A 46,954-nucleotide genomic window follows, 5' to 3' on the forward strand; every position below is an offset into this window, starting at 1 on the left:
CGAAATCCCTTCGGATAAAACCTTCAGCCGTGTTGACGAAGGCGCGATTGTAGGCACTTAGATGGGAGAGAAAGTCGTTTTGATGACTTTTTTCGCAAATTCTCCCGAAAGATATCCCGAGAGAACCATATGCGCCGCCTCATCGGGCAAGGAAATCAAGGATGAGCCCGTCAAAGTCCTCGGGGGCTTCCAGTTGCGGCCAATGGCCGACTCCCGGCAATGTGACGGAGTGGGCGTCCGGCAGGACATGGGCCATGGCCTGGAGCGCCTCGGGCGGCATGCAGGCATCCTGCCCTCCGCCGATCAGCAGTGTCGGCACATGGATGCGCGCCAGCGCCGATGCATTGCGCTGAAACGCGGGCAAGGCCTGCAACGCATGTCTATATATGAGAGGGTGGACCTCGCCCATGGCATGGCGAATGAGTCGCATGCCTTCGGGGATGGCCTGCTGACCCGTCTGCATGGGCACGACACGATCCGCGATCTGCACCATGGACAATCCCTCGTCCAGCGCGGCAAGGCGTGGTTCGACCCACGCCTTCACAGAGGCGTCATCCAGCGGCGGGCCGCCTGCACACAGGACAAGACGTTTGATCAGGCGGACATCGCGCATGGATGCCTCGAGCGCAACCATCGCCCCCATGCCGTGTCCGACCAGGGTCACTTGCCCGACTTGCAAGGCATCGATCAGCGCCAGGCAGCTCTGGGCCAGCGCCCTGAGGTTGTAGGGCTCGACCGGCGGCGTGTATCCATATCCTGGCAAATCGACGGCAATCGCCCGATAGCCCTGGCTTGCCAGCGACTCCACGGCGGGAGCAAAGCTCAGGTGTCCGCCATCGGCATCGTGCACCATGACTACGGCGTGACCGTGGCCCAGGCTTGTGAATCGGGGAAGAATTGCCATGCGTAATTCCATCTGGAATCCCTTCGGCAGCGGGCCGATGGGTTGCGATCAATAATATCCCACTTATCTACCTAGGATTTCGTCCTCAGTTCTGGGCGATGACCGCCGCGCACCTGTGAATCTCACTTCTTCCTCGCTTCAAGCCTCGTCAGGCGCCCGGGCCCCGGGCTTCAACTCCCGCGATTTCCGTGATGCGCTGGGCATGTTTGCCACTGGCGTGACGGTGGTTACCGCGCGCACCGCCGATGGCCAGTTGATCGGGCTGACAGCCAACTCCTTCAATTCGGTTTCGCTGAACCCGCCGTTGGTGCTGTGGAGTCTTGCGAGCAAGGCGGCATCCTTGAATATCCTCAGCCAGGTGACGCACTACGCCATCAACGTGCTGACGGCGCAGCAACAGGCGCTGGCCGAGCAGTTCGCGCGGCGCGACATCGACCGCTGGGCGGGTGTCGACTATCGGCTGGGCAGCAGCGGCACGCCGCTGCTTGCGAACGTGGCTGCCAGCTTCGAATGCTTCAACCGCAGCCGCCATGCAGAAGGCGACCACGTGATTTTCGTGGGCGAGGTGGAGCACTGCACGCACTATGCGGAGTGCTCGCCGCTGGTCTATCACGGAGGGCGCTTCTATACCGAAAGCCTGCTGGGCGACTCCACCGTGGAGGATGACAAGGCGGCGCAGCGCTGACGGTGCGGCTCTTTCAGGCAGCCATTTCTCGCTCGCATCGGATTCATCCAAAAGCAAAAGGATGTGCGCGGCAGCCAGCCGGCACATCCTTTTTTCATCGTACGGCCTGCGCGCGGGATGCCGCGCCGCCGCGACGCACCATCACTTGGCCTGAGCTTCCGGCAGCTCGATCTTGACTTCCAGGACCTCCAGGTTTTCCTGGCGTTCCAGGTGCACCTTGATGTCGTTCGAGTCGATCGATACGTATTTGCTGATGACGGCCACCAGTTCGCGCTGCAGCGCGGGCAGGTAGTCGGGCTGGCCGGCATTGCGGCCGCTGCGTTCGTGCGCGAGGATGATCTGCAGGCGCTCCTTGGCGACCGATGCGGTCTTTTTCTTCTCCCCGAGCAGGAAGGACAACAGGGACATGCGTCTTACCTCCCGAAGATGCGCTTGAAGAAGCCGGGCTTCTCCGCGTCAGTGAAGCGCATGGGCTTTTCCTCGCCGAGAAAGCGCGCAACCACATCCTTGTAGGCTTCAGATACATCCGTGCCCTTGAGATGGATGGCGGGCAGGCCCTGGTTGGAGGCCTGCAACACGTTCTCGGACTCGGGAATCACACCGATCAGCGGGATGCGCAGAATGTCCTGGATATCCACCAGGCTCAGCATCTGGCCGTCTTCGACCCGGTTGGGGTTGTAGCGGGTGATCAGCAGATGCTCCTTGATGGGGTCCTCTCCTTCGATGGCGCGCTTGGTCTTGCTGCCCAGCATGCCGAGGATGCGGTCGGAGTCGCGCACCGAGGAGACTTCGGGATTGGTGACGATCAGCGCCTCGTCCGCATAGTGCATGGCCATGAGCGCACCGCTTTCGATGCCTGCCGGCGAATCGCAGACGATGTAGTCAAAGTCCATTGCGGCCAGGTCCGTGAGCACCTTGCCCACCCCTTCCTGCGTCAGCGCCTCCTTGTCGCGGGTCTGGCTGGCGGCAAGGACGAACAGGTTGTCGCACTGCTTGTCCTTGATCAGCGCCTGATTGAGATTGGCTTCGCCCTGGATCACGTTGATAAGGTCATACACCACGCGGCGCTCGCAGCCCATGATCAGGTCGAGGTTGCGCAGGCCGACGTCAAAATCTATGACGGCGGTCTTGTGGCCGGCAAGCGCCAGGCCGGATGCGAAGGCGGCACTCGTGGTGGTCTTGCCCACGCCACCCTTGCCGGAGGTCACGACGACGATTTTGGCCATGTTATGCAAAGTCCTTGCTTCGGGTTTTCAAAATAGGAAATTCGATCGGTGTCTTGGAAATGGGATCCATGCCGTTGCCCTGCCTCATAGCGGATCGATCAGCAGCTTCTCGCCTTCAAGCCGCACCTGCGCCGGCCTGCCCTTCACATCGGCGGGCAGATCGGTCTCGATGGCTCTGTACATTCCGGCGATGGAAACCAGTTGCGGCTCCATGCAGGTGCTGAAGATCCGGGCATCGGTGTTGCCGCGCGCACCCGCGATGGCGCGCCCGCGCAAGGGAGCATAGACGTGGATGTTGCCATCGGCGATCACCTCGGCGCCAAAGCTGACGACGGCCATCACGACGAGATCGCCGCCGCGCGCATAGACCTGCTGGCCCGAGCGCAGCGGCTTGTCCACGACGACGGTGGGCACGCCGCCTACCGGTACCTCGACGGGCACTTCCACTTCACGCACGATTTCACGGACCACTTCGCGGATCTCGACGTCGGGCTTCGCCGCGCGCTCGCGTGAAGGCGCATCGGGCGCGGCGATCAGGCCTGCTTCGTGCGCCGCCCTGGTCTGCGCCTCGCTTGCGCCACGCACGGCAACAGGTTGCGTGTGGTGCTTGCGCAGTTCCCGCACGATCGCGGTGAAGTCGATGGGCTCTTGCGCCTCGCGCACCGCCGCAAGATCGATCAGGATCGGGTCGTTGTCGAAAAATTCGGGATCGTCGGCCACGCGCGCCGCCAGTTCGGCCGCGAACGCTGAAATATCCGGGCTCTTGAGCACTACGGCAACCACCGGCAACTGCGCGCTCTTGAGGTCAAAACTGGTGCGGGACTGACCCGCCGTATCAACGGCCATGAACAGATGTGGTGGGAATCACGAAATCGGCATCCACGCAAAGAACCAGAAATGCGCGGCCACCGGATGGTGAATCTGCTTGCGGGCTTTGCGGGCGCACCGATGAGCCTCGACAAGACGCCGGGACACGAAAAACCTCGCAAAACAGGCTCATGAAAACGGAGTGTACAGTGCGCCGCGCCTCGCGCTGCATCAGTACGTATCCGGATCGGCAGGCGATACGGGCCTCGCGGCCAGCCCGTGCCCGGCTTGTCGGCCTTGCGCCGCCGCGTCTTCACCTCGTTTTCCGGGCGCTGTTCACCATACCGGCGAGCTCATAGGCAAATTGCATCGCTTTGCAACCGGGACCGCCAGAGCTGCGCCATCGAGCCATGAAGCAGATGGGGGAAAAACAAGGCCCGCGGACGGCAACCATCCGCGGGCCCTGGCTCATGAAAGACCGGCTCCATCAGAGCTTCGGAATCTTGATGCGGCTGATCATGAGCGAGCCGGAGATCGCAAACAGCAGCACCAGCGGATGCAGCGTGAAGCCGGCAATCACGACCTTGCCGAACCACAGATGCTCGCGCACCGCCCCCAGCGAGGCGGCGACGGCCAGCACCAGCACCAGCAGAAAGGACGTGGGAATGGGCGTGCCTTCGAAATATTTCACCTTTCCGGAGGATGCGTCGGAGAGCGTTTCCGCCGTCACGTTGTAACGCGCCAGACGCGACACCCCGCAGGCCACGAAAAAGGCAAGCAGGATCCGGTCATACAGGCCCTGCATGCCGCAGGCGTAGGCGATGATCGCGGGCGCGACGCCGAACGAGATCACGTCGGCCAGCGAGTCCAGCTCGCGCCCCATGGCCGAGGACTTCTGGCGCCAGCGGGCGATGCGGCCGTCGAGCACGTCGAACACCAGCGCCGCGAACACCAGCGCGGCCGCGAAATAGATGTGCTGGACATCCACCGTTTCGAGAAACGACATGGCCGAAAACAGCGCGCCGACGCCACATACGGCATTTCCCAGAGTAAACCAGTCCGCGAGATGGAACTCGCGGATCATTGAAAAGCGTTTTGGTGGAACGTTCATGACGGCATTATGAAGGTTTCATGCGCCGATTCACGAATCTGCCCGCGCGGGCAGGAGCTCGGCGCACCGGGCGAAGTCGCGGATTATTGTCCCGAAATCAGCGCCCCGCCGCCTTCAACGCCCCACCGGCGCTCGCCATGCGTCAACGGAAAACAGGTTGACGTTTTTCGATGAAGGCCGTGACGGCCTCGCGGTGATCGGCGGTCTTGTGCGCGATGGCCTGGCAGCCCGCCGACATCTCCAGCAGCGACGCCAGCGACGCATGCTCGCCCTCGCGCAGCAGCCGCTTGGTCATGCGCATGATCGCTCCGGGGTTGGCAGCGATCTTGGCGGCCAGCTGCCTGGCCTGCGCCAGCAGCTGATCGGCGGGAACGACCCGCGACACCAGGCCGCAGGCCAGCGCGTCCCGCGCATCGATGGCCTCGCCTGTGAACGCCATTTCCGAGGCCTTGGCCATGCCCACGGCGCGCGGAAGCAGCCATGCGCCGCCGTCGCCCGGAACGATGCCCACGCGCACGAACGACTCGGCGAACGTGGCGTTCTCCGCGGCGATGCGGATGTCGCACATGCAGGCCAGGTCCAGCCCCGCGCCGATCGCAGGGCCGTTGATGGCGCAGATCACGGGGACGTCGAGCTGGTACAGCGCATTCGGGATGCGCTGTATGCCCTGGCGGTATTCCTCGCGGATCATGTCGGGCGTGAGCGCATCGTCGAAAAAGCGCTTCATGTCCTTGACGTTGCCGCCCGAGCTGAAGATCGGTCCGGCGCCGGTGACGATCACCACCTTCACGGCGGTATCGGCGCGCACCTGCTCGCACAGCGCGACGAATTCATCGACCGCCGTGTTCCCCGTCAACGCGTTACGGGTTTCCGGCTGGTTCATGGTGGCGATAAGCACCGCGCCATCGCGTTCGATATTCAGAAATGCCATTGAGATGTCTCCTTGGGGATTTGGATGGTTCTGCGGTCAGGCGGCCTGCACGTCCGTGATGCGCCGAACCGTATCAAGCGTCAGGCCCTGCGCGTCCAGCAGGGCGTCGCCCGCAACGCCTTGCCAGTAGCTTTCGCTGCCCGCCGTCTGGCGCCACGCATGCAAACGGCGCGTGAACAATTGCAGGTCGTATTCTTCGGTAAAGCCGATGGCGCCGTGGATCGCATGGGCGGTTTCCGATACCGCGAGCGCGGCCTGGCTGCACCGCGCCTTGCCCGTGGCGACGCGCAGGCGATCGCCCTGCACAGCCTTGCCGCTGCAGGCCAGTTGCGCGGCCATGCGCGCGGCGAACACGTGCTCGCTCATGACGGCGAGCTGGTGCTGGATGGCCTGGAACTTGCCGATCGGGCGGCCAAACTGCTGGCGCTCGTTCGCATATTGCAGCGTGCGATCGAACACCGTTTTGAGCGCGCCCGCCATTTGCGCGGCCACCACGGCAGCCTGCAGCATGCGCGCATCACAATCCGCGGACAGCGCCAGGCGCGGCGCGGCCTGCCATTGCTCCGCACTCCAGCGCGCGCCAGCGTCCAGCGCGAGCGCCTGCGGCGAGAGCGCAGCGTCGTTCAGATCCAGCAGACGCCATTCATCGCCCCATTGAACCAGGGCCGATTGCGCCGCGCGCGCATCGCGCACCAGGGCCGCATGCACGCCGCCGTCACTCCCGCGCGCCGCGCGGGCCAGAACGATGCGCGACTTCGGCGCGTCCACGCCAGCCTGCGCCAGCAAGGCGCGCGCCACCATGGTGTCGGCCAGCGGCAGAGGCAGCGCATGGGCGCCGCACTGCTCCAGCACGCCAAACACGTCGCCCAGCCCCAGGCCGGCGCCGCCCCGCTCTTCGGACAGCATGGCGTCGGCAAGGCCGGTTTCTTCAAGTTGATTCCAAAGCGCCTGCGTTTGCGCGGCTGCGTTGCCCCCGGTCTCGATGGCGCGCACGACATGCGGCGTGCACTGGTCGGCCAGCACCTGGCGGGCGGCATCGGCAAACATATCGTCGTTGTTGCTGCTCATGATTGATGACTCCTCTTGCCGATGTTCAACGAAGGCCCAGGCCGCGCGCGATCATGCCGCGCAGGATGTCGCGCGTGCCGCCGCGCAGCGAGAACGAGGGCGACGCCTCGGTGACGTACTTCAGCGTCATCAGCAGCTCCACCGGCACGTCTTCGACATCGCGCGAGAACAGGTCGTCGGCGATGGCTGCGGGGATGAATTGTTCGAGCGTCGTGCCGAGTTCCTTGACCAGCGCGGCTTCAACGATGGGGCTTTGCGCGCGCGTGAGCTTTTCCTGCACCGAAATCGACATGGCCCGCAGCGGCGCCAGTTCCGTCAGCACGCGGCCCGCCAGTTGCCGCGCGGACGGCGTGCGGCCCGCCGGCGTGCGCACGTAATCGAGCCATTGGTCGAACAGCACGATGGAAGAGAACAACCGCTCCGGCCCGCTGCGCTCGAACGCGAGCTCGGCCGTGACCTGCTCCCAGCCCTGGCCTTCGGCGCCGATCAGCGCATCCGGCCCGAGCTGAACGTTCTCGAAGAACACTTCGCAGAAGTGGCTGTCCCCGGAAAGATCCTGGATCGGCCGCACGGTCACGCCGGGCAGCGACAGGTCCACGATCACCTGCGACAGGCCCTTGTGGCGGTCTTCGCCCGTGCCCGAGGTGCGCACCAGCGCGATCATGTATTGGCAGTGGTGCGCGTTGGTGGTCCAGATCTTCTGGCCGTTGAGAAGAAAACCCTTCTCGTTGGGCACGGCCCTGGTGCGCACGCTGGCGAGGTCGGAGCCGGAGTTGGGCTCGCTCATGCCGATGCAGAAAAATGCCTCGCCCTTGCAGACCTTCGGGATGTAGAAACGTTTTTGCGCCTCGGTGCCGTACTTCAGGATGAGCGGCGCGCTTTGCCGGTCCGCGATCCAGTGCGAGCCCACCGGCGCGCCGAAGTTGAGGAACTCCTCCACCAGCACGTAGCGCGTGAAAGCGCTGCGCCCGCCGCCGCCGTACTCCATGGGGAGCGTGACGCCCAGCCAGCCCTTCGCGCCCAGCTTGCGGCTGAATTCGGTGCTGTAGCCGCCCCAGGATCGCGCACGGATGTGGGCGGGCATGTCGCGGGTCGCCTCCGCCAGGAATGCGCGCACCTCGGCGCGCAGCGCTTCATCTTCGGGCGGAATGCGCGTGAGGCGCAATGAGTCCAGAGTGCTCATGCCAATACTCCCATGTTTCTCAGATGCTTGAGCTGCTGCTCATCCATTTGCAGATGGCGCGCCAGCACTTCGTCGGTATGTTGTCCCAGCTGGGGCGGCGCAAGCCGGTAATCCACCGGCGTGTCGGACAGGCGGATCGGGCTTGCCACGATGGGCACATCGCCTGCCTGCGGGTGCCGCATGCTGCGCTGCATGCCGCGCGCGCGCACCTGCGGATCTTCGAATACGTCGCGCACGGTGTTGATCGGCCCGCAGGGAACGGCGTGCTGCTCCAGCAGCGCTATCCAGTCTTTCGTCGTCTTGTTCACGGTGAGTTCGCGAATCAGCGCCACGAGCTCCACCCGATGGGCGAGCCGCGCGGTGTTGGTCATGAAGCGCGCGTCCTGCGCCCATTGCGGCCTGCCCACGGCATGGGCGAAGCGGGCGAACTGCCCGTCGTTGCCAATGGCGAGAATCATGTAGCCGTCGGCCGTCTGGAAGTCCTGGTAGGGCACGGTGTTCGGATGCCCGTTGCCCATGCGCCCGGGCACCTTGCCGCCGTAGAGATAGTTCATGCCCTGATTGGCGAGGCAGGCGACCTGCACGTCCAGCAGCGCCAGGTCGATGTGCTGGCCGCGTCCGGTATGTTCGCGCGCCTGCAGCGCGGCGAGGATCGCCGTGCTCGCATACAGCCCCGTGAGAATGTCGGTGAGCGCCACGCCCACCTTCACCGGGCCGCCGCCCGGCTCGCCATCGGGCTTGCCGGTCACGCTCATCAGTCCGCCCATGCCCTGGATCAGGAAGTCGTAGCCCGCACGATGCGCATAGGGCCCGTCGTGGCCGAAGCCCGTCACCGAGCAATAGACGAGGCGCGGATTGAGCCTGGAGAGGCTCTCATAGTCCAGCCCGTACTGTGCCAGGCCGCCCGTCTTGAAATTCTCGATCAGCACGTCGCAGCGGGCCGCCAGCTCGCGCACGATGTGCTGGCCCTCGGGCCTGGTGATGTCCACCGCGACCGATTGCTTGTTGCGGTTGGCGCACATGTAATAGGCCGACTCGCCCGTGGAGTTGCCATTGTCATCCTGCACGAACGGCGGCCCCCAGGCACGCGTGTCGTCGCCCGCGCCGGGACGTTCGATCTTGATGATCTCCGCGCCCAGGTCGCCCAGCGTCTGGCCGGCCCATGGGCCCGCCAGCACGCGCGACAGATCGAGCACCCGGATGTTCTTGAGCGCGCCCGCCATCGTCATTGCTGGGGTACCTTGGCCTGAACGACGATGCGCTTCCACAGCTCGATTTCCTTCTTCTGGAAATCACGCATCTGCTCGGGGCCGCCGGTCATCGGCGTCGCGCCCAGTTTCTCGTAGAACGCGCGGGTTTCATCCATCCTGGAGATCTGCGTGAACAGATCCGCCAGCTTGCGTGTTTCCGCCTCCGGCGTCTTGTGGTTCACCATCGCCCCCACCCAGGTGTAGGCCTCGAAGCCGGGCAAGCCGGCTTCGGTGAGCGTGGGCACATCGGAGGCCGAAGCCACTCGCTTGTCCGAGGCCACGCCGAACACCCTCACGCGGCCGCCCTTGGCCAGTTCCTGCACGGCGGTGACTTCGGCGAACGTGTATTCGACCGTGCCGGCCGCCACGGCGGTCATGGTCTCGCCCGCTCCCTTGAACGGCACATAGACGGTCTGCACCCTGGCCTGTTCGTTGAACAGTTCCCCCATCAATTGATAGCCCGCCGAGCCCGCGCCGAAGTTCACCTTGCCCGGATGGGCCTGGGCATAGGCGATCAGCTCCTGGAGGTTCTTGAACGGCGCATCCGGCGCAACCGCCAGCATCGCGGGCGAGCGCATCATCATCGTGAGCGGGGAAAAATCCGCCACCGGATCGTAGGGCAGTTGCTTGAAAAGCGCCGCATTCACCGCCAGCGTGGAATTGCTGCCGATGAACACCGTATAGCCGTCCGCGGGCTGGGTGAGCACGTATTTCACGGCCAGGAAACCGTTGCCGCCCGGCTTGTTCTCCACCACCACGGCCTGGCCGGTGAGGTCCTGCAGCTTCTTGGCGAAATAGCGCGCGGATGTGTCGGTGCCGCTACCGGGCCCGAAGGGCACGATGAACTTGATCGGCCTGGATGGAAAGCTCTCGGCGGCCTCGGCCACCGAAGGCGCCAGGGCGCATAGCATCAGGGCGCCCGCGCCCGCCATGGCGCACAGCGCCGACCTGCGTGTGGTGAATTTCATGTGTTGTCTCCTTGGAAGTCTTTGTCTGATTACCGGCTCCAACGGCAAGCCCGTCCAACTGGATGGAGACCACACTCTAGGCAGCAGTGGCATCTGCTGTCTAATATTACTTTTTTGGAATTCGATACTTATCGGATATTAATGGGGCATTGCCATGAATCTGCGCCAACTCCGCCAGTTCGTCACGCTTGCCGAAACCGGCAATTTCCATCGCGCGGCCGAACAGCTGCACATGGCGCAGCCGCCGCTTTCCGTGTCGATCCGCAAGCTCGAGGAAGAACTGGGCTGCCCGCTGTTCGAGCGGACCACCGCGGGCGTGCTGCTCACGCCCGCGGGCGAGGCGATGCTGGCGGACGCGCGCATCACGCTGCTGCATGCCGAGCGCTGCCGCCACGCGGTGCAGGATGTGCGCAGCGGCGAGGGCGGCCTGGTGAAGCTGGGCATCATCGGCTCGGCCACCTATGCGATGCTGCCCGAGCTGATTCCTTCGCTGCGCGCGCGCTATCCCAAGCTGGAACTGGAGCTGAGCGAGGCCACCTCCTCGGAAATCCTGGAAGGGCTGCTCACGCGCCGCTTCGATGCCGGCTTGCTGCGCTATCCGGTGCTCGATCCCAGCGGCTTCGAGATCCTGCCGCTCGACCGCGACGACTTCGTGCTGGCGGTCTCCGAAAACAGCCCTCTCGCGCAGCGCGACGCCATTGCGCTGTCCGAAGCGGCAGGCGAGCCGTTCATCCTCTACCCCACCGACAAGGTGCCCGGCCTGGCCGCGCTGGCGATGATGCGCTGCCAGCTCTCCGGTTTCGTGCCGCGCGTGGCGCAGGAGGCAATGCAGGTTCACACCATCATGAGCCTGGTCGCCTCGGGGCTGGGCGTGGGCCTGGTGGCCAGCGTTTCACGCTTGATGATGCCGCGCGGCATCAAATGCCTCACGCTCACCGACAACCCGCCCGGCTTTCACGTCGGGATCGCGCTGGCGCGCCTGCCCGGTGGAAACAATCGCGCGGTGGAGCGCTTCACCGAGCACGTGCTGCGGGTGGCCAGAGCCTCCGCCCAGGGCATTCCCAATCCCGACAGCCCCGTGTGATCAGCCGGTCATCTCCTTCACGCTGGTGATGGCGTAGCCTTTCTTCCTGAGCTGCTCGCCCGGCGCTTCGATGCCGTACTCGGGCCAGCTCGCCGCGGCTTCATCCAGTTCCTTTGCGCGCGCCTCGTCGTGCCAGTCCCAGTTGGTCGCTTCCTGCGGAATGTTGCGGCCCTGCGGAACCACGAGGTGGGAGAATTTTCCGTCCTGTTCTTCGCGGCGGAATATGTCTGCGAGCATGTCTTCGTCCTTGTTTGCTGAGTGCCGGTCGGGAAACTGTAAAGCCGGCATCCCGCAAGCCGCGTAGGAAAAAACCGGTTGAAGAGCGCATCCCCTGGCATGGCAAGTGCCTTGACTCAGGGCAAAGTATTGATCCGTATCAGGCGACACAATGTTTCGGCCTTGCGCGTCTTCAAAGACAAGAGTTGCAAACATGATCTCAAACGCTTCTTCTTCCCCTGAATCGAATTCCACAGCGCACGACTGCGACGTGCTGATCGTCGGCGGCGGGCCGGCGGGACTGTCGCTGTCGATCGCCCTGGCGCAGGCGGGCTTTTCCAGCATCGTGCTGGACCAGCAGCCAGCCAGCGCGCTCGCGGACCCCGCGGGCGACGGGCGCGAGATAGCGCTCACCCACCCCAGCGTGCAGATGCTGTCCCGGCTGGGGAGCTGGCAATTGCTTGCAGCGCACGAGCGGGGCCGCATCCGCGAGGCGCACGTGCATGACGGCCCGGTGGAAAAGCGCGCGGGCATGCATCTGGACGCGCTTGGAAGCGGGCTGGAGCACCTGGGCTCCATCGTGCCCAATGCGGCTCTGCGCCGGACCGCATTCGCCGTGGCCAAGGGCTGCGAGCGCGTGCGCATCCTGGATGAAGCCAAGGTGCTGCAGGTCACCACCTCGCGGCACGACGCGAGCGTCGAATTCCGCCGCGGCGAGCAGCCTGCGCAAACCTTGCGCGCGCCCCTGGTGGTGGCCGCCGACAGCCGGTTCTCCGCCACCCGCCGGCAATTGGGCGTGGGCGCGCAGATGACCGATTTCGGCCGCACCGTGATTGTCTGCCGCATGCGGCATGAGCAGCCACACCTGGACATCGCGCACGAGTGCTTCGGCTACGAACGGACGCTGGCCGTCCTGCCCCTGCCGGACGATCCGCAGTCGGGCCAGCACCTGTGCTCCGCCGTGGTGACCGCCGGCACCGCCGAAGCCAACGCGTTGATGGCCCTTTCACCCGAGGAGTTCACGGCCAGCGTCCAGTCTCAATTCGACGGCCGCCTCGGACAGATGACGCTGCACGGAGAGCGCCATGCCTATCCCCTGGTGGCGGTATATGCCGACCGGTTCGCGGGGCATCGCTTTGCGCTGCTGGGCGACGCCGCCGTCGGCATGCACCCGGTGACGGCGCATGGCTTCAACCTGGGGCTGGCCAGCGTTGCGCGGCTCACCGAAGCGCTCGTGCGTGCGCGCGACGCGCGCCAGGACATCGGCAGCAGCGCCACGCTGCAGCGCTATGCGCCGGCGCACCACCGCCACGCGTGGCCGATCTTCCAGGGCACCAACGCGGTCGTGCGGCTATTCACCGACGCGCGCCCGCTGCCGCGGCTGCTGCGCCGTATCGTGCTGGGCGGCGCCAATCGCTTCCCGCCGGTCAAGGCGGCCATCGTGCAGCAACTGACCGGCAAGCTGCCGAGACTGTCGCCGCCATCGCCAGGAGTGCCGCACCCTCACCTGCCCAGCCAATAGCGCAATGGTGCAATAGCACGGCGGCAGCGGCCGGGCCGCCACGAAACAAGAGGGCGAGAAGGTCAAAAGGTCAAAAGGCGGGCGGGACGTTCAGGTCCCCCCGCCTTTTGCCACGTGGGCCACGCGTGCGCCAGGCACCGACAAACCCCCATGGGCGCCCAAAAACCAGGCAGCGGGGATAATTCCAGCCCGCCCGGAGCCTGCGCGCCGGTTGCGGCATCTCCACGACCAGAATCATCCAACCACGCCATGCCAGCCCACACCCAGCGTGTGCTGTCGATCATCCCGCCGATGACGCAGCTGAACACGCCCTATCCGTCCACCGCCTACATCACGGGCTTTCTGCGCTCGCGCGGGGTCGATGCTGCGCAGGAGGACCTGGCGCTGGCGCTGGTGCTGCGCCTGTTGTCCAGGCAAGGCCTTGGCGAAGTGGCCCGGCGCGTGGCGGCGATTCCCGCTGCGCGGCAAAGCCCGGCCGTGCGCTTCTTCGCGGAGCACGAGGAGCGCTACCTCGCCACCATCGCAGGGGTGATCGCGTTCCTGCAGGGGCGCGATACCACGCTCGCGCACCGCATCGCCAGCCGCGCCTATCTGCCGGAAGGCCCGCGTTTCGGATCGCTCGACGTGTACGTGGACGACGAGGGCGGCGATCCGCTGGGCTGGGCATTCGGCGCGCTGGGGCTGGCCGACCGCGCCAAGCATCTGGCGACCCTGTATCTCAATGACCTGGCAGACGTGCTGCGCGACGCCGTGGACGAGCGCTTCGAATTCGTGCGCTATGCCGAATCGCTCGCCGCCAGCCAGCCCAGCTTCGATCCGCTGGCGGATGCGCTGGCGGCGGCTCCGTCGCTAGTGGACGAGTTGCTCGCGCAACTCGCACTCGATGCGGCCGAGCGGCACCGGCCCGACGTGGTGCTGCTTTCCGTGCCCTTTCCCGGCTCGGTCTATGCCGCCTTCCGCATTGCCCAGACACTCAAGACCCGCCACCCCCAGATCAAGACCGTCCTGGGCGGCGGCTTCGTGAACACCGAGCTGCGCGGGCTGGCCGAGCCGCGCGTGTTCGACTTTTTCGACTACGTCACGCTGGACGCCGGAGAGCGCCCGCTGCTCGCGCTGCTCGAACACCTGCGCGGCGAACGCGGCGCATCGCGGCTGGTGCGCACGTTCACGCGCGACGGCGCGAGCGGCGAAGTCCGCTACGTCAACATGATGGAGGCCGACGTCGCGTTCGCCGAAGTGGGCACGCCCACCTGGGACGGGCTGCCGCTGGACCAATATCTGTCGCTGCTGGACATGCTCAACCCCATGCACCGCCTGTGGAGCGATGGCCGCTGGAACAAGCTCACCGTGGCGCATGGCTGTTACTGGAAGAAGTGCAGCTTCTGCGATGTGGGGCTCGACTACATCGGCCGCTACGAAGGCGCCAGCGCCAGCGTGCTGGCGGATCGCATCGACGCCATCGTCGCAGAGACCGGACAGACCGGCTTTCACTTCGTGGACGAGGCCGCGCCGCCCAAGGCGCTCAAGGCGCTCGCGCATGAGCTGCTGGCGCGCAACACCGGCATCTCGTGGTGGGGCAACGTGCGGTTTGAAAAAACCTTCACCCCGGACCTGGCCAACCTGCTCGCCGACAGCGGCTGCATCGCCATTTCGGGCGGGCTCGAAGTGGCCTCCGACCGCCTGCTGGCGTTGATGAAGAAAGGCGTCTCCATCGAGCAGGTGGCGCGCGTCACCAAGGCCTTCAGCGACGCGGGCATCCTCGTGCATGCCTACCTCATGTACGGCTTTCCGACCCAGACCGTGCAGGACACGGTGGACGCCCTGGAATATGTGCGCCAGCTCTTCGAGAACGGCTGCATCCAGAGCGGCTTCTTCCACCGCTTCGTCTGCACCGTGCACTCGCCCGTGGGCATGAACCCGCACGAATACGGCATCGAGCTGCTGCCGCTGCCCCCCACCCGCTTCGCGCGCAACGACGTGGACTTCGTCGACCCCACCGGCGTCGATCACGATGCCCTGGGCGCCTGCCTGAAGAAAGCCATCTACAACTACATGCACGGCATCGGCCTCGAGGACGACGTGCGCATGTGGTTCCCGTTCAAGGCGCCCAAGACCAGCGTCAGGCGCGACAAAATCGCGCGGGCGCTGCAAAGCCTGCGCTAGGGATCCTCCATCTCGCCAACCTGGGTTCCTCCCCTCAACAGCGGAGTCTGTTTCGCCTACCATCGCTGCATTTGTCAAAAACTGTAGCGGGAGCGTGCGATGGGATTATTCAACTGGACCGAGAGGTCGCCTCAGGTGCTGCAATCGGGTGGCGTGATCGGGCCCGACGAGCGGCTGCCCTGGGGGCAGACCGGGCTGATGGGCATTCAGCATGTGATCGCGATGTTCGGCTCCACCGTGCTCGCGCCGATTCTCATGGGCTTCGATCCGAACATGGCGGTGTTCATGAGCGGCATCGGCACGCTGATCTTCTTCCTGATCACCGGCGGCAAGGTTCCCAGCTACCTGGGCTCGAGCTTTGCGTTCATCGGCGTGGTGATCGCCGCGACGGCCTACTCGGGCAAGGGCGGCAATCCGAACATTCCGGTGGCGCTGGGCGGTATCATCGCCTGCGGCGCGGTGTACACGCTGATCGGCGTGATCGTCCAGGCCGTGGGCACCGGCTGGATCGAGCGCTTCATGCCGCCGGTGGTGACAGGCGCCATCGTGGCGGTGATCGGGCTGAATCTCGCGGGCATTCCCGTGAAGAACATGGCGTCCAATAATTTCGAAAGCTGGATGCAAGCACTCACTTTCGTCAGCGTTGGCCTGGTTGCGGTGTTCACCCGGGGGATGGTGCAGCGCCTGCTCATTCTGGTGGGGCTGCTGGTGGCGTCGGTGCTGTACGCGATGCTCACGAACGGACTGGGTCTGGGCAAGCCCGTGGATCTCTCTGGCGTGATCCAGGCGCCATGGCTTGGCATGCCCAGCTTTCATGCCCCGGTGTTCGAGGCGCAGGCCATGCTGCTGATCGTGCCTGTGGTGATCATCCTGGTGGCCGAAAACCTGGGCCACATCAAGGCCGTGACGGCCATGACGGGCAAGAACCTCGACCAGTACATGGGCCGCGCCTTCATCGGGGACGGCGTCGCCACCATGGTCAGCGGCAGCGTCGGCGGGACGGGCGTGACCACCTACGCGGAGAACATCGGCGTGATGGCGGCAACCAAGATCTACTCGACCGCCGTGTTCCTCGTGGCGGCGCTGATCGCCGTCGTGCTGGGCTTCAGTCCCAAGTTCGGTGCGCTGATCCAGGCCATTCCGCTGCCCGTGATGGGTGGAGTCTCCATTGTGGTCTTTGGATTGATCGCGATCGCGGGCTGCAAGATCTGGGTAGAAAACAAGGTGGACTTTTCGAAGAACAAAAACCTCATCGTGGCGGCCATCACGCTGATCCTGGGAACCGGTGATTTCACTCTGAAGTTCGGCCAGTTTGCGCTGGGCGGTATCGGCACGGCCACCTTTGGAGCGATCATTCTGCACGCGCTGCTCGACCGCAACGAGAAATGAGATCGCTTGCGAGCGAGTTTGTCAGTGCCACGTAAGATCGGGGTTTCCACCTACTCAAATTGGAATGCCTGATAAAATTTACATCCGATAACTAAACGAAAGGGGCGAGAAAACGCCCCTTCTTTCTTCATACGGAGTCAAAATCCATGCTGCGTCCCACGTCCCGCATCCTTCACCCAGGCCTGCGCCAGAAAGTCATGTCCGCCGCCGAGGCCGCGGCACTGATCGAGCCGGGGTCCACCATCGGCATGAGCGGGTTCACGGGCGCGGGCTACCCCAAGGCCATCCCCCAGGCGCTTGCCGCGCGCATCAGCGCCGAGCACGATGCGGGCCGGCCGTTTCGCGTGAGCATCTGGACGGGCGCCTCCACCGCTCCCGAGCTCGACGGCGCACTGGCGAAGGTGGATGGCATGGACATGCGCCTGCCGTTCCAGTCCGACCCGATCTGCCGCGAGAAGATCAACACCGGCAAGATGCATTTCACCGACATGCACCTCTCGCACGTCGCCCAGCACGCCTGGTTCGGGTTCCTGGGCCACCTGAACATCGCCGTGATCGAGGTCTGCGCGGTCAATGAGGACGGCAGTTTCGTGCCGACCATGGCGGTGGGCAACAACAAGACCTGGCTGGACCTGGCCGACAAGGTGATCCTGGAGGTGAACAACCGCCTGCCGCTCGAACTCGACGGCATGCACGACATCTACTACGGCACCGCCATTCCCCCTCAGCGCAAGCCGATCCCGCTCTATGGCCCGCACGATCGCATCGGCGTGCCGCACCTGCACTGCGACCCGGGCAAGGTGATCGCCATCGTGGAAACCGATGCGCCCGACCGCAATACCGTCTTTGCCGCGCCCGACGAGAACTCCGAGCGCATCGCCGCGTACATCATCGATTTCCTGACCCATGAGGTGAAGCTGGGCCGCCTGCCCAAGGAGCTGCTGCCCCTGCAGTCCGGCGTGGGCAACGTCGCCAACGCCGTGCTGGCCGGCCTGCTCAACGGTCCGTTCGAAGGGCTGACCGGCTACACCGAGGTGCTGCAGGACGGCATGCTCGACCTGGTGCGCGCGGGCAAGATGAAGTCCGCCTCCGCCAGCGCGATCTCGCTGAGCGCGCAGGCGCTGGACGAGTTCACCGGCAACATCGATTTCTACCGTGACCGCGTCGTGCTGCGCCCGCAGGAAATCAGCAACCACCCTGAGGTCGTGCGCCGCCTGGGCGTGATCGCCATGAACTCGATGATCGAGGCCGACATCTACGGCAACATCAACTCCACCCACGTGCTGGGCACGAGCATGATGAACGGCATCGGCGGCTCGGGCGACTTCGCGCGCAACAGCTATCTGAACTTCTTCGTCACGCCCTCGATCGCCAAGGCCGGCAAGATCAGCTGCATCGTGCCGATGTGCTCGCACGTGGACCACACCGAGCATGACACCCAGGTGATCGTCACCGAGCAGGGCCTTGCCGATCTGCGCGGCCTCTCTCCGCGCCAGCGCGCGCAGGTCATCATCGACAAATGCGCGCATCCGGACTACCGCCCGATGCTCCAGGACTATTTCGACCGCGCCCGCAAGAGCGGCGGGCAGCACACGCCGCACATCCTCGGCGAAGCGCTGTCCTGGCACGACCGCTGCCTGAAGACGGGCTCGATGAAGCCATGACGGGCCGGTAACGCCAGAAAAAGCAGCGCCGCTCGAAGTGGCGGACAATGGTCACCATGCCTCATATCTGGAAAAAACCCATCACCGTCGAGCTGGCCAACCGCTCGGGCGAGAACACCGCCCTGAGCCATCTCGGCATAGAGATCCTCGAAGTGGGAGACGATTTCATCACCGGCCGCGTGCCGGTGGACGAGCGCACGCGCCAGCCGTTCGGCCTGCTGCATGGCGGCGTGAGCGTGGTGCTCGCGGAATCCCTGGGCTCCCTGGGTGCGTACTACAGCGCGCCCGAAGGCTGGGCCGCGGTGGGACTGGACATCAACGCCAACCACATCCGCGCCGCGCGCAGCGGCTGGGTGACCGGCACGGCGCGGCCGGTGCATATCGGCAAGACGACGCAGGTGTGGTCCATCGAGATGGTCAACGACGCGGGCGAGCTTACCTGCGTTTCACGCATCACGATGGCCATGCTGGCGCCGCGCGAGTGACCCGCGCTCACTCCGGCTCATAGGCGCGCCGCGCCAGTTCCTGCGCCAGAATCCACGCAGGATCGACCAGCACGACCCCGCCCGCCGGCGGCGAATGGGCCAGGGCGAGCGGGATTTCGGTACACCCCATGATGACGGGCGCGTCCGGGTATGCGCCAAGCAGCGGCGACAGCGCGTCGTTGAAGCATCTGGCCGCCAGCTCGATGTCGCCGCTTTTCACGCCGTCATAGATACCCTGCATCAGACGTTCGACGCCTGCCGCATCCGGCACCCGGGGCGTGATCCCATGCGCGCGCAGCGCCCGGTCGTAGAGACCCGTGCGATAGGTGCCGGCGGTCGCCAGCACGATGGCCTCGCGCGCGCCCTGCCGCTGCAGATGGCGCGCGGTTTCCTCGGCGATATGAAGAATCGACAGTTGCGGAAAGCATGCCTGCATCTCGTCGTGCCAGACATGCGCCGTATTGCATGCCACGGCCACGCTGCGCACGCCCAGCGCGGCCAGCCGCCCCAGTCCCTGCAGCATGTAGGGCTCGGGATCGCAGGGACCGCCCTTGCCCTGGCCTATGGCCTGGGTGCGGTCGGGGATCGGCATCTGCACGAGCCAGTGCTCGGGAAATGCCTGGTCGCGCACCTCCTTGCCATGGCCTTGCAGATAGGCGGTACAGGCCTGGACGAACAGGCGCACGAAGTCGGCCCCCGCCGCCGGACCCATGCCGCCCAGAATTCCCACGGAATGCGGCACGGCCAGCATGACGAGAGTCCTTGCTTTGTTGTCAATTGGCACAGCCGGCTGTCCGGCCATGCGCTCAATTGGCCGGCTTGTCGCTCAGCTCGACGAGGTTCTTCTTGAGCTCGTCGCTCATCGGCATGTTCAGCGGCGTGTTCGTCGGCGGGATCGGCTGCAGGAACCACTTGTCGTAGAGCTTGGTGAATGCGCCCGACTTCATCATTCCGCCAATCACGCCATCGACCAGTTTCTTGAACTCGGGATCGTTCTTGCGCAGCATGCAGGCATAGGGCTCAACCTGCAGCGCGTCGCCCACGACCTCGAAGTCGCCCGGATTCTTGGCGTTGGCCATCAGCCCGAACAGCAGCACGTCATCCATGCCGAAGGCCACGGCGCGGTCGCTTTGCACCAGCAGGAAGCCGTCGGCGTGGTCCTTGGGCATGACGAAGTTGATATCCCAGTTGTTTTCCGCATTGGCCTTGCGCATGACCTGCAGGTTGGTGGTGCCGGCCGTGATGGCAACCGTCTTGCCCTTCAGGTCGGGGTAGTTCTTGATGCCGGAATTTTTCTTCACCAGCAGGCGGGTGCCGGTATAGAAGTGGTTGATCGCAAAATCCACCTCCTTGCCACGGGTCGAATTGTTGGTGGTGGAGCCGCACTCCAGGTCGATCGTGCCGTTGGTCAGCAGCGGAATACGGTTCTGCGAGGTGACGGCCTGCCACTTCACCTCGAGGTTGGGTTTGCCGACCGCCTTCTTCACCGCATCAGCGATGGCCTCGGACATCTCGACCGTCATACCGACGCGCTTGCCGGCATCCAGGTAGCTGAAGGGCACGGAAGATTCACGATAGGCGAGCGTGATGTAGCCGTTGTCACGCACCTTGGACAAGGTGTCCGCATGCGCCGTGGCAAGACATGCCATGCCCAAAGCGGCGCAGAGCAATGTGGAACGAAATTTCATGCTGACTCCCGTGCTAAATGTTGAAGTGGCGGCTAGTTTATGGATTGCCACGAAGCTTGTGGGATGCCAATTTGACGCTCATCCATGTTCTGCAGTTATGGGTTCACAGGGTTATCACCAAGTTCGCTCCCATCAAGCTGCACGCTGGTGCGCAGCGCACCTTCGAAGGGCAAAAAACACAGGGAAAACCATGACATCCATAACCCTATGACATACCCTATGCACAAAACGCCATGCGACGCGGCAGCGATGCGGAACTACATTGCTCGTCGCAATGAAAACCGAGCAATCCAAGCATGTCTGTATCGTCGGCGCCGGCATCACCGGGCTGGCGAGCGCCTATCTTCTCCAACAGGCCGGCTACCGCATCACGCTGGTCGAGCGCGCGCAGCACCCCGCGGCAGGCGCCAGCGGCGGCAACGGCGCGCAGTTGAGCTATTCGTACGTGCAGCCGCTGGCCGATCCCGGCATCTGGAAGATGCTGCCCAAGCTGCTGCTGGAAAAGGACTCACCCCTGAAGTTCCGCCCGCAGATCGATCCTCGGCAATGGTCGTGGGGCCTGCAGTTCCTTGGCGCATGCAACCGGCAGACTTCGGAGGACAGCACCCGCACGCTGCTTGCCCTGGCTGCGCAAAGCCGCAGGGTTTTCGAGGACATGCTCGAGCGCGAGGCGCTGCGCTGCGAACACCACACACCCGGCAAGCTGGTGCTGTATGCCTCGCAGCAGGGGCTGGACGACGCGGCCCGGCAAGTGCAACTGCAATCGGGCCTCGGCGGCGCGGCGCAGCGCATCGTCGATGCGGCCGAAGCCGTGCGGCTCGAACCGGCGCTCGGCGCCTACGCGGCACGTATCGCGGGTGCGGTCTACACGCCCAGCGAAAGCGCCGCCGATTGCCGCATGCTGTGCGAACAGCTGTCCGCGCTGCTGGCCGAGCGCGGCGCGGCGCTGCTGTATGGAGCGCAAGTGCTGAACTATGACGTGCAAGGCGGCACGATCACATCGCTGCGCACATCGACGGGGCAGGACATCAAGGCGGATCACTATGTGCTCGCAAGCGGCTGGGAAAGCGCCAGCCAGGCCCGCGCGCTGGGCGTGAACGTCCCGGTCTATCCGCTCAAGGGCTACAGCATCACGATCGACGCGTCCGGCGCGCTGGCCGCATCGCCGCATGCGGCTCCGAACGTGAGCGTGACCGATACGGCGCGCAAGGTCGTGTTCGCCCGCCTGGGCGAGCGTGTGCGCGTGGCCGGCATGGTTGAAATCGTGGGCCGCGACACCAGCCTGGAGCCCGAGCGCATCACCAGCCTCGCGGACTCGACGCGCGAGGTGTTTCCCCAATTGCCGCTCAACGGCGACCTGCAGCCCTGGACGGGGATGCGCCCGGCGACGCCCAAGGGCTTGCCCATCACGGGAAGGCAGCATGGCGGCCCGGGCAATCTCTGGCTGCAGACGGGCCATGGCGCGCTGGGCCTCACGCTGGCGTTTGGCTCGGCATCGCAGTTGCTCGAGCAGATGAGTCGCGCCTGAACGGGCGCCGCGCGGGCGCCGCCGCTCGCCGATTCAGCGCGGTTGCTCCAGCGTATCGCGCAGGGCCTTGCGCATCTCCAGCGTCATCGCGCGCGCCAGCACCGAGCCCGGATGCTGCGCCAGGCGCAGCGCGTTGACGCCCACCGTGATGCGCGGCAGCAGCGGCAGCACATCCACCTTGTTCAGATCCGCCGAAGACGCCGTGCAGCCGTCCACGATGGCCGCGCCCAGGCCGAACTCCGCCATCGACAGGGCCGCATGGTAGGTCTGCACAGTGACGACCGGCGACAGCCCCACCCCATGCTCGCGGCAGGCCTGGTGGATTCGCACGCCCAGCGGATCCCTGCCATCCAGCGCAACCAGCGGCACGTCGGCAAGATCGGCCAGTTCCAGGCCATCGGCGTTCATGCGCGACGGCGGCAGGATCCCCTTGGGCAGAATGCAGTGCATGTCCACTTCCGCCAGCGATTCATATTCCAGCGCGGGCTGACGCACGGAACTGATGACGAAACCCACGTCGGCCTCCTGCAGCATCAATGCCGATACCACCTGCGGGGTATGCAGCGCCTGCACGTTCACCTGCACCTGCGGGTATTTCAGGCGGAAGCCGGCCACCGCGCGCGGCAGCACTTCGCGGCTGAGCGCGAACACGGTCAGCACGTTCAGGCGATCATTCACCTGCCCGTGCCGCAGATTGGCGGCCAGGCGCTGCACTTCGTCCAGTTGCTCGAACAGCTTCTCGATGTGCGGGAACAGCGCCAGCGCTTCGTTGGTCGGCGTGAGCCGCCCGCGCGCGCGCTGAAAGAGCGCGAAGCCAAGCTGCAGTTCGGCGTGCTGCAGCGTCCGGCTGACCGCCGGCTGCGTGACATTGATGAGCCGCGCAGCCGCGCTCACGCTGCCGGTCTGCATGACGGCGTTAAAGACTTCGATGTGACGCAATCGCATGGCCTGCCGCCTTTCCCGCGCGGTGCCGCGCCGCCGCTATCTCACTCATCCCCGGCTGCGCGCGCGAGCCGCTCGCTCTTCCAGTACACGTCGTCGCCGCCGTTCGCCCGGTTGAGCACGCGCGCCAGCACGAACAGCAGGTCGGACAGGCGGTTCAGATACTGCCTCGGCGCGGGCCGCATGTTTTCGGACGCCTGCAGAGCCACCACGGCCCGCTCGGCGCGGCGCGCGATCGTGCGGCACACATGCGCCTGCGACGCGGCACGCGTGCCCGCCGGCAAAATGAACTCCTGCAGGCGCGGCAGCTGCGCGTTGTAGTGCGCGAGTGCGTTGTCCAGTTGCAGCAGGCCATCGTCCTTGAGCAGCTCGAAGCCGGGAATCGACAACTCGCCGCCCAGGTTGAAGAGCTGGTGCTGCACGTCGACCAGCAGTTCGCGCACGTCGGCGGGCAGCTCTTCGCACAGCAGCAGGCCGATATGCGAGTTGAGCTCATCCACGTCACCCATCGCATGCGGACGGCCGCTGTTCTTGGACACGCGCGTGTTATCCCCCAGGCCTGTGGTGCCATCGTCCCCGGTGCGGGTGGCAATCTGTGTCAAACGGTTACCCATGGGCGTCTATCTCCTCAATATCTACGCAAGTCGTCCATTGTGCTTTACATCCTTGCCCCAAATGAGGAGGCAGGCAACAGCGGGCAATAGTGCTGGATCAATCGCCACCGCTGCGATGCAATAGAGCCATGTTCAACAGCCTTATGGAGTCAGCGACCATGAATCAGCCAAAGCCCAGCCGCGCACCGATCGCCTGGTTTGACGCCCGCAGCGTCATGCTGTTTGCCGCACTGACCATCGGCGGCGCGGCGGTTCAGGCCCAGACCGCCGCAACGCCATCGGGCAGGGCCGCGCAGTCCGGCGCCTCGCTCACGCTGGTGGGCCATTCTTCTTCATCCGGCGGCGGGAGCAGCAGCGCCACACCCGCGGACAAACTCGCGCAGCTCAAGCAGCAGCGCCGCATGAACCGCGGCTCGGCCGCGCGCAAAAACGGCAAATGATGCCGTGGCCGCTCGTGTGAGCGCGCCCTATCGTTTTACAACCGGGCCGCGGGTTTCAGGTAGAGATGATTGACCTGCGGTTTCGGAGCAAACCCGTTCGCGTTGTACTCCAGGATGCGAACGGGTTTTTGTGTTCTGTCGATATGGGAATTCGGTATCACGCGCGCGCCGTGCGGCTCCTAGAATACGCTGCTCGAGAATCCCACGGAGAACAACGCATGAACGCACCCACCGACGCCACCCACCTGTTGCCGCAAGTGCAGCTGCGCCCTGTGCCGCAGGAATTCCTGAGCGCGCTCGAGGCCCGGTTCGGCGCGCAGTACTCGGCATCGCAGGCGGTGCGCGAGCAGCATGGGCGCGACGAGGGATCGCTGCAGGCCCCGCCGCCGTCCGCCGTCGTGTTCGCCGAAAACACCCGCGACGTCGCCGACGCCGTCAGGCTCGCCGCGCAATACGAAGTGCCGGTCATTCCCTACGGCGCGGGCTCATCGCTGGAAGGTCACCTGCTGGCCATCCAGGGCGGCATCAGCATCGACGTGAGCCGCATGAACAAGATCCTGTCGATCAACGCGGACGACCTCACCGTCACCGTGCAGCCGGGCATCACGCGCAAGCAGCTCAATGAGGCGATCAAGGACACGGGGCTCTTCTTCCCCATCGATCCGGGCGCGGATGCCAGCATCGGCGGCATGTCCTCCACACGCGCCAGCGGCACCAACGCCGTGCGCTACGGAACCATGCGCGAGAACGTGCTGGCGCTCGAAGTGGTCACCGCCAGCGGCGATGTGATCCGCACCGGCACGCGCGCCAAGAAGAGCGCGGCGGGCTACGACCTCACGCGCCTGCTCGTGGGCAGCGAAGGCACGCTGGGCATCTTCACCGAGGTCTCCGTGCGGCTCTATCCGCTGCCCGAAGCGGTGAGCGCGGCGATCTGCTCCTTTCCCAGCATCGAAGCCGCCGTGCGCACGGTGATCCAGACCATCCAGCTCGGCGTGCCGATCGCGCGCGTGGAGCTCATCGACCCCAACACCGTGCGCATGGTCAACGCGCACAGCAAGCTCGGCCTGCGCGAAGAAACCATGCTGCTCATGGAGTTCCATGGCTCGCCCGCCGGCGTGCGGGAACAGGCCGAAACCGTCCAGCAGATCGCCGACGAATGGGGCGGCAAGGCCTTCGAATGGGCTGTCACGCCCGAGGAACGCACGCGCCTTTGGACCGCGCGCCACAACGCCTATTTCGCCGCCGTGCAGTCGCGCCCCGGCTGCCGCGCGATCAGCACCGACACCTGCGTGCCCATCAGCCGCCTGGCCGATGCGCTGCTGGACTCCGTCAAGGAAGCGGACGACAGCGGCATTCCCTACTTCCTCGTCGGCCACGTGGGCGATGGCAACTTCCACTTCGGCTATCTCATCGACCCCGACGTTCCCGAAGAGCGCGTGAAGGCCGAAGCGCTGAACCACCGGCTGGTGGAGCGCACGATCAAGCTGGGCGGAACCTGCACCGGCGAGCACGGCATCGGCATCCACAAGATGGGCTTTCTGCTGGAGGAAACCGGCGCTGGCGCGGTGGAAATGATGCGCACCATCAAGCATGCGCTCGACCCGAAGAACATCCTCAATCCGGGGAAGATCTTCCGCCTGTGAATCGGGCTCCCGCCCCTGCCTCCGGGCACGGGCGGGCCTTTGCGCTTCAGTCCACCTTGGCTCCCGACGCCTTCACCACGGGCGCCCAGCTGGCGACCTCGCTCCTGATGAAGTCGCTGTACTGCTGCGGCGTGTTGTGTTCGGCGACCGCGCCGAGCTTGGCGTAGGCTTCCTTCAACTCGGGCTTGTCGAAGGCGGCGTTCACGACCTTGTTGATCTTCTCGATCGCCTCCTTGGGCGTGCCCTTGGGTGCGATGAGGCCGAACCAAGAGCTCACGTCGAACGGCGCGACACCGCTCTCCTCCATCGTGGGCACATCGGGCGCCGAGGGCGAGCGCGTCCTGGTCGTCACCGCCAGCGCGCGCAGCTTGCCGCCCTGCACTTGCGGCCATGCCGATGGCATGTTGTCGAACATGAAATGAACCTGCCCGCCGATCAGGTCGGTGATGGCCGGCGCGCTGCCCTTGTACGGCACGTGCTGCGTCTTGAGGCCCGTGCGCACCTTGAACAGTTCACCGGCCATGTGGATCGACGTGCCGCTGCCGGACGAGGCGTAAGCGGCCTTGTCGTTATTGGCGCGCGCCCATTCGATCAATTCCTTCACGTTCCTGGCCGGCACGTCGTTGTTGACGACCAGGAGGTTGGGCACCTTCGCGCCCAGCACGACGGCATCGAAATCGCGGTTCAGGTCGAACCGGGCATTGGGATACAACGTCTGGTTGATTGCGCTGGTCACGGCCACGCACAACAGCGTATAGCCATCGGCGGGGGCCTGCATGACCTGCTCGGTGGCAATGTTGCTGCCGCCGCCCGGCTTGTTTTCCACGACGAACGACTGGCCCAGGGCCTGTGTCAGCTCCTTGGCCAGAAGGCGCGCCACCACGTCGGTGGTGCCGCCCGGCGTGAAGCCGACGATGATGCGAACCGGCTTGCTGGGATAGTCGGATGCGGCCTGTGCGCAGGCGCTCCAGCCCAGGGTTGCCAAAAGGCTTGCCGCCGCGATGGATGCCGCGGCCCGGCGGCGACCCAGCCCCCGAAAACTCGAATGCATTGCTTGTCTCCTTGCCTGTAGTTGTCGTCCGGCTTGTTGCCGGATCACGAAGCGCAATCCGTTCAGCGCTCCTTTGCCACTATAGGATGAGACGAATCGAAACCCATTGCGGGTTTGCCCTGCGCGCCGCCTGCTTGCGAAAACCGATATCCTCTTTTCCTTTTCACCCATGGATACCGTTGCCGCCGTGCGCTTGTGGTCACTTCATCCCCGACATCTCGACACCAGGGGTCTCGTCGCCCTGTGGCGTGAAACCCTGCTTGCCCAAGCCGTGCTGCGCGGCGAAACCAGGGGCTACCGCAATCACCCGCAGCTCGAGCGTTTCAGGGAACACGTGTCACCGCTGGATGCCATCTCCATCTACCTGAGCGCGGTGCACGGGGAAGCCACCGCACGCGGCTACCGCTTCGACGCGGGCAGGATCCATCCGCCGGGCGGGCAGGCCGTTCCCCGACTCACCGTGACCGACGGCCAGATCGAATATGAGTGGAAGCATCTGCTGGGCAAGCTGCAAGTGCGCAGCCCCCAATGGTTCGAACAGCAAAGCCGCCGGACCACGACGCCCGCGCTCCATCCCTTGTTCGACCTGGAGCATGGGCTCATGGCGAGCTGGGAGCGGCCTGCGGCCCCGAAGGCCCCATAAACGAGAAAGCCCGGCATCGCGCCGGGCTTCTGAACCGCCCGCCCTGGCAAGCGAGCGGGCGCGGGAGTGCTCCGCGAACTATTTCTTTTCGCTCGCTTCCTTGCGGTAGGGGCCATCGAGCAGCGCATTCGCGCCGGACACCAACGCAACGGAATTGGCCTGCGTGGTCAGCGGCATGTAGTTGGGCGCGGCGCGGGCAATGGCTGCGTTGATCGCGGCGCTGATCAGCGAGCCCAGCGCGCCGCCGCCGGAATTGCTGTTGGGCGAGTATTGCATCCGCTGGGAATTCTTCCAGAGCTCCTCGCCGGTCTTGCTCACCAGGCGATAGTCGAAATCCACCGTGACCGTGGTCGCCAACACGATGTATGTGGCGTCCCACTTCTTGATGGTCACGAACATCACCGCATCCGCGCCGAACATCTTGGCGATGCTCTGCGGCGGCTGCTCGTGAATGCGTTCCGCCTCGTAGAAGCCTTCCTGCTCCAGCACCATCTTGGTGGTGTTCACCGGAAAGACGTAGTAGCCCTTTTCCGCGATGGGCACGGGCAGCGTGCTGAGCACGTAGTTGGGCGCATCCACGTCCAGCGACTTGTTGACGACGGGAACCACGACGATGGAGCGCGGATTTGCCGCTTCATACGCCGCGAGATTGCGCTTGGGCGCGTTGGTCTGGCAGCCGGCGAGCAACAGCCCGCAAACGGCCAGCGCGAGCAATGAAAGCGTGCGGGACGTCTTGCGCTTCATACGGCTTCCTCCGTGGCTTCGGGCCTGTCGCCGCCCTTGTTCCTGGCGCGATTCTCCAGCGTGGTGATCAGCGCGTCCATGAGCGTTCTACTCTCGGGCCAGAGTTCGCGCTCCTTGCGGTATTGCTCTATCGCCTCATCCTGCCTGCCTTGCTGCAGATACAGCGACCCCAGCTCCGCATAGAGCCCCGGCGCCACCTTCTGCTGCGAGGCGTTCATCGACGCGATATGCTGCTCCAGCGTGGTCTGCAGTTCGGTGACGGTTTCGGGGTTCTTGTAGGAGCTGTACAGAGCCGCGTCATAGCCGCCCCATTGGTACAGGCCCTGGTTGCTCGCGCAGCCGGTCAGGGCGGCAAGCGCGGCGGCGGCCGCAAGCCAGCGCATGCCGGCACGCGGGAATCGATCGGGTAGTGTGAACATGTTCTATCTCAGCGGATGTCGAAGGTCTTGAGAACGCTGCTGCCGACGTAGAACTTCTCGTTCAACAGCATCTGGCCGCCAAGATCCACCTGCAGCAGGTGCGTGCCGGGTTCGATCTGCAGCGCCGCTTCGCCCTGCCTGAACTGGCCCGCGCTGCCCACCGGCAGTCCATCGATGCGCACACGGGCCGCCGCCAGGTGTTCGGCGGCGAACTGAAACGAGATCTGCGGCTTGAGCGATGCCACCGCGTGCTTTTCCGTCGGCATCTGCACGCAGCCGGTCATCAGGCCTGCGGCGCCAGCCAGCAGACCGAGCCCCAGGGCCACGCTTCTTCCCATTCTCATCGTCATCACTTGTCCCCCTCGAAATACACCACCAGCGCGCTGGCTGGGTGGTTGCCGAGATCGCCGGAAACCACGCTCGCCACCGCGCCTTCGTCGAGTTCGCTGTCGCCGAACAGGGAGTCCACGCGCAGTTGCGCCACCTTGCGGCCCGGCAGCGTGACCATGGCGCCGGTCTGAGGCGATTTGATCCGCTCGCCTGCCGTCTGCACCGCGAGCTGCATGCCCGGCTGCAGGCCCTGGCTTCTGCCGCCGCTGATGAAGACGCGCTGGCCTTCGGTCTTGAGAATGGCCGTCGTCCACGGGCGGCGATCGAGCTCGACGGAGAGCCGGTTCACGGCCTCGGAGACGGCTTGCCGGATGGCTGTGTCATTGAGCGTGCCGTCGTAGTCCGCACGCGAGCCGAACCCAAACGTCGAGGCCACTTCGTTCGATGCCTCGCCAGCGCCCGAGGTGGCGAAGAACACGTGGCCGGTCCGCGTATCCACCATGCGGATGTCCACCTTCGCGAATGCCACCTGCTTCTTGGAGGACGACACGAAACCGGAGCTGCCCACCGTCTTGCGGCCAAACTCGGTGAGCGAGCCGATGATGAGCGCGTCCACGCCGATCAGATCCGGCGCCTGCTGGGTGAGGCGGCCCTCGGCCTGGATCTTGCCGATATCCGGACGCTCGAACACCAGATAGGAACCCGATTCCGCCAGGGCCTTGCTGAACAGGTCGGTGACCTGCTTGCCCAACGGGTCGCCGTCCCTGTCGCGCAGCAGGGACTGGCCGTAGTGCGTTTCATTGGTAATGCGCCCCAGCGCGATTTTGCGCTTGAGTGTGGGCGCGCCGCTCGTCCGGGCCAGCGTTTCGGCCTGTGCCGCCCTTTGCTCGGCAGCCGTGTGCTCCGCCGTCCTGGTTTCCACGGGCGGCTGCTGAACGGCGCAGCCCCCCAACGCCAGCGCAAGCACCAGGCCTGCGCCGACTCTGCCCGATTGGCACATAGAGCGCATCGCTCCCCCCCTCGTTGTTTTAAAAAAAGCGAGGGCGATTATTTCATCGGGTCTGCCGCGATCGGCATGCCTCCAGGGATCGCGGCGTAAGAGTCATGAAAGACACGCGGGATGGTCTGATATACCTCAACCATCACCGCTCTTCATCCCGCTCGGAACGGTCTCAAGCAGCCACAGGCCGCGCCGTGCGCGATGCCACGCCCGCGCCAACGAATCCTGCGGAAATGACGCCGCAAACCAGCGCGGCGGCCGAGCCGAAGAAGATGCCCGAGTTCATGTTCGCATCCAGCAATCTGCCGAACACCGGCGCGGACAGGCAAAAGCCCAGGTCCAGCCCCGAATACACCGTGCCGTAGACGCGCCCGGTTGCGCCAGGCGGCGCGGCGCGCTTGATGAGCATGTCGCGCGAGGGGCCGGCGATGCCGATGCCCAGGCCCGCGAACGCGGTGACGGCCAGCGCCGCCATGCCGGGCAGTATCCCCAGGCCCACCACGGCCAGCAGCACGGCGGACGCGAGCAGGCACGCAGAGATGGTCTTCTCGAGCCGCTCCACGCGCGCCACCAGGAAGCCGCCGATCACCATGCCCACGGCGCCGCACAGCATGTAGCCCGTCACCACCAGCGCGGTCGCCGTGAGCGGCGTGCCGTACAGGTTGTGTAGCGCCGGACTGGCAAAGCTCTGAATCGCCGAGAGCGAGCAGGTGCTCCAGAAGAAGAACGAGAAACACAGCCACACCGAAGGCAGCTTGAGAAACGCGAGCGGATGCTCGGATCTCGCCATGCCGCCCGCGGCCGCATTCGCCCTGGCTGCGCCTTGCGTCCATGAACCCTTGCGGTCATCCAGCGATTCGCGGTTCCAGATCATGACGGCGAGCACGGTGAGCGCCAGTGCGCTGCCGCACAGGCAGGCGGTGCGCCAGGAGCCCGTCGCCGCAGCGATGCCGGCCATGAAAACCGGCGCGGTGGCCCAGCCGAGATTGCCCGAGATGCCGTGCACCGAAAAGCCATGCCCCAGCCGCTTGGGCGAGACGCGCTTGTTGAGGATGGTGAAATCCACCGGATGGAACGGCGCGTTGCCCAGCCCCGCCAGGAAGGCGGCCGCGATCAATTGAACGTACCCCGCTGCCGTGCCCGCGACCACTCCCGCCGCCGCGAAGCACGAGAGCGCGAAAAACAACACGGGCCTAGCACCCGCGCGGTCCACGATGAAGCCCGAGAGCGCCTGGCCGAAGCCCGAGACCACGAAGAACACCGACACCAGCAGCCCCAGCTCTGAATAGCTGTAGCCGAACTCCTTGATGAGGAACGGAAACAGCGGCGGCAGCAGCATGTGGAAAAAATGCGAGGAGCCGTGCGCCAGGCCGATGAGGCCGATGGTGCGTGCATCCTGGCGGAACGTCTCCGAATCGAGTGGTGCGGTCGTGGCTGTGGTCATGCGCCCGATATTAGGACGAACCCAGCGCGTCCGATATACGATAGTCTGCCAATTGCTATCGCGAACATGCCAAGCCCGTCTTTCGCCCTCCCGAATCCGGCGCGCCGCGCAATGCACGAGATGTCGTACGTGCAGGCGCTCGCCCCGCCGCCATTCGTGCCCACGCGCGAGCGTCCCGTGCGCGTGCGCTACCGCAAGCTCATGGCCGACACCCGGATCATGCCGCACAGCCATGCCTGGGCGCAGGTGGCGATCTCCGCCTATGGCGTGCTGCGGCTCGACGTTCCCACGGGAACCTACATCGTGCCGCCGTCACGCGCTGTGTGGGTTCCGCCCGGCGTCGTGCATGCCGTTACGATGGTGGAGGACGCCGATCTGCGCACGCTCTATCTGTATCAGCCGCCAGGGCGCTGCGGCCCGGATGTCGCAAGCGACGCGCAAGAGGTCTGGCGGCAATGCCGCGTGCTCGAGGCCTCCGACCTGCTGCGCGCGCTCGCACGCGAGATGCCCACCGAGCCCGACGACGGCCCCGCGCCCGGCGCCGACGCGCTGCGCCGCGAGAAGCATCTGAGCGCGCTCATCCTGGATGAGTTGCGCCGCGCCAACCCGGTCAAGCTCGGCGTCGACCTGCCGCAAGACAAGCGGCTGCGCATGCTCTGTGAAGCCGTCATCGCCGACCCCACGCGCCATGAAACGCTGGCCGACTGGGCGCACAACACCGGGGCCAGCCCGCGCACCGTGGCGCGGCTGTTCCGCACGGAACTGGGCAGCACTTTCACGCAGTGGCGCCAGCAGGTGGTACTGGCCAAGGCGCTCTCCATGGCCGCCTCGCGCATGCCCATGGGGCAGATCGCGGCGGAACTCGGCTACAGCCCGAGCGCGTTCAGCGCGATGGTGCGCAAATCGGTGGGACAGTCGCCGGCGCGGTTTTTCGGCTCTCTCTGAACAGAGGCCCAGCCGCGCTAGGATAGCGTCCACCCTTTCGCCAACCCGCTGCTGCGCCCATGCGCGGAATCCACCACACAATCAGCTCGCAATGTCCAACGAATCCAGGGAAGCCGAACGCTTCCACAGCTATCTGCCCAGCGAAGGCCATGGCCTACCGCACGATCCGTTCAATGCCCTGGTCGGCCCGCGTCCGATTGGCTGGATGTCCACACGCAGCGCGCAAGGCGTGCTCAATCTCGCGCCCTACAGCTTCTTCAACGCGTTCAACTACACGCCGCCCATCATCGGGTTCTCAAGCCTGGGCCGCAAGGACACGCTGCGCAACATCGAGGAAACCGGCGAGTTCGTGTGGAACCTTGCGACGCAGCCGCTGGCCGAAGCCATGAATCAGAGTTGCGCGGCGGTGCCGCCCGACGTCGACGAGTTCAGGCTGGCGCAGCTCACGCCGCTGGCATCGCGCATGGTCAAGCCGCCCCGCGTGAAGGAAAGCCCCGTGAGCATGGAATGCAGATGCACGCAGATCATCCGCCTCAAGGGCGCCAATGGCTCGGATGTCGCCACCTGGCTGGTGCTTGGCGAGGTAGTGGCAGTGCATATCGAGCGCGGACTGATCAAGGACGGCATCTACGACACCGCTGCGGCCCAGCCGATCCTGCGCGGTGGCGGCCCGGCGGACTACTTCAGGATCGTGGAAGCCCAGCGCTTTCGCATGTTCCGCCCCGGCTAGAACAGGGCCGCTTCGCCGCGCTGGCGGAAATCAGGCCAGCGCATCCTCGGTCTCCAGCATCGCGCGGGGTGCCCCCCTCATGCAGGCCGCTTCGGCCAGGCCCTGCATGCTCCAACCCTGGCCCAGCAGGATGCGGCGCGTATTGAGATCATCCAGCAACCGCTCATCCTCGACTTCAGCGCCGAGATAGGTGACGGTCTTGTCCTGCAGGTACACATATCCCTGCCCATACTCGCGCGCAAGCCGATCCCACAGCGCATGCGCGCCGCTGGATTGCCGGGCGCCGGTCATCAGGCACTGCCCCCCGTCGAGCGCCCAGCGGTACACGGCGGTGGCCAGCCCGCGGCGCTGGTACTCGGGCGCGAACTTGGTGTGCGGCGCGCGCAGCAGGCGGTCCGCGCGCTTGTTGATTTCGATGAGGCGATTGAAGACCGTATAGCCAGCGAGCCGCTGCTCGCGCAGGTCTTCGATATAGACGTATTTCTCGCCATCCGCTTCACGGTAATGCACGGCAAAACGCGGATCCTTGAGAAAACCGAGCCGCTCTATGCCGTGCATGGAGTCGCCCGGCGTATGCAGGCGCCCATGCAGCGACTGCAATTCTTGCCCGATGGCGTCGACGCCGGTCTGAACGTCGATGCGCAACTCAGCGGGCTTCGATGGTTGCGGCGCAATGGCGGCCCCGAGCGCTCCGCGCAAGGAGTGCGCCAGCCCGGAGGTCGAAAAAAGGGGAAAAAATGAAATGGAATCGTCGGGACAGGTCAGGCTGTGGTCTGAAGACGCAGGCAACCAGGACGCCCAGAACGGCGGCAGGGAAAGAAACATGGGGAAGCGCTCCGTTGTTAACGGGCGTCATCCTAGGCCAGATCATGAGCAAAGTCGCCCATATCGCACCCAACCAGTGCGATATGCGCGAAGGCAAGGCATGCGGCAGAAACGGAAAAAGCGGCTTGAATCGCCGCTTTTTCATTCACCGATCAATCGAAGCGGCCGACGCTCAGCGCGACAACGCATCCGCCGTCGGCGCATCCAGGCGGCCCGTCGCCTTCAGGCCCTGATCCTTCTGGAACGCCCGGATCGCATTCATGGTCTTGGGGCCCATCGCGCCATCCGGTGTACCGATGTTGTAGCCCAGATCCAGCAGGCGCTGTTGCGCTTCGCGTGTGGACATCGCCGCGCCCGCGCGGGTTTGCGATGGAGCTGCGCCGCCATCAACGCCCAGCCGCCCGCCGCCGCCCAGACCCTGGCCCTGCACGGTCTGCGCCTTGTAGTTGCGCAGAGCAACCACCATCTGGTTGTAGGCATCCATGAAAGCCGCCGTGAGGACCTTGCCCTGGGCGGTGTTCTGGTATCCGCCCAGGCCGCCGCCAGCGGCGCCGCCGAACAGGCCGCCAAAGCCCGCGAAATCTGTCTTGGAAGCACTGCCCTCGGATGCCGCCACCTGGACGCCGGAGCGATTGTCCACCAGGGTCAGCATGGCGCTGGCTTCGCGCGTCTTGAGACTGCCGCCGATGGCTGCAACCGCCGCGCCGCGGCCGCCGCCGAGCAAGCCGCCCAATGCGCCGCCAATGCCACCCGCATCGTTGTTGGAGAAGATGATTTCAGGCGACAGCGCGTAATCGGAAGCTACCATCTGCCCTTTTCCGAAATTGCTGCCTCCACGCATTTCCCCCGACCCCATCAACTGACGTTCGCGGTCCATCGCGCGCATGCCCGCGGCGCTGCGCTCCACGATGACGAAACAGTTGGATTGCTGCACCAGCAGGCGCAGCAGATTGGCCGTGGGGGGCAGGCGATATTCGTTGCGCAGGATCGTGTACCAGCCGGCATCCTGGTTTTCCACCAGGGAGACCGTGCCCAGCGACGATGCGCAACGCTCGAGCTGACCGCTCTCGTTTGCCGCATTCGCGCCACCCGCGGCGCCCGTGGCCACCGTCTTGGCATCGGCGCTGCCCATCTTCATATTGGTTGTTTCGCAACCCGTCAGGGCCGCAGCCGCGCAAGTTGCGGCGAGCAGCGTCAAGGCTCTGTTAAACATCAAGAAATCCTCCCCGTACACCGTACATATGGTTGATTGGCGCAGGCCGCACACCTGTGTTGCTCCCGCTCAAAAATGACGGCGAATAATAGCCTTAGCTAACAACTCACGGCAAGTATTTGCGAGTTGCTTCCTAATTTGTAAATTATTATTACTTTGAATTACAAATTGCCACGTAACCTGTCGATCAGGCCATTCAGTGAATCCAACGAGCCAAACTGAATGGCGAGTTCTCCCATTTCCTCGGTGCGGCCGTTGCGTTTGACGCGCTTCTTGACACGCACTTCTACTTCCGCGGTGAGCAAATCGGAAAGCTCCTCCTCCACCCGCTTCATATCGCGCGACTTTTCCTTCTTGGGTTTCTGCGTCTGAAGGCTGAATTCCGCTCCGAGCTTCTTGACCAGCGCCTCCGCCTCGCGCACCGAGAGCTTCTTGGCCGCGATCTGGTTGCCAGCGGTGATCTGCGCGGCGCGATCGAGCGACAGCAGCGCGCGCGCGTGGCCCATGTCGATATCGCCGGCCATGAGCATGGTTTGCACCGGATCGGCCAGATTCAGCAGACGCAGCAGATTGCTGGCGGCGCTGCGCGAGCGCCCTACCGCCTGCGCCGCCTGCTCATGCGTGAGGCCGAACTCACGCACCAGGCGCTGCAGGCCCTGCGCTTCTTCCAGTGGATTGAGATCCTCGCGCTGGATGTTCTCGATCAGCGCCATCGCGGCGGCGGCCTCGTTCGGCACCTCGCGGACCAGCACGGGAACTTCCGTCAATCCAGCCAGTTTGGACGCACGGAAACGGCGCTCCCCCGCAATGATTTCGTATTTGCCGGCATGGGGGCCATCCGCGAGCTTGCGCACGAGAATGGGCTGCATGATGCCCTGTTGCCTGATGCTTTCGGCAAGCTCGTAGAGCGCGCCTTCATCCATGCGCGTGCGCGGCTGGTACATGCCAGGCACCATTTCCGTGAGCGCGAGCCGGCCCACGCCTTGATCCTCAAGGGGAGCAGACTTGCCGCCAGCGCCTTTCGCGGGGGCCGCGGGACTGCCGGCATCGACCACCTTGGGGCCCAACAGCGCTTCGAGACCTCTGCCCAGGCCCTTGGGTTTTTTCGTGACCATATTCGATTCAATCCTTCGTCTTGTTCACCAGCGAATCCAGCAGCGCATGGCCTTCAGGCCAGTCTCCCAGGCCGGATTCGGCATTGATATGCCCACGCGCTCCCAGATCGATGAAGCGCGACCCCCATGCTGCGGCCAGGGCCTGGGCACGCTCGAAGCTGCAATAGGGGTCCGTGCGGCTGCCCACCAGAATGCTGGGAAACGGCAGTGCGCGCATGGACACCGGCGTCCAGCCGTGAAGCGGGCCCGCCAGTTCGGGCCGCTCCACATCGCCCGGAGCCACCAGCAGAGCGCCCCGCACCCTGGTTGCCGCGTGCCGCGAATGGGCGGCCCACCAGGCGGCGAGAATGCAGCCGAGGCTGTGCGCCACAAGAATGACCGGCTGCGGCGCATCGACAATCATTTCCTCCAGCCGCGTAGTCCAGTCCCCGCGCAGCGGACGCATCCAGTCATGCTGCTCGACACGCTGGTAGCCATACAGGCGCTCCCAGCGGCTTTGCCAATGATCCGGCCCCGATCCTTGCCAGCCGGGTAGAACCAGTACGCAGTGTTCCTCGGTCATGGCCGTCACATTTTCTTGATGCGCTTGACCATTTCCTTCGCAAAATCCACGAAGGCCACGCTGCCCTTGGCGTGGGGGTCGAACACCACGCCCGGCAGGCCGTAGCTGGGAGCTTCTGCAAGGCGCACATTGCGCGGAATCACCGTGTCGAACACCTTGTCGCCGAAGTGGTCCTTCAGCTGCTCGCTGACCTGGCTCTGCAGCGTGATGCGCGGGTCATACATGACGCGCAACAGGCCGATCACCTGCAGATCGGGGTTCAGGTTGGCATGCACCTGCTTGATGGTGTTGACCAGATCGGTCAGCCCCTCGAGCGCGAAATATTCGCACTGCATTGGAACCACGACGCCATGCGCGCTGCACAAGCCATTGAGCGTGAGCATCGAAAGACTGGGCGGGCAATCGATGAGCACGAAATCGTAGTCCTGGTCCACGGCCGCCAGGGCCGCCTTCAGGCGACGCTCACGCTGCTCGAGAGCGACCAGTTCCACCTCCGCGCCCGCCAGCTCACGGTTGGCCCCCAGCACGTGATAGCCGCACTGCTCGGAGAAGACCGCGGCCTCCTTGATGCTGGCGGTTTCCAGCAGCACGTCATACACGCTAAGTTCCAGCGCGCGCTTGTCCACTCCCGAGCCCATCGTGGCGTTGCCCTGGGGATCAAGATCCACCATGAGAACGCGCTGCTTGACGCGAGCAAGGCCTGCCGCGAGGTTCACGGTCGTCGTGGTTTTGCCAACTCCACCCTTCTGATTGGCAATACAGAAAATCTTGGCCATGCGATCTTTTCGATGTGCTTGTTATTTGGAAATGGCCAGCTTGACGCCAAAGCCAATGAGAAAAACACCCGCCGTCTTTTCCATGATGCGTGTGATGGTCAGATTCGCACGCATGCGCTCCGCCAGAAAGTGTGTGAGCACGATCATGGCAAGGCTGTAAGCCAATGTCAAAAAGGCAACGGTTGCAGCCATCGCACCAAAGGTGATGAAGCCCTGGTGGGTTCGCGGATTCACGAACAAAGGGAAAAAGGCCATGTAGAAAATGATGGCCTTGGGGTTGAGCAGCGTGATGAAAGCGCCCTGCCGGAAATAGTGCCGCGGCTTGATGTTGACCACGGGAGCATCCCCGGGCCTGGCCCGGAACATGCGCCAGCCGATCCAGGCCAGATAAGCCGCGCCGCCCCACTGCGCCACGTGAAAAGCCGAAGGATAAGCCGCCAACAAACCTGCGACACCAGCCACGGCAGACCACATCAGTACCTGATCGGCCGCGATCACGCCCAACGCGGCCGCCATGCCGCCGCGCATGCCACCCTTGCTGGTGGAAGTAATCAGTGCAAGATTTCCCGGTCCGGGAATGCACAGAAAAACGATGATTGCGGCAACGAATGCGCCGTAGTCGGCAATTCCAAACATATGCACCTGCGAACGAGCGAAACGGCTCAGTGCTGAAGTTTAAGCGACAGGCCGCATCCAGACGATGCAACGATCTGCGTCAAGTCCAGGAACCTGCAGATGTTCCACGTGAAACACGTCCACGCCCGCGCCCAATGCCGCCATCTCATCGTCAGGCCGTTTGCCTTTCATGGCGAGCCAGACGGCATGTTCCGCCAGGGTGGATCGAGACCAAGTGGTGAAATCGATCAGTGAGGCAAATGCCCTGCAGCTCACCACATCAAATTTCTGCGTCAGGGTTTCCACCCGGGCATGAATGCCGTGCAGGTTGGAAAGCCGCAGAGTTGCTGCCGCCTGATTGATGAACGCGGCCTTCTTCGCCACCGTATCCACGCAGCTCACATCGAGAGAAGGGCAGCAAATAGCAAACACGACTCCGGGCAGGCCCCCGCCTGAGCCTACGTCCAGCAACCGTTCACCCTGCCCTTGCGGCATGGAATTCAGATACCGCTGCAGCGGTTTGACCGCCGCCAGGCTGTCCAGCAGATGATGCGTCAGCATCTCACCGGGATCGCGCACAGCCGTCAGGTTATAGACCTTGTTCCATTTTTGAAGAAGCGAGAGAAACTCCATGAGCTGCATGAACTGCCCCTCGCTCAGTTCGAGACCCAGCTTCCGTGCGCCCTCTCGCAACGGGTCCATCAACTGATCATTCATGCAATCGATTCCTTCGAGTCAGGTGTGCCCATGCTGGAAAACTCCTTGAAGCCTCCCTTTTTCAGATGCACCATCAACAGGGAAATCGCCGCTGGTGTAACTCCGGAAATCCGCGAGGCCTGGCCCAGGGTTTCTGGGCGATGCTTCTGCAGTTTCTGGCGAACCTCGAACGAGAGCGCCGCCACCTGCATATAGTCCATATCCACAGGGAGGCGTAATTTTTCAAAATGTGCGGCGCGCTCCACCTCATCCTTCTGGCGGTCGATATAGCCGGAGTACTTCGCAGCAATTTCCACCTGCTCGATCACCGGCTCGCTGAGATCACCCAGCGTTTCACGTGAAACGTCGGGAGTCGCGTATTTATTGCCATTCATCCGGGTCAGCTCGGCATAGCCCACGTTGGGTCGGCGCAATAGATCGAACAGGTTGTATTCATGGTCGATGGCTTTGCCCAGAACCCGTTCGGATTCTTCAGCAGGCAGATTGCGCGGATTCACCCAGGTGGATTTCAAGCGTTCTGTTTCACGTGAAACAGCATCCCGTTTGCGGCTGAATGCATCCCAGCGCACATCGTCAACCAACCCCATCCTGCGCGCCACATCCGTCAGGCGCATGTCCGCATTGTCTTCGCGCAGTTGCAGCCGGAACTCTGCCCTGCTGGTGAACATGCGGTAGGGCTCGGTCACGCCCTTGGTGATCAGATCATCCACCAGCACGCCCAGGTACGCTTCATCGCGGCGCGGAACCCAGGCCTCCTGCTCGCGGCATTGCAGCGCAGCATTGATGCCCGCGAACATGCCTTGCGCCGCGGCTTCTTCGTATCCCGTCGTACCGTTGATCTGCCCCGCAAAGAACAGGCCGTTGATCTGCCGTGTCTCAAAGCTGCTCTTGAGCGCTCGCGGATCAAAGTAGTCGTACTCGATGGCATAGCCGGGACGCAAAATATGCGCATTCTCCATGCCGCGAATGCTGCGCACCAGATCGTATTGGATGTCGAACGGCAGGCTGGTCGAAATGCCGTTGGGGTAATACTCGTTCGTGGTCAACCCCTCGGGCTCCAGAAAGATCTGGTGGCTTTCCTTGTCCGCAAAACGATTGATCTTGTCTTCAACGCTAGGGCAATAGCGCGGGCCAATGCCATCAATCTTGCCGGTGAACATGGGGCTGCGGTCGAACCCCGAACGAATGATTTCATGCGTGCGCGCATTGGTGTGCGTGATCCAGCAGGGCATCTGCCTGGGATGCATGGCTGCGCTGCCCATGAAGCTGAACACAGGCAGCATGCCCTCGTTCACCCCACCCGGCATGCCGTCGCCCGGTTGCTCTTCACATAGGGAAAAGTCGATGCTGCGACCGTCAATGCGCGGCGGCGTGCCTGTCTTGAGGCGGCCTTGCGGCAACTTCAGTTCCTTCAACCGGGATGACAACGTGACCGCCGGCGGATCGCCCGCACGACCGGCCGCGTAGTTATCCAGCCCCACGTGAATCTTGCCATCGAGGAAAGTGCCTGCCGTCAGCACCACGGTGCGGCTGCGAAACTTGATTCCGACCTGAGTGACGGCGCCAACAACGCGATCGCCCTCCATCATCAGGTCATCCACCGCCTGCTGGAACAGCCACAGGTTGGGTTGATTCTCCAGCATCCCACGAATGGCTGCCTTGTAGAGAATCCGATCCGCCTGCGCTCGCGTGGCGCGCACAGCGGGCCCCTTCGAACTGTTGAGTATGCGGAACTGGATTCCGCTCTTGTCGGTAGCCAGCGCCATGGCGCCGCCCATGGCGTCCACTTCCTTGACGAGATGCCCCTTGCCGATGCCGCCGATGCTCGGATTGCAACTCATCTGTCCAAGCGTCTCGATGTTGTGCGACAGCAGCAGGGTCTTGCAACCCATGCGTGCGGCGGCAAGCGCGGCCTCTGTTCCGGCGTGTCCGCCGCCAACTACGATGACATCAAAATTCTGGGGATACAACATGGAAGGAGCGCCTTTCGGGGACGCGCTGGCCCGCAAACATCTATTCCTATGCTCCCGCTCGCGCGCAACCGGGAGTCAAACGATCCAGCCCTGTTGCAGAAGCTGTCTTGCATGAGGGAAGTCTGGATCGTCCCGGACCTGACTGTCCGGAAAACCGTGATTTTCCCATGCTCCGGCCATTCTGTCCCGATGGCTGTCATGCCACCCTGGAATGAGAGGGGCGGCTTGCATGTTTCACGTGAAACACGGAATCTTTCTCTCTTTTTGATTGCCTATTTTTTAATCAAAAAAGGAACAAAAGATACCAAAGGCCCCGCTCTGCAGGGCGCTTCAAGACGGTATAGCATGTTTCCTTCCCAAGGTTCATTCCTGTCTGTCTACTGAAAAGGTTCACGCAATGAAGCTTTATTACTCCCCCGGCGCCTGCTCCCTGTCTCCCCATATCGTGATGGAGGAACTTGGCCTGCAATACACCCCCGTGCTCGCCAGCACGAAAAGCCACAAATTGCAGGACGGCACCGATTTCTACTCCATCAACCCATTGGGATACGTGCCTGTGCTGGAGCTGGCCGATGGCAGGCGGCTGCATGAAGGCCCGGCCATCGTGCAATACCTGGCCGATCAGTCGCCCGAGAAGAACCTCGCGCCCGCGAACGGAACCTGGGAACGGGCCAAGCTCCAGGAATGGCTGACCTTTATCGGAACCGAACTTCACAAGAACTTCGGCCCGCTGTTCGGACCCAACTCCGACGAGATCAAGAACGCAGCCCGTGCACGCATTACCGGCCGCCTTCAGTATGTCGAAAACGAACTTGCCGCAAAGCAATACCTCCTGGGCGAGCAGTTTTCGGTGGCCGATGCCTATCTGTTCACCGTGACCAACTGGGCTGGCCTGACAGGCGTTGATCTTTCAGCCTTTGCCAATCTGAACAAGTACCGTGAACGCGTGGGAGCGCGCCCAGCCGTCGTGGCTGCGATGAAGGCCGAGGGCCTGATCAAATAATCACGCAGCGGTTCGTTCTGCCGATATCCAGAAATCCGACGAACCTTTTTGGGCCAGTCGGATTTCTGCTTTTCCGGCAGAGCAAAATCCCCTGCTTCTGCAAGCCTCGGAACGCCCCATGGAGCCCTTCCTGACGAGGCATGGACTTGCGCCGCAGCACTGCGCAAGCCCTGTGGGTGGATTACTCTAGAGTTTGATTCTGTTCAACCAAGAAAGAACGAAAGGCCAAGGTTTCATGACCACCACATTGTTCTCCCCTATCCAGGCCGGCGATCTGCACATGGCCAATCGCATTGCGATGGCGCCGCTTACGCGCAATCGCTCTCCCGATGCCATCCCCAAGGACATCACCGCCACCTACTACACGCAGCGCGCCAGCGCCGGCCTGCTGATCACGGAAGGCACCGCCATCGACCCATTCGCACAGGGCTATGCCGACGTTCCCGGCCTGTATGACACGCGTCAGCTCGACGGCTGGAAAGCAGTCACCGACGCCGTCCACGCGCGCGGCGGAAGAATCGTCACGCAACTCTGGCACGTAGGCCGCGTTTCCCACGTCGATCTGCTGCCGGGCGGCCAGCCACCAGTGGGCCCATCCGCCGTGAGGGCCCATACCCGAACCTTCGTGATCGACAAAGCCACCGGCAAAGGCCATTTTGTGGATACCTCCACGCCCCGCGCGCTCCATTCCAGGGAGCTGCCGGCCATTGTTCACTCCTTCGCCCAGGCGGCACGCAGCGCGGTGGAAACCGCAGGTTTTGATGGTGTGGAGATCCATGCCGCCAACGGTTATCTGCTGGATCAGTTTCTCAAGGACGGAGCCAACAAGCGCACCGACGACTACGGCGGCTCCATCGAGAACCGCGCCCGCCTGCTGCTCGAAGTGACACGCGCCATCGCCGATGCCATCGGTGGCGGCAAGGTGGGCATCCGCCTCTCGCCGGTCACTCCCGCCAATGACATCGTGGACAGCAACCCGCAACCGCTGTTCGAGTATGTGGCACGGCAATTGGCGCAGATGGGCCTCGCCTACATCCACGTGATCGAAGGCGCCACCGGCGGCCCGCGCGAAGTGGAGGGCCGCCCGTTCGACTACATCCGGTTCAAGGATGCCTACCGCCAGGCGGGCGGCAAGGGAGCGTGGATGGTCAACAACGGCTATGACGCAGCCATAGCGGAGAAAGCCATTGCAACCGGCCACGCCGACATCGTGGCCTTCGGCAAGCTGTTCATCTCCAACCCGGACCTGGTCAAGCGCCTGCACGACAAGGCGCCGCTCAATGCCTGGGACCAGGCCACGTTCTACGGCGGCGGCGAACACGGCTACATCGACTATCCGACACTGGCCTGACGGGATATCCCGCCAAGGGCTGCCGGCCTGGGGCTGGCAGCCCTTCCTTTTTACTATTTCCCTCCGGGGCTCCAGCGCTTGAGCAAAAGCGCATTGGTCATGACGCTGACGGAACTCAGCGCCATGGCAGCTCCCGCCACCACCGGGCTCAGATAGCCAAGCGCGGCCAGCGGGATGCCGGCCACGTTGTACGCAAACGCCCAGAACAGGTTCTGGCGGATCTTGCGCACCGTGCGGTGCGATACGTCGAGCGCCGCGGCCACCAGCATGGGATCGCCGCGCATCAGCGTAATGCCCGCCGCATGCATCGCCACATCCGTGCCGTTGCCCATGGCCATGCCGACGTCCGCCGCCGCAAGCGCGGGCGCATCATTGACGCCATCGCCCACCATGGCGACCACGTGGCCGCCCTTCTTCAGTTCAAAGACGGCCGCCGCCTTCTCCCCCGGGAGCACCTCGGCCATGACCTCGCCCTTGTCCGGATCCAGTCCAAGCCGCCTGGCCATTGCATGGGCGGCTCCCCGGTTGTCGCCTGAAATCATGACGCAGCGCACGCCCTTGGCGCGCAGGTCTGCCAATGCCTGCAGCGCACCGGGCTTGGGCTCGTCCCCGAACGCCAGCAGGGCGACCGCTGCGAGGCCGCTGGTGCGGCGTTCGGCCACGGCCGATACCGTGGCCCCCTGCTCCTGCAATTGCGCCGCCTGGGCCTCCAGATCCCCCAGGCTTACGCCAAGTTCCTGCATCCAGCGCATGCTACCGATCAGATAGCTCTTCGATACCACCTCGCCCTCCGTGCCGCGTCCGGGCACGGCGCGGACCCCTTCGGGCTCCGGAATGGCAATCCCCCGCTCCCCGGCTGCCCGCACCACGGCCCGAGCCAGCGGATGCTCGCTGCCGCTTTGCACACTGGCCACGGCAGCCAGTATCGCCGGTTCGTCGGCCGATGGTTCCACGTGAAACGCTGTCAATCTCGGCTGACCCACGGTCAGCGTACCCGTCTTGTCGAAAGCCACGGTATCCACCCGGTGCGCGATTTCCAGAGCCTGCGCATCCTTGATCAGAATGCCGTGCCTGGCCGCCACCCCGGTGCCGGCCATGATGGCCGCGGGCGTCGCCAGCCCAAGCGCGCACGGACAGGCGATCACCAGCACGGCCACCGCGCGGATCAGCGAAGTCTCCAGGCCCACCCCCCACCACATCCAGCCAATGAAAGTGCCCAGGGCGATCACCAGAACCGCAGGCACGAAGATGGACGACACCTTGTCCACGAGGCGCTGGATGGGCGCCTTCGCTGCCTGCGCATCCTCCACGAGGCGAATGATGCGGGCCAGCACGGTTTCCGCGCCCACCGCCGACACCTGCATGACGATGCGCCCGTCACCGTTGATCGAACCGCCCGTCAACGCAGCGCCCACCTCGCGCGCCACAGGCAGCGGCTCGCCCGTGAGCATCGACTCATCCACCTGCGTATGCCCTTCGGCCACCACGCCGTCCACCGGAATGCGTTCACCCGGCCGCACCACCAGCCTGTCGCCCGCCATCACTTCGGCGATGGGCACATCGACCTCGCCATCGCGGCCGATCAGATGGGCCACATCCGGGCGCAGCGCATGCAGCGCGCGGATCGCCGCCGTCGTCTGCCGCTTGGCGCGCGCTTCCAGCCACTTGCCCAGCAGCACCAGGGTAATCACCACCGCCGATGCCTCGAAATACAGATGCGGCACATGGCCTGGATGGGCAGTGAACCACAGCCACAGGGAAAGGCCGAACCCCGCGCTGGTGCCGATCGCCACCAGCAGATCCATGTTGCCTGACAAAGCCTTCAGCGCATGCCAGCCCGCCTTGTAAAAACGTGCGCCCAGAATGAACTGCACCGGCGCGGCCAGCAGGAACTGGGCCCATGGCGGCAGCATCCAGTGCTTGCCCAACAGATCGCCAAACATCGGCAGCACCAGGGGCAGCGACAACACGAGGCCAACCGCCACGGGCGTGAAACCCGCCCAGGGAGACTCCGAAGCGGCCTCGCCGGCTTCCTGCTCGGCGGTCGTGCGCGGCTCATAGCCAGCGTTGCGAACCGCCCGGCGCAGGACGGCCTCCATATCGGCCGCGGGCGCCGCGCCATCGGCGGACAGCGTCACGTGGGCGCGCTCCAGTGCCAGATTCACGCTGACGTCCTGCACGCCGGAGACCTTTTTCAGCGCACGCTCCACCCGGCCCACGCAACTGGCGCAGGTCATGCCGCCAATGCCCAGATCGACCGTTTGCACCGCATTGTGAGGAGTAGTTGTTGAGTTCATGTCCATCAAGTTACTGCTTAACATCATGTGAAGGTCAAGCCCTCATCAGCATTGCGGGAACGACATATCGCCGCATTCCATTTCCGCGCGCGCATGAAACCGTGATGACCATACCCTGCACTCTACGAGCCTGCAAAATATCCTGGGCTATTGACTATTGACTCTCACATCGTGTCAAGGTACATCATTGATACATTCCTCACCATTTCAGGAGAAAACCATGAAGTACACCTTCCAAGTCCAAGGCATGACTTGCGGCCACTGCGAACGCGCCGTCGTGCATGCCGTGCGCGAAGTCGATGCAGACGCCATCGTCCAGGTCGATCTGCCCACGGGACAGGTCGTGGTGGAAAGCGACAAATCGCGCGACGCGCTTGCCAACGCGATCAAGGAAGAAGGCTATACCGTCGCCGCATGACGGCCTCTGCACAACACGCCGCCGCCCGGACGCCCGCAATGCACTGGCCGGTGGCCATTGGCGTGGCGGCGCGGCGCGCCGGTGTGTCGGCGCGCATGGTGCGCCACTATGAATCGCTGGGCCTGCTGCCGGACGTATCACGCACCGACAGCGGCTACCGTCAATACAACGAGGCCGACGTCCACACGCTGCGCTTCATCCGGCGCTCCCGCGATCTCGGCTTCTCCATGGAAGAAATCGCCACCCTGCTCGGGCTGTGGAAAGACAAGGCGCGCGCCAGCGCCCAGGTCAAGAAAGTCGCGCAGGCCCACATAGCGAACCTGTCGGAACGCATCGCGGCAATGCAGGCCATTCAGCGCAGCCTGCAGACGCTGGTGCACTGCTGCCATGGGGATGACCGGCCCGACTGCCCCATCCTGGATGATCTGGCAAGCGAATAGCGGCAGATCCCGGCATCCGAAGAAGTGAGCGCACGAGGCGTGCATGGCACCCCTGGCGCTTCCTTTTTTTCTGCGACAGAAAGATGGAAAGATCAGGCCGCCGACGGCGCCGGCTTGATGAACGCTTCCACCTTGCCCTTCAAGGTAATGAGCAGCGGGCGGCCTTTGCGGTCCAGCGTCTTGCCCGCCGGCACCTTCACCCAACCCTCGCTCACGCAGTACTCCTCCACGTCAAAGCGCTCCTTGCCATTGAAGACGATGCCGATGTCGTATTCAAAGAACTCCGGCTGGTGATGCGGGCTGCGGGGATCGATGGACAGGCGGTCGGGCAATTGAGGCTTTGCGGCGGAATCGGTCACGGTACACGGGCTCCTGATGCTTGAAAACAAAGCCCCGATTGTCCCGCAAACGCTCCACGAAACGCCAGGAACGCCCTGCCCACCAGTTGCGCCACGGCGTTTTCATGAGTTGTGCCAGCCGCTTTGGGAGCTGTGATCAATCAATCGTGCTGAATGTATTTTGCTATATTTTATATAGCAACAAACACAATTACAGCCATGAAATAACGAAATTTTCAGAGGAAAACACGGGCTGTTGATAACTTTGAGGATTCATTCCGAATAACCCACCAGTTATGCACAGGACGGGAAGCACATCAGGATTTGTCCCCATTTCCGATGCAGCGGCAGCCGGGTCGGCTCCACATGCTTCTGAATCCTGCAAATCATTGAAATACAAGAATAAATACAGCTTATCCACAGACCGTTGGCATCCCTATTATTACTAACATTCTTAAATAACATCAATAAAGAACAACCACAGAAGAATTCCG

At 64.1% G+C, this 46,954-nt stretch carries 48 protein-coding genes; 17 read left to right on the forward strand and 31 right to left on the reverse strand.

The genetic code is table 11. From position 1 onward, the window contains the following. Window positions 1–139: 139 nt before the first annotated feature. On the reverse strand, window positions 140–904 hold the full coding sequence (locus ABWP92_RS02350; protein ID WP_353233735.1) for an alpha/beta fold hydrolase: 765 nt from the start codon (window positions 902–904) through the stop codon (window positions 140–142). A 115-nt stretch (window positions 905–1,019) separates the two neighbouring features. Here ABWP92_RS02350 and ABWP92_RS02355 point away from each other — a divergent pair, with 115 nt between their 5' ends. Beyond that, complete coding sequence (locus tag ABWP92_RS02355; protein WP_353233736.1) at window positions 1,020–1,589, forward strand: flavin reductase family protein; 570 nt, start codon at window positions 1,020–1,022, stop codon at window positions 1,587–1,589. Window positions 1,590–1,730: 141 nt separating this feature from the next. On the opposite strand, the gene minE is transcribed toward ABWP92_RS02355, so the two are convergent. The 9 genes from minE to ABWP92_RS02400 form a co-directional block, all read right to left on the reverse strand. After that, window positions 1,731–1,997, reverse strand: coding sequence for a cell division topological specificity factor MinE (gene minE / locus ABWP92_RS02360; RefSeq protein WP_353233737.1), 267 nt, complete (start codon window positions 1,995–1,997; stop codon window positions 1,731–1,733). Between the two features lie 5 nt (window positions 1,998–2,002). Next, a complete protein-coding gene (gene minD, locus ABWP92_RS02365) occupies window positions 2,003–2,815 on the reverse strand; it encodes a septum site-determining protein MinD (protein ID WP_353233738.1) in 813 nt (270 codons plus the stop codon). An 84-nt stretch (window positions 2,816–2,899) separates the two neighbouring features. After that, window positions 2,900–3,661: a septum site-determining protein MinC gene (minC, locus tag ABWP92_RS02370; RefSeq protein WP_353233739.1), complete on the reverse strand. Its 762-nt coding sequence runs from the start codon at window positions 3,659–3,661 to the stop codon at window positions 2,900–2,902. 448 nt (window positions 3,662–4,109) lie between these two features. Next, window positions 4,110–4,733, reverse strand: a complete 624-nt coding sequence (gene pssA, locus ABWP92_RS02375; RefSeq protein ID WP_353233740.1) for a CDP-diacylglycerol--serine O-phosphatidyltransferase — start codon at window positions 4,731–4,733, stop codon at window positions 4,110–4,112. Between the two features lie 142 nt (window positions 4,734–4,875). Next, complete coding sequence (locus tag ABWP92_RS02380; RefSeq protein ID WP_353233741.1) at window positions 4,876–5,664, reverse strand: crotonase/enoyl-CoA hydratase family protein; 789 nt, start codon at window positions 5,662–5,664, stop codon at window positions 4,876–4,878. Between the two features lie 36 nt (window positions 5,665–5,700). Further along, window positions 5,701–6,732 (reverse strand): acyl-CoA dehydrogenase family protein, encoded by a 1,032-nt coding sequence (locus ABWP92_RS02385; protein ID WP_353233742.1) that lies wholly within the window; start codon window positions 6,730–6,732, stop codon window positions 5,701–5,703. 25 nt (window positions 6,733–6,757) lie between these two features. Further along, window positions 6,758–7,915: an acyl-CoA dehydrogenase family protein gene (locus tag ABWP92_RS02390; RefSeq protein ID WP_353233743.1), complete on the reverse strand. Its 1,158-nt coding sequence runs from the start codon at window positions 7,913–7,915 to the stop codon at window positions 6,758–6,760. Next, a complete protein-coding gene (locus ABWP92_RS02395; RefSeq protein ID WP_353233744.1) occupies window positions 7,912–9,144 on the reverse strand; it encodes a CaiB/BaiF CoA transferase family protein in 1,233 nt (410 codons plus the stop codon). The genes ABWP92_RS02390 and ABWP92_RS02395 overlap by 4 nt, the downstream gene beginning before the upstream one ends. Further along, on the reverse strand, window positions 9,141–10,133 hold the full coding sequence (locus tag ABWP92_RS02400; RefSeq protein WP_353233745.1) for a Bug family tripartite tricarboxylate transporter substrate binding protein: 993 nt from the start codon (window positions 10,131–10,133) through the stop codon (window positions 9,141–9,143). The genes ABWP92_RS02395 and ABWP92_RS02400 overlap by 4 nt, the downstream gene beginning before the upstream one ends. A gap of 154 nt (window positions 10,134–10,287) precedes the next feature. On the opposite strand from ABWP92_RS02400, the gene ABWP92_RS02405 reads away from it, so the two are divergent. Beyond that, window positions 10,288–11,217: a LysR family transcriptional regulator gene (locus ABWP92_RS02405; protein WP_353233746.1), complete on the forward strand. Its 930-nt coding sequence runs from the start codon at window positions 10,288–10,290 to the stop codon at window positions 11,215–11,217. On the opposite strand, the gene ABWP92_RS02410 is transcribed toward ABWP92_RS02405, so the two are convergent. Next, window positions 11,218–11,454, reverse strand: coding sequence for a DUF6139 family protein (locus tag ABWP92_RS02410; protein ID WP_353233747.1), 237 nt, complete (start codon window positions 11,452–11,454; stop codon window positions 11,218–11,220). 193 nt (window positions 11,455–11,647) lie between these two features. Between ABWP92_RS02410 and ubiM the strand changes: the two genes are divergently transcribed. The 5 genes from ubiM (at window position 11,648) to ABWP92_RS02435 (ending at window position 18,656) form a co-directional block, all read left to right on the forward strand. Continuing rightward, entirely contained in the window at window positions 11,648–12,955 is a 1,308-nt protein-coding gene (ubiM, locus tag ABWP92_RS02415; protein ID WP_353233748.1) for a 5-demethoxyubiquinol-8 5-hydroxylase UbiM, read from the forward strand. Between the two features lie 249 nt (window positions 12,956–13,204). Then, window positions 13,205–15,118, forward strand: coding sequence for a B12-binding domain-containing radical SAM protein (locus tag ABWP92_RS02420; protein WP_353233749.1), 1,914 nt, complete (start codon window positions 13,205–13,207; stop codon window positions 15,116–15,118). A gap of 99 nt (window positions 15,119–15,217) precedes the next feature. Then, complete coding sequence (locus ABWP92_RS02425; RefSeq protein ID WP_353233750.1) at window positions 15,218–16,507, forward strand: solute carrier family 23 protein; 1,290 nt, start codon at window positions 15,218–15,220, stop codon at window positions 16,505–16,507. Window positions 16,508–16,653: 146 nt separating this feature from the next. Then, window positions 16,654–18,171, forward strand: a complete 1,518-nt coding sequence (gene scpC / locus ABWP92_RS02430; RefSeq protein ID WP_353233751.1) for a succinyl-CoA:acetate CoA-transferase ScpC — start codon at window positions 16,654–16,656, stop codon at window positions 18,169–18,171. Window positions 18,172–18,227: 56 nt separating this feature from the next. Continuing rightward, on the forward strand, window positions 18,228–18,656 hold the full coding sequence (locus ABWP92_RS02435; RefSeq protein ID WP_353233752.1) for a hotdog fold thioesterase: 429 nt from the start codon (window positions 18,228–18,230) through the stop codon (window positions 18,654–18,656). Window positions 18,657–18,663: 7 nt separating this feature from the next. Here ABWP92_RS02435 and ABWP92_RS02440 read toward each other — a convergent pair whose 3' ends face one another. Together ABWP92_RS02440 and ABWP92_RS02445 are read right to left on the reverse strand one after the other, a co-directional pair. Beyond that, window positions 18,664–19,407, reverse strand: coding sequence for an aspartate/glutamate racemase family protein (locus ABWP92_RS02440; protein ID WP_353233753.1), 744 nt, complete (start codon window positions 19,405–19,407; stop codon window positions 18,664–18,666). 55 nt (window positions 19,408–19,462) lie between these two features. Then, window positions 19,463–20,344, reverse strand: coding sequence for a transporter substrate-binding domain-containing protein (locus tag ABWP92_RS02445; protein WP_353233754.1), 882 nt, complete (start codon window positions 20,342–20,344; stop codon window positions 19,463–19,465). 274 nt (window positions 20,345–20,618) lie between these two features. On the opposite strand from ABWP92_RS02445, the gene ABWP92_RS02450 reads away from it, so the two are divergent. Beyond that, window positions 20,619–21,872, forward strand: coding sequence for a D-amino acid dehydrogenase (locus ABWP92_RS02450; RefSeq protein WP_353233755.1), 1,254 nt, complete (start codon window positions 20,619–20,621; stop codon window positions 21,870–21,872). A gap of 33 nt (window positions 21,873–21,905) precedes the next feature. On the opposite strand, the gene ABWP92_RS02455 is transcribed toward ABWP92_RS02450, so the two are convergent. Beyond that, window positions 21,906–22,817 (reverse strand): LysR family transcriptional regulator, encoded by a 912-nt coding sequence (locus ABWP92_RS02455; RefSeq protein ID WP_353233756.1) that lies wholly within the window; start codon window positions 22,815–22,817, stop codon window positions 21,906–21,908. Window positions 22,818–22,858: 41 nt separating this feature from the next. Continuing rightward, window positions 22,859–23,428, reverse strand: a complete 570-nt coding sequence (locus ABWP92_RS02460; protein ID WP_353233757.1) for a cob(I)yrinic acid a,c-diamide adenosyltransferase — start codon at window positions 23,426–23,428, stop codon at window positions 22,859–22,861. 158 nt (window positions 23,429–23,586) lie between these two features. On the opposite strand from ABWP92_RS02460, the gene ABWP92_RS02465 reads away from it, so the two are divergent. After that, entirely contained in the window at window positions 23,587–23,868 is a 282-nt protein-coding gene (locus ABWP92_RS02465) for a hypothetical protein (RefSeq protein ID WP_353233758.1), read from the forward strand. 218 nt (window positions 23,869–24,086) lie between these two features. Beyond that, complete coding sequence (locus ABWP92_RS02470; RefSeq protein ID WP_353233759.1) at window positions 24,087–25,511, forward strand: FAD-binding oxidoreductase; 1,425 nt, start codon at window positions 24,087–24,089, stop codon at window positions 25,509–25,511. Window positions 25,512–25,557: 46 nt separating this feature from the next. Here ABWP92_RS02470 and ABWP92_RS02475 read toward each other — a convergent pair whose 3' ends face one another. Further along, the gene (locus ABWP92_RS02475; protein WP_353233760.1) at window positions 25,558–26,562 is read right to left on the reverse strand and encodes a Bug family tripartite tricarboxylate transporter substrate binding protein; all 1,005 of its coding nucleotides are present in this window, start codon (window positions 26,560–26,562) and stop codon (window positions 25,558–25,560) included. 169 nt (window positions 26,563–26,731) lie between these two features. Here ABWP92_RS02475 and ABWP92_RS02480 point away from each other — a divergent pair, with 169 nt between their 5' ends. Beyond that, the gene (locus ABWP92_RS02480; RefSeq protein WP_353233761.1) at window positions 26,732–27,205 is read left to right on the forward strand and encodes a pyrimidine dimer DNA glycosylase/endonuclease V; all 474 of its coding nucleotides are present in this window, start codon (window positions 26,732–26,734) and stop codon (window positions 27,203–27,205) included. A 78-nt stretch (window positions 27,206–27,283) separates the two neighbouring features. On the opposite strand, the gene ABWP92_RS02485 is transcribed toward ABWP92_RS02480, so the two are convergent. The 5 genes from ABWP92_RS02485 to ABWP92_RS02505 all read right to left on the reverse strand — a co-directional run bounded on the left by ABWP92_RS02485 (window position 27,284) and on the right by ABWP92_RS02505 (window position 31,142). Beyond that, window positions 27,284–27,949: a DUF799 domain-containing protein gene (locus ABWP92_RS02485; RefSeq protein ID WP_353233762.1), complete on the reverse strand. Its 666-nt coding sequence runs from the start codon at window positions 27,947–27,949 to the stop codon at window positions 27,284–27,286. Beyond that, window positions 27,946–28,368 carry a DUF4810 domain-containing protein gene (locus ABWP92_RS02490; RefSeq protein ID WP_353233763.1) on the reverse strand — a complete coding sequence of 141 codons (423 nt, stop codon included), beginning with the start codon at window positions 28,366–28,368 and terminating at the stop codon, window positions 27,946–27,948. Before ABWP92_RS02490 ends, ABWP92_RS02485 begins: the two co-directional genes overlap by 4 nt. Before the next feature lie 8 nt (window positions 28,369–28,376). Next, a complete protein-coding gene (locus ABWP92_RS02495) occupies window positions 28,377–28,718 on the reverse strand; it encodes a hypothetical protein (protein ID WP_353233764.1) in 342 nt (113 codons plus the stop codon). Next, entirely contained in the window at window positions 28,718–29,620 is a 903-nt protein-coding gene (locus tag ABWP92_RS02500; RefSeq protein ID WP_353233765.1) for a CsgG/HfaB family protein, read from the reverse strand. The genes ABWP92_RS02495 and ABWP92_RS02500 overlap by 1 nt, the downstream gene beginning before the upstream one ends. 250 nt (window positions 29,621–29,870) lie before the next feature. Next, a complete protein-coding gene (locus ABWP92_RS02505) occupies window positions 29,871–31,142 on the reverse strand; it encodes an MFS transporter (protein ID WP_353233766.1) in 1,272 nt (423 codons plus the stop codon). A 66-nt stretch (window positions 31,143–31,208) separates the two neighbouring features. On the opposite strand from ABWP92_RS02505, the gene ABWP92_RS02510 reads away from it, so the two are divergent. Both ABWP92_RS02510 and ABWP92_RS02515 read left to right on the forward strand, forming a co-directional pair. Next, on the forward strand, window positions 31,209–32,087 hold the full coding sequence (locus ABWP92_RS02510) for an AraC family transcriptional regulator (RefSeq protein WP_502907434.1): 879 nt from the start codon (window positions 31,209–31,211) through the stop codon (window positions 32,085–32,087). 91 nt (window positions 32,088–32,178) lie between these two features. Beyond that, window positions 32,179–32,817, forward strand: coding sequence for a flavin reductase family protein (locus tag ABWP92_RS02515; protein ID WP_353233768.1), 639 nt, complete (start codon window positions 32,179–32,181; stop codon window positions 32,815–32,817). Between the two features lie 30 nt (window positions 32,818–32,847). Here the strand turns inward: ABWP92_RS02515 and ABWP92_RS02520 are convergent, their stop codons facing one another. The 8 genes from ABWP92_RS02520 to mnmG all read right to left on the reverse strand — a co-directional run bounded on the left by ABWP92_RS02520 (window position 32,848) and on the right by mnmG (window position 40,613). Then, window positions 32,848–33,462 (reverse strand): N-acetyltransferase, encoded by a 615-nt coding sequence (locus ABWP92_RS02520; protein WP_353233769.1) that lies wholly within the window; start codon window positions 33,460–33,462, stop codon window positions 32,848–32,850. 352 nt (window positions 33,463–33,814) lie between these two features. Next, window positions 33,815–34,855, reverse strand: a complete 1,041-nt coding sequence (locus ABWP92_RS02525) for a peptidoglycan-binding protein (RefSeq protein WP_353233770.1) — start codon at window positions 34,853–34,855, stop codon at window positions 33,815–33,817. A 161-nt stretch (window positions 34,856–35,016) separates the two neighbouring features. After that, window positions 35,017–35,970, reverse strand: a complete 954-nt coding sequence (locus ABWP92_RS02530; RefSeq protein ID WP_353233771.1) for a ParB/RepB/Spo0J family partition protein — start codon at window positions 35,968–35,970, stop codon at window positions 35,017–35,019. 7 nt (window positions 35,971–35,977) lie between these two features. Next, the gene (locus tag ABWP92_RS02535; protein WP_353233772.1) at window positions 35,978–36,532 is read right to left on the reverse strand and encodes an RBBP9/YdeN family alpha/beta hydrolase; all 555 of its coding nucleotides are present in this window, start codon (window positions 36,530–36,532) and stop codon (window positions 35,978–35,980) included. 5 nt (window positions 36,533–36,537) lie between these two features. After that, the gene (locus ABWP92_RS02540) at window positions 36,538–37,308 is read right to left on the reverse strand and encodes a ParA family protein (protein ID WP_353233773.1); all 771 of its coding nucleotides are present in this window, start codon (window positions 37,306–37,308) and stop codon (window positions 36,538–36,540) included. Window positions 37,309–37,329: 21 nt separating this feature from the next. Further along, a complete protein-coding gene (locus tag ABWP92_RS02545) occupies window positions 37,330–37,944 on the reverse strand; it encodes a LysE family translocator (RefSeq protein WP_353233774.1) in 615 nt (204 codons plus the stop codon). Window positions 37,945–37,983: 39 nt separating this feature from the next. Beyond that, window positions 37,984–38,640, reverse strand: a complete 657-nt coding sequence (gene rsmG, locus ABWP92_RS02550) for a 16S rRNA (guanine(527)-N(7))-methyltransferase RsmG (RefSeq protein ID WP_353233775.1) — start codon at window positions 38,638–38,640, stop codon at window positions 37,984–37,986. Continuing rightward, the gene (mnmG, locus tag ABWP92_RS02555; protein WP_353233776.1) at window positions 38,637–40,613 is read right to left on the reverse strand and encodes a tRNA uridine-5-carboxymethylaminomethyl(34) synthesis enzyme MnmG; all 1,977 of its coding nucleotides are present in this window, start codon (window positions 40,611–40,613) and stop codon (window positions 38,637–38,639) included. The genes rsmG and mnmG overlap by 4 nt, the downstream gene beginning before the upstream one ends. Window positions 40,614–41,010: 397 nt before the next feature. On the opposite strand from mnmG, the gene gstA reads away from it, so the two are divergent. Together gstA and ABWP92_RS02565 are read left to right on the forward strand one after the other, a co-directional pair. Continuing rightward, window positions 41,011–41,616 carry a glutathione transferase GstA gene (gstA, locus tag ABWP92_RS02560; RefSeq protein ID WP_353233777.1) on the forward strand — a complete coding sequence of 202 codons (606 nt, stop codon included), beginning with the start codon at window positions 41,011–41,013 and terminating at the stop codon, window positions 41,614–41,616. A 235-nt stretch (window positions 41,617–41,851) separates the two neighbouring features. Next, the gene (locus ABWP92_RS02565) at window positions 41,852–42,967 is read left to right on the forward strand and encodes an alkene reductase (RefSeq protein WP_353233778.1); all 1,116 of its coding nucleotides are present in this window, start codon (window positions 41,852–41,854) and stop codon (window positions 42,965–42,967) included. Window positions 42,968–43,020: 53 nt separating this feature from the next. Here the strand turns inward: ABWP92_RS02565 and ABWP92_RS02570 are convergent, their stop codons facing one another. Further along, complete coding sequence (locus ABWP92_RS02570; protein ID WP_353233779.1) at window positions 43,021–45,264, reverse strand: heavy metal translocating P-type ATPase; 2,244 nt, start codon at window positions 45,262–45,264, stop codon at window positions 43,021–43,023. Window positions 45,265–45,484: 220 nt separating this feature from the next. Here ABWP92_RS02570 and ABWP92_RS02575 point away from each other — a divergent pair, with 220 nt between their 5' ends. Continuing rightward, a complete protein-coding gene (locus ABWP92_RS02575; protein WP_353233780.1) occupies window positions 45,485–45,682 on the forward strand; it encodes a heavy-metal-associated domain-containing protein in 198 nt (65 codons plus the stop codon). Beyond that, window positions 45,679–46,122 carry a Cu(I)-responsive transcriptional regulator gene (gene cueR, locus ABWP92_RS02580; protein ID WP_353233781.1) on the forward strand — a complete coding sequence of 148 codons (444 nt, stop codon included), beginning with the start codon at window positions 45,679–45,681 and terminating at the stop codon, window positions 46,120–46,122. The genes ABWP92_RS02575 and cueR overlap by 4 nt, the downstream gene beginning before the upstream one ends. 92 nt (window positions 46,123–46,214) lie before the next feature. Here the strand turns inward: cueR and ABWP92_RS02585 are convergent, their stop codons facing one another. Continuing rightward, window positions 46,215–46,481: a DUF3297 family protein gene (locus ABWP92_RS02585; RefSeq protein ID WP_353233782.1), complete on the reverse strand. Its 267-nt coding sequence runs from the start codon at window positions 46,479–46,481 to the stop codon at window positions 46,215–46,217. Between the last annotated feature and the right edge of the window lie 473 nt (window positions 46,482–46,954).

It is taken from the genome of Diaphorobacter ruginosibacter (genome assembly GCF_040396215.1).
GTDB classification, from domain to species: Bacteria; Pseudomonadota; Gammaproteobacteria; order Burkholderiales; family Burkholderiaceae_C; genus Diaphorobacter_A; species Diaphorobacter_A ruginosibacter_A.

Excerpts from the sequence above, each read along its gene's own strand:
- ABWP92_RS02465 (WP_353233758.1), top strand. The coding sequence starts at position 23,587 with ATGAATCAGCCAAAGCCCAGCCGCGCACCGATCGCCTGGTTTGACGCC.
- ABWP92_RS02545 (WP_353233774.1), bottom strand. The coding sequence starts at position 37,944 with ATGTTTGGAATTGCCGACTACGGCGCATTCGTTGCCGCAATCATCGTT.
- ABWP92_RS02460 (WP_353233757.1), bottom strand. The coding sequence starts at position 23,428 with ATGGGTAACCGTTTGACACAGATTGCCACCCGCACCGGGGACGATGGC.
- rsmG (WP_353233775.1), bottom strand. The coding sequence starts at position 38,640 with ATGAATGATCAGTTGATGGACCCGTTGCGAGAGGGCGCACGGAAGCTG.
- ABWP92_RS02400 (WP_353233745.1), bottom strand. The coding sequence starts at position 10,133 with ATGAAATTCACCACACGCAGGTCGGCGCTGTGCGCCATGGCGGGCGCG.
- ABWP92_RS02475 (WP_353233760.1), bottom strand. The coding sequence starts at position 26,562 with ATGCATTCGAGTTTTCGGGGGCTGGGTCGCCGCCGGGCCGCGGCATCC.
- ABWP92_RS02425 (WP_353233750.1), top strand. The coding sequence starts at position 15,218 with ATGGGATTATTCAACTGGACCGAGAGGTCGCCTCAGGTGCTGCAATCG.
- ABWP92_RS02505 (WP_353233766.1), bottom strand. The coding sequence starts at position 31,142 with ATGACCACAGCCACGACCGCACCACTCGATTCGGAGACGTTCCGCCAG.
- ABWP92_RS02350 (WP_353233735.1), bottom strand. The coding sequence starts at position 904 with ATGGCAATTCTTCCCCGATTCACAAGCCTGGGCCACGGTCACGCCGTA.
- ABWP92_RS02455 (WP_353233756.1), bottom strand. The coding sequence starts at position 22,817 with ATGCGATTGCGTCACATCGAAGTCTTTAACGCCGTCATGCAGACCGGC.
- minD (WP_353233738.1), bottom strand. The coding sequence starts at position 2,815 with ATGGCCAAAATCGTCGTCGTGACCTCCGGCAAGGGTGGCGTGGGCAAG.
- ABWP92_RS02390 (WP_353233743.1), bottom strand. The coding sequence starts at position 7,915 with ATGAGCACTCTGGACTCATTGCGCCTCACGCGCATTCCGCCCGAAGAT.
- ABWP92_RS02435 (WP_353233752.1), top strand. The coding sequence starts at position 18,228 with ATGCCTCATATCTGGAAAAAACCCATCACCGTCGAGCTGGCCAACCGC.
- ABWP92_RS02405 (WP_353233746.1), top strand. The coding sequence starts at position 10,288 with ATGAATCTGCGCCAACTCCGCCAGTTCGTCACGCTTGCCGAAACCGGC.
- ABWP92_RS02530 (WP_353233771.1), bottom strand. The coding sequence starts at position 35,970 with ATGGTCACGAAAAAACCCAAGGGCCTGGGCAGAGGTCTCGAAGCGCTG.
- ABWP92_RS02535 (WP_353233772.1), bottom strand. The coding sequence starts at position 36,532 with ATGACCGAGGAACACTGCGTACTGGTTCTACCCGGCTGGCAAGGATCG.
- ABWP92_RS02575 (WP_353233780.1), top strand. The coding sequence starts at position 45,485 with ATGAAGTACACCTTCCAAGTCCAAGGCATGACTTGCGGCCACTGCGAA.
- minE (WP_353233737.1), bottom strand. The coding sequence starts at position 1,997 with ATGTCCCTGTTGTCCTTCCTGCTCGGGGAGAAGAAAAAGACCGCATCG.
- ABWP92_RS02385 (WP_353233742.1), bottom strand. The coding sequence starts at position 6,732 with ATGAGCAGCAACAACGACGATATGTTTGCCGATGCCGCCCGCCAGGTG.
- ABWP92_RS02420 (WP_353233749.1), top strand. The coding sequence starts at position 13,205 with ATGCCAGCCCACACCCAGCGTGTGCTGTCGATCATCCCGCCGATGACG.
- gstA (WP_353233777.1), top strand. The coding sequence starts at position 41,011 with ATGAAGCTTTATTACTCCCCCGGCGCCTGCTCCCTGTCTCCCCATATC.
- ABWP92_RS02515 (WP_353233768.1), top strand. The coding sequence starts at position 32,179 with ATGTCCAACGAATCCAGGGAAGCCGAACGCTTCCACAGCTATCTGCCC.
- ABWP92_RS02540 (WP_353233773.1), bottom strand. The coding sequence starts at position 37,308 with ATGGCCAAGATTTTCTGTATTGCCAATCAGAAGGGTGGAGTTGGCAAA.
- ABWP92_RS02480 (WP_353233761.1), top strand. The coding sequence starts at position 26,732 with ATGGATACCGTTGCCGCCGTGCGCTTGTGGTCACTTCATCCCCGACAT.
- pssA (WP_353233740.1), bottom strand. The coding sequence starts at position 4,733 with ATGAACGTTCCACCAAAACGCTTTTCAATGATCCGCGAGTTCCATCTC.
- mnmG (WP_353233776.1), bottom strand. The coding sequence starts at position 40,613 with ATGTTGTATCCCCAGAATTTTGATGTCATCGTAGTTGGCGGCGGACAC.
- ubiM (WP_353233748.1), top strand. The coding sequence starts at position 11,648 with ATGATCTCAAACGCTTCTTCTTCCCCTGAATCGAATTCCACAGCGCAC.
- ABWP92_RS02525 (WP_353233770.1), bottom strand. The coding sequence starts at position 34,855 with ATGTTTAACAGAGCCTTGACGCTGCTCGCCGCAACTTGCGCGGCTGCG.
- scpC (WP_353233751.1), top strand. The coding sequence starts at position 16,654 with ATGCTGCGTCCCACGTCCCGCATCCTTCACCCAGGCCTGCGCCAGAAA.
- ABWP92_RS02490 (WP_353233763.1), bottom strand. The coding sequence starts at position 28,368 with ATGTTCACACTACCCGATCGATTCCCGCGTGCCGGCATGCGCTGGCTT.
- ABWP92_RS02450 (WP_353233755.1), top strand. The coding sequence starts at position 20,619 with ATGAAAACCGAGCAATCCAAGCATGTCTGTATCGTCGGCGCCGGCATC.
- ABWP92_RS02410 (WP_353233747.1), bottom strand. The coding sequence starts at position 11,454 with ATGCTCGCAGACATATTCCGCCGCGAAGAACAGGACGGAAAATTCTCC.
- ABWP92_RS02470 (WP_353233759.1), top strand. The coding sequence starts at position 24,087 with ATGAACGCACCCACCGACGCCACCCACCTGTTGCCGCAAGTGCAGCTG.
- ABWP92_RS02570 (WP_353233779.1), bottom strand. The coding sequence starts at position 45,264 with ATGAACTCAACAACTACTCCTCACAATGCGGTGCAAACGGTCGATCTG.
- ABWP92_RS02445 (WP_353233754.1), bottom strand. The coding sequence starts at position 20,344 with ATGAAATTTCGTTCCACATTGCTCTGCGCCGCTTTGGGCATGGCATGT.
- cueR (WP_353233781.1), top strand. The coding sequence starts at position 45,679 with ATGACGGCCTCTGCACAACACGCCGCCGCCCGGACGCCCGCAATGCAC.
- ABWP92_RS02510 (WP_502907434.1), top strand. The coding sequence starts at position 31,209 with ATGCCAAGCCCGTCTTTCGCCCTCCCGAATCCGGCGCGCCGCGCAATG.
- ABWP92_RS02485 (WP_353233762.1), bottom strand. The coding sequence starts at position 27,949 with ATGAAGCGCAAGACGTCCCGCACGCTTTCATTGCTCGCGCTGGCCGTT.
- ABWP92_RS02495 (WP_353233764.1), bottom strand. The coding sequence starts at position 28,718 with ATGACGATGAGAATGGGAAGAAGCGTGGCCCTGGGGCTCGGTCTGCTG.
- ABWP92_RS02380 (WP_353233741.1), bottom strand. The coding sequence starts at position 5,664 with ATGGCATTTCTGAATATCGAACGCGATGGCGCGGTGCTTATCGCCACC.
- ABWP92_RS02395 (WP_353233744.1), bottom strand. The coding sequence starts at position 9,144 with ATGACGATGGCGGGCGCGCTCAAGAACATCCGGGTGCTCGATCTGTCG.
- ABWP92_RS02440 (WP_353233753.1), bottom strand. The coding sequence starts at position 19,407 with ATGCTGGCCGTGCCGCATTCCGTGGGAATTCTGGGCGGCATGGGTCCG.
- minC (WP_353233739.1), bottom strand. The coding sequence starts at position 3,661 with ATGGCCGTTGATACGGCGGGTCAGTCCCGCACCAGTTTTGACCTCAAG.
- ABWP92_RS02565 (WP_353233778.1), top strand. The coding sequence starts at position 41,852 with ATGACCACCACATTGTTCTCCCCTATCCAGGCCGGCGATCTGCACATG.